The organism is Yersinia bercovieri ATCC 43970 (assembly GCF_013282745.1).
GTDB classification, from domain to species: Bacteria; Pseudomonadota; Gammaproteobacteria; order Enterobacterales; family Enterobacteriaceae; genus Yersinia; species Yersinia bercovieri.
The window spans coordinates 2,187,941-2,245,611 of sequence record NZ_CP054044.1 but is presented as its reverse complement, the minus strand read 5'-3'; the positions used below and the strand labels follow the sequence as shown (position 1 = coordinate 2,245,611).

Below are 57,671 nucleotides of genomic sequence, written 5' to 3'. Positions count from 1 at the left end.
CTTATTTAATCAAAATCAACGTACTCAGGGTTACTAATTAGTTCCGACAGTCGATGCGATTAAATATTACCGCCACTACCATTCCAACTTGGCCCCATGGGAATAACAGGCATTTTAACTTCAACAGGACAATGGTTTGTCATGTTATTTATTACGGGCTGAACGGTGTCAGTAAGCATCCCTAAATAACCAAAAAACAGATCAGAATTGAGTATGACCCCAAGACCGACGACCAGTAGACTATAGGCTAGCACAACTTTAGCTATTCCTTTGTTATCAACAGAGTATAGGGCTGACTTAGAGTATGGGAGTGACTTACTTTCCTCACAGTTTAGTTCAGTCATATTATTTCCCTCTAATATAATTGTTACTAACGGCTAAGATGACCAGATAAAAAAAGTATTTATATCAAATATAAATAGTCATAAAAGAGTAGTAATCAACCACAAAACAACAGGCTAATAGCTGATGAAAATTTATCTGGCGTTTGACATTACCATAGAATACTTGATGTACAATATATTTATTTCAGCATTCAAGCTAAACCGCATTAGAAAATAATTAGCACTCTTATTTTTAATATGTGATTTTTGTTTTTCTTTATTTCAAATATAACCATTAGCTATAGAGTGATATTACCTGCTCATTTACTATTTTATAGCGCATATTATTGGAATATGCCCATGGATGTCTCTGACATCAGCCTCAGTTATCCTTAACTGAAGCTGATGACGGTGCAAATAAGTCTTTACCGCCCCTGTTTGCGTAATAAGTAAACAAAATAGGGGGCGCCAATAAAGGTTGCCAGCAATCCGGCAGGGATCTGGTTCGGGAACAGCAGCATCCGCCCGCACCAATCGGCAAATACCATCAATAAGCCGCCCAAGATAGCGGCAATAAACAGCTGCGGGATAGCACGTCGGAAGCCCAACATGCGGGCCATATGAGGCGCCATCAGCCCGACAAAGCTCAATGGCCCTACTGTCAGCGTAGCCGCCGCCGTCATGGTCGCCGCCAAGAGCAAAATAGCTAACCGGCTAGGTGCCAGCGCGATACCTAAGGCTCTGGCCGTCACACTGCCCAAAGGCAGAATCATTAGCCAACGGCGGCACAGAGGTGCCAGTGCAATCAACAACAAGGCAATTAAGCCAGTACTCAATGCTTGCGAGCTATCAACAGCATAGGTGGAGCCGGAAATCCACGCCAGCAATCCGTGCATGCGCGGGTCACCACTGGCCAACAACATGGTGATTACCGTAGTAAAGGCGGTACTCAGCGCAATCCCCGCCAATAACATTCTGCTGGGGGAGAAGCCGCCCCGCCCGGCCACCACCAGTATCATCAATAAGGTTGTGGCCGCGCCCAAACTCCCCGCAGGTAGCAGCCATGCCAGCGCATTACCTGGCACGATAAACATCATAATCACGACACCGAAAGAGGCACCGGAGCTGATACCCAATACCTCTGGGCTAGCCATCGGGTTACCCGTCAGTTTTTGAATCAGTGTCCCTGCCACTGCCAGCATCATACCCGCCGCCAGCGCCGCTAACACCCGTGGCCAGCGCCAGTGCAGTAGAGCCTGAAGCTCATCACCACTAATCCAGTTCCAGCCTTGGCTATCGCGACCAAACATTAGCGCTACCGTCAATCCAGCCAGCAGCAGCAGTAAACCGGCGCTGATCCATAACCCCAAACGCTGTCGTTCGGCAGGAACATTGTCGCCAAAATCCATCGACGGCGCGGTGGCACTGTGCAAACGAGGTAGCAGCCATAATAGCAGTGGCGCACCAATCAGCGCCGTCGCCGCACCGGTTGGGATCTCCCGCCAAACTTGCGCCAACCAGACAATGCCTTGGTCAGTCACCCACAGCAGCAATGCACCCAATAGTGGTGCCAATATCAGGCGTTGTGATAATCGCCGCGCCCCCAGAATTTTTGCCAGCAGAGGAGCAAATAAACCGATAAATCCAATCACACCCACCGCATTAACCAACATTGCGCTGAATAGGATTGCCAGCCCCAGCGCACTCAGGCGCGCCAGAGATAGACCTAACCCCAAATTACGGGCGACGCCATCATCCAGCCCGAGCAGAGTTAATGGGCGGATCAGTAACGCCGCTAAGAGCGCGGTAATCAGCAAACGTGGCAGGAGAAACTGTACCGTGCTCCAGTCCTGCTGGTTCAAGGCCCCACTGCTCCACAAGAACAGCCCTTGCAGCTGGTCATAATTAAACAGCGCCAGTAAGTTACTGACTGCGCTACAGTAAAGGCCGAGAACCAGCCCTGCCAAAATCAGGGTGACAGGTGACATTCGTTTGCCCCATGCCACACCAAAGACCAGCAGACCAATAGTGATACCACCGGCCATTGCTGCCAGTTGGCGGGTCAATTCACCGCCGGGTAGCATCCACAATGTAGCAATAGTCAGGCCGAGCTGAGCACCTGCGGCCACCCCTAATGTCGCCGGTTCAGCCAGTGGATTGCGCAGAACTTGCTGGAACAACACCCCCACCAACCCTAACCCGGCCCCAGTCAATAGCGCCACGGCCAAACGAGGTAACTGGCTGTAATGGAATAACATTTGATGCACATCATCAGGGTCGGGCTGCCAGAGTGCTTCACCCCAAAGTGATGCCGGTAATAACTGGCTGAGGTTATGCAGTGTCAACGCAATGGCAATGAGCAGCAGCAAGCCCAGTAATCCCGCGGGCAGCAGCCAGCTTTTACGCAGTGTTTTTGCCATCATGAGGCTTTACCCCACACCGGCTCTAAAAGACGCACAAAACGCATGGCGGACAGCGTCGAGCCGTAGAACCACACCGGCGGCAATATACGTAATTGATTTTGGCGGACAAAGGAGAACGACCGCCACAATGGGGTGCGGGCAACCTGCTGTAAAATATCGCTATTTCCGTGACTAAAGCAGATGGCTTGCCCCGGTTTTATCGTCGCCAAACGCTCAATACCGACCACCGTGCTGCCCCAGAGATTAGTCTCTCCCTGCCAGGCATTTTTAATGTTCAATTCATTCAAAACATCCTGAAACAGGCTGCCTTGACCGACCACCAGTGCATGGCGGGTGTCCAATAGGGAAAACATCAATAGTGATGCCTTGCTGGTATCAGTAAAGCGCTGGCGGGCGGCCTGCATAAAGTGGGTAAAATCGGCGATATGTTGCTCCGCAGCGGCCTCTAGTCCCAAACGCTCGCCCAGGGCACGCAATGAGTTCTTACCCACCGCCAGCGGCGAGCTGCCCTCTTCATTGAAGGCGAAACTCATGGAAGGGGCGATAGGCGCGAGCATCTCCGGTGAGGGGCCAAAACCTTGCGACATCAGGATCAACGACGGTGCCATTTGTTGAAGTAACTCCAGATTAGGCTCAGTGCGCTGACCAATATCAATGACACTGGCGGGCAGTTCTGGCTCCTCAACCCATAGCCGGTAATTATGGGTGTCTGCTACGCCATAGGGCGTAACCCCTAATGCGAGCAGTAACTCGGTGGGCAGCCACTCCAGTGCAACGACACGCCGACTATCCGCTTTAGGCGGATTCACCGCCCATCCGGGTAATGAACACAGTAATGGCGATAGGGCCAATGCGGTGAGTAGCCTGCGCCGAGTGAGATCTGGGGCGGATAAATGGGGCTGTTCCATGGAGAGATATGTTTTCATTAATAGACGAAACTTACCGGCGCGCCACCGGCCGGATGCGGCAATATTCCCATTGGGATACCGTAAATTTGTTCCAGTACCGCGCCCTGCATCAGGCTGTTAGCCGGGCCTTGCGCGATCATCTCCCCACCACGCAATGCCACTAAATGGTCACAGTAACGGGCCGCCATATTAATATCGTGCAGTACCGCAATCACCGTCAGGCCACGTTCACGGCTGAGGCGCTGAATCAGCCCCAGCACTTCAACCTGATGCGCAATATCCAGTGCCGAGGTTGGTTCATCGAGCAGCAGGCAGCGGCTGTTTTGGGCCACCATCATCGCTAACCAGGCACGTTGGCGCTCACCACCGGATAAGCTATCGACTAACCGATTCGCCAGCGGTTTTAAGTCCACCAGCGCAATCGCCTCTTCCACTTGTTGGCGGTCTTCCTGACGAAAACGGCCTAATGCGCCGTGCCACGGATAGCGGCCAATAGCGACCAATTCGCGCACCGTCATCCCCTCTGCTGCGGGTAACTGTTGCGGCAAATACGCCACTTCACGGGCAAAGGCTTTGCTCTCCCACAGGGACAATGGCACATCATTAAGCAGCACTTCGCCACTCGATGGCGGTTGATGGCGACCCAGCATTTTTAATAGCGTTGATTTGCCGGAACCGTTATGACCAATAAGCCCGCAGACTCTCCCTTCGGGAAACGTCAGTGACAGTGGCTGCAATAAAGTCCGCCCTGGAACTGAAAAACTCAGTTCACGGAGTGTGAAAATGCTGGATTGGCTTGCCTGTTGGTCCAAGATAGTGCCCTGCTTTGCGCGATTAAGTATCAAGCGAGAAGATGAATCCAAACGATAATAATTATCAAAGTGAAATAATTATCAAAGCGAGTAGTTTATGCGTAACCCACAGCGGACTGCAAGCGCTAAGCCAGCCGATTGAGCCGGACGCAAGGCAAAAAAAAAGACCCTTCGAAACCGAAGGGTCTTGGTGAGCAGGGTTACAGCTTACTGACCGAACATATCTTTGATCCAACCGGCGACACCGTCACCATCGGCTTTCGGCTGTTCAGTCGGTGCGGCGGCCTGACACAGCCCTTGCGGGTTCTCGGTCCACACCGGAATCGAGCGCATACCGCCACCATCACCGCAGACAAAATTGCCTGCCGAATCAATGTTCATCTGGCTAATCCCTTCCGGTGGCTGCAATACCAGCGGCAGCGGTGTTTGGTTCTCCAGATAGCGGCGATACAAGGTCAATGCGCCGTTGGCACCGGTCAATTTAGCGGGGCCGTTATTGTCGCGACCGACCCAGGCAATCGCCACTTCCTTGCCATCAATACCGGCAAACCAGCTATCACGCAGGTCGTTGGTAGTACCGGTTTTAGCCGCCAGATTGTATTTAGAGAATTTCACTGACAGCGAACGGGATGTCCCACGGGCAACCCCTTGTTGCATGGCGTAAAGTGTCAGATAGGCGGCCTGTGCCGGCACCATGCGCTCCGCCTGCGGGAAGCTCTGATACAGCACGGTGCCATCTTCAGCAATCACCGAGCGCACCGCTGATAACGGCGCTCGATTCCCGCCACTGGCGATAGTCTGGTACTCCTGCGCCACCTCAACTGGCGTCAAATCGATAGCCCCCAGCAACATAGCCGGAACCGGGTTGATCACCGCTTTCGGGATACCCAGACGTTGCAACATGGCGGTAATTTGATCCAGCCCAACTGACATCCCCAGATTCACTGTGGGTACGTTTAGCGAGTTCGCCAGCCCATCAATCAACATCACCTGACCACGGAACTGGCGGTCATAGTTTTTCGGCTGCCACAATGAACCATTGGGTAGCTTGATCGACAGCGGTTGATCCGCAAGCCAGGTATTGAGGCGGTATTTATCCGGCTCACTCAGGGCGGTCAGATAGGTCGGCGGCTTGGCGAGTGACCCCACCAGACGGCGGGCCTGCATCGCGCGGTTAAAACCAGCAAATTGCGGCTGCGCGCCACCCACCATGGCGCGAACTTCACCACTGAAGCGATCTACAATCACCATCGCCGCTTCCAAATCATCCAAATGACGCGCGGCCCTCAGGGCCGGAATGCCGTCTTCAATGGCTTTCTCTGCCGCATCCTGTGAAACCGGGTCTAGCGTGGTGAAAATCTTCACGCCAGACAGATCATTAATCTTGTCACCCAGTTTTTGTTGCAGCTCCTGACGCACCATCTGCATAAAAGCAGGCTGAGGGGTGATAACCCCACCTTTCGGCTGGACCCCCAATGGGCGAGCGCTGAGCATGGTGTAAAGCTCGGCGTCGATCACCCCCTGATTCTGCAACAAGCGCAGCACCAGATTGCGGCGTTCAAGTGCCAGCGTCGGGTTGCGCCACGGGTTATATAGCGAGGCCCCTTTTACCATCCCCACCAGCATCGCTTGCTGATCGAGGCTCAGTTCATTCACCGGACGCCCGAAGTAATAGAGGCTCGCCAGCGGAAAGCCGCGGATCTGATCACTGCCACTCTGGCCGAGATAAACTTCATTCAGATAGAGTTCCAGAATCCGGTCTTTGCTATAGCGGTAGTCCACCAACAGCGCCATATAAGCTTCGTTGGCTTTACGCCACAATGAGCGCTCGTTGGTCAGAAACAGGTTTTTGACCAACTGCTGCGTCAGCGTGCTGCCGCCCTGCACTGCCTTTCCGGCGGTCAGGTTAGCCAACATGGCGCGGCCAATGGAGTAAGGGCTGATGCCGTCATGCTCATAGAAATGGCGATCTTCTGTTGCCAGTAAAGTATCCACCAGCAAATCAGGGAAACCGGCACGTGGCACAAACAGGCGCTGCTCACCATTCGGCGATTGCAGCATGGTGATCAACTTAGGATCGAGGCGCAAGAAGCCGAAATCGCGTTGACTATCCAGGTTTTGGATCTGCGCCAGACGATCGTCTTTAAACACTAAGCGCGCACGAATTTGGCCCTCTTTCGCATCGGGGAAATCAAACGGGCGGCGCAAGATATCAATGCTGTCGCCCTGCACGGTGAACTCGCCCGGTCGGGTCATGCGGGTGACTTGACGGTATTGCATCCCCTCGAGCAAATCGACCATCTCTTTTTTGCTGTAGGACATGCCCGGTTCGAGGTTAACCATGCGGCCATATACGGCAGCGGGCAGTTGCCACACTTTGCCATCAATACGGCTGCGGATTTGTGAATCAAGGTAGACCCCGTAAATGGCTAACACCACCGCGCCGACCAAGAACAGTTTGATAAATAGGCCAAGCCAGCGGCGTTTTTTGCGGGGCGGACGTGATGCTACCTTTCTTGGCATCGGTTCTTCCTCGTCGTCATAGTCATCATCATCGTGATCTTCATCATCTAAATAGTCATCTTCTTCGTATTCATCTTCATCACGCCGCCGGCGCAGTGGCCGTTTCGGTGCGGCTTTGGGTAGGGCTTTCTTGCCCTTGCGCCCGATTGGCTCGCGATCATCCCCAGACATGTCTTTCTCTCCACGCGCATTGGCGATTATTGCGGCTTAATGTGTTCCCCAATCCAGCGAATAGAAAGGGGAAACATCTGAAATTATTGGCTCTTAGCCATGGGATATTATCTATCCTGATACTTCTTGGTTCTGCGGGTCGGGCGGGTATTGGCGGGATCATCCGGCCAAACATGCTTGGGATAGCGCCCTTTCATCTCTTTTTGTACTTCACGATACGCGCCCTGCCAGAAAGCGGCCAAATCACCGGTAATCTGTAAAGGTCGATGGGCCGGAGAGAGCAGTTCAAGCACCACGGCCACCCGCCCACTGGCGAGCATTGGGCTGTGTTGCTCACCAAAAACCTCCTGCAAACGCACCGCCAGCACCGGAGGCCGGTCGACATAATAGCGGATTGGTAAACGGCTGCCAGTGGGCACAGTGTAATAAGTTGGTAGCTCAGTATCCAGCCGTTGACGTAGCTGCCAGTTCAACAGGCGAGTTAATGCCTCCACGATATTCACTTGCCGCAACCCACGGAGATCGCGCACGCCGGATAATGATGGCTGTAACCATAGCTCAAGCTTAGCCAATAGCTGGTCGTCATCGACAGCAGGCCACTGCTCTTGCGGTAACCAGCGGCTGGCACATTGCAATCGCGTGCGGAGCTGTTCAGCATTTTCATCCCAATTCAGCACCTGTAGCCCCTGTTCGCGCACCCAGTTCAGGAGTGCCGATTGCAGTGCCTCGTCACTCGGTTTCGCCAATGGCTGCGCTCGTAGGGTCAGTCGCCCGATTTGCCAGCGCCGCCAGGCCCGCAGCGTGCCTTTGCCCTCATCCCACTCCACAACCGTGCGCTCCTCCACCAGCCGTGGTAACTGCTTCGCCAATTTTTCGATATCAATGGGCAGTGCCAGTAAAATGCGCGCATCCGGCCCGCTGTTGCTTTGTAGCAAGCTGGCAGCCACCAGCCAGGGCGAACGTGACAGCGCTTCATCTTGCGCCATTGCCGCCCCCATACCATTCGCCAGCAGGTAGCGACCATCTTGTCCGCGCTGCTGCGCAATGCGATCGGGGTAAGCCAGCGCCAATAGTGAGTCGGCGATATCACTGTCAACAGCACCCACGCGCCCGTTGACTCGTTGTGTCAGTTGCCTTGCTCGCCGCTGCCAGTGGGGCTGCGGGCGACTAAGCCAGTGATGCAGATCAATCTGGCCGCTGCGGGGCGGCTCTTCCAAAATCGCCGCCAGCAGTGCGGCGGTTGCCAGCGCATCTGGGCTATGCTCGGCGGCAAAACAGAGCATTGCGGCCAGACGCGGCTCGCAGCCCAGGCTGGCCATGGCGCGCCCGGTGCTCGTCAGGTGGCCGGAGACATCGATAGCCCCTAGCCGCCGCAATAACTCGCGCGCGGCAGCCAATGCCGACGATGGCGGTTGATCAAGCCAAGTCAGCTGCGCCGCGTCCTGACATCCCCAGTTCAGTAGCTCCAGCCACAAGCTACATAAATCACTGTTCAGGATCTCCGGTTCGCTGTATTCCGCCGCCCTTTCGGCCTGCTCTTTGGCAAACAGATGCCAGCAGATCCCTGGTGCCAACCGCCCAGCGCGCCCCGCCCGCTGAACCATCGAAGCCTGACTGATGCGCTGAGTCACCAGTCGCGTCAGACCGTTTTTGACATCAAAGCGCGCTACCCGTTCCAATCCGCTATCGACCACCAGCCGAATGCCCTCAATCGTCAGGCTGGTTTCGGCAATATTGGTTGCCAACACCACTTTACGCCGCCCAGCAGGCGCGGGTTGAATCGCTCTTTGCTGCTCATTTAGCGGCAGCGCACCATACAGCGGGCAGAGATCCGTGTCGCTGGCGACCTCGCCATGCAAGCGCTCCAGCACCCGATGGATCTCGCCGACACCCGGTAAAAACAGCAGTAAAGAGCCAGATTGCTCATTCAGCAAGCGCTTCACCCGATTGGCGACGCCATCCTCCAGCCGCTCATGGCTCGATAACGGCTGGTAGCTGCGCTCGACAGGGAAGCTGCGCCCCGCGGAAACAATGGCGGGCGCGGCGGGCAGCAGCGCACAAAGGCGCTGATTATCCAGCGTCGCGGACATAATCAGCAGCTTCAAATCATCACGTAGCCCCTGCTGCACATCCAGCAACAGTGCCAGCGCCAAATCAGCCTGCAAGCTGCGCTCATGGAACTCATCAAGGATCACCAGGGAGACACCGGTTAGCTCGGCGTCTTGTTGCAACATGCGCGTCAGGATACCCTCGGTCACCACTTCCAGACGGGTATGCGGCCCGCTTTTACTTTCGGCCCGCATTCGATAACCCACAGTCTGCCCCGGCTGTTCGCCCAGCTGCTGCGCCAGACGGTAGGCCACATTTTTTGCCGCCAGCCGTCGGGGTTCTAGCATGATAATACGGCCCGATAACCCACCATACTTCAGGATTTGTAGCGGTAACCAGGTCGATTTCCCCGCGCCAGTGGGGGCATGGAGCAGGATTTGCGGTGAGCTTTGCAACGCGGACAATATCTCGCTGAGCACTTCACCTACCGGCAAAACGGCCCTCGCAGCATCACTTTCTCTCTGACTCACCACCACATTCTTCCCCATGCTCTCTACTTTCATCATCAGCCATTGTAACATCATGGTCGTATAGCGTATTTAGCCGAGTGATTATGCCAACCTGATGATTAATACCGTAGATAAAATGATTGTTAATAAAACGATTGTTGATAAAACACGCGAAAATAAGCGCCTGTTCTTTGCGCTGGCGCTGCCTAATGCCCTTCAGCAAAACATTGTGCAGTGGCGAGCGGATAACTTCTCACCAGAGGCCGGCCGCCCCATTGCCGCCGCTAACCTCCACCTGACACTGGCGTTCCTCGGTGAGGTCAGTGCCGCCAAAGCGCAAATATTACAGCAACAAGCGGGTCGCATCAGTCAGTTGGGCTTTAACGTGGCATTGGATGATATCGGCCACTGGCCGGGTTCCGGTGTGATATGGCTCGGCTGCAAGAATCCGCCCCGTGGCCTATTGCAGTTGGCGCAATTGCTGCGTTCACAGGCCGCACGCAGCGGATGCTACCAAACGCCGCTCCCCTTTCATCCCCATGTCACCTTGCTGCGTGGCGCGGTACGTCCGGTCGCCCTGCCGGCTAAAACCCATAATGAAAGCTTCCGAGTGAACCATTTTTCATTGTACGAATCCGTTTTCGCGCGCGGACGTACCCGTTATAACATGGTACAAAGCTGGCCGTTGGTGGGCAGTGAACGGAGATCTGATGCCGATTAATCCCCTGCTGTTATTCACCCCACGGTTACAACCAGCCACACTTATCCAGCGGTATAAGCGCTTTTTAGCTGATATTGTGACGCCCGCCGGAGAATCATTAACCATTCATTGCGCTAATACCGGAGCGATGACCGGTTGTGCCACGCCAGGGGATACGGTTTGGTATTCAACCTCGGATAATCCGAAACGTAAGTATCCCCACAGCTGGGAGCTGACTCATACCCAAAGTGGTGATTGGATCTGCGTAAATACGATGCGTGCCAATGAGTTAGCTAGTATCGCGATAGATAATAATCAGATTATTGAATTATCTGGTTACACTTCTGTCAAACGAGAGGTTAAGTATGGGGATGAGAACAGCCGTATAGACTTGTTATTGCAGGCAGAAAATAGGTCTAACTGCTATATTGAAGTCAAGTCGGTCACCTTATTACAGCAACAGTGTGGGTATTTCCCGGATGCTGTTACCCTGCGGGGTCAAAAGCATCTCAGGGAGCTACAAAGCATGGTTGCCGAGGGTCATCGGGCGGTACTTTTTTTTGCCGTATTGCATACGGGTATCAGACAAGTCGCTGCAGCCCGACACATTGACAGTCGCTATGCAGAATTGCTGGCCCAGGCTCAGCAAGCAGGAGTGGAAGTTATTTGCTACGGTTTTCAACTATCGCCTGACGGTATCGTGCTGGATGTGCGTTTACCGTTATTACTGGACGAAACGCGGTAACCAAAAACGCTGAATAAAGAAGCAATTATTGGATATTGTGGTGCGCCAAATACGCCTTCCTTCACACCATTGTCAAGCAGGCGACAGGAATAATTGCCAACCTACCTCCCTTCTGTTATTTATAGCGGCCTGATTTTTCCCCGTCTTGGGGATTTCGATAGTGCGTATGAATGTAGGAGAAGCATCATGCAAGAAGGGCAAAAACGTAAAACCTCGTCCTTGAGCATTCTCGCCATCGCTGGGGTAGAGCCGTACCAAGAGAAGCCCGGCGAAGAGTATATGAATGCCGCCCAGTTGTTGCACTTCAAGCTGATCCTTGAAGCATGGCGCAACCAACTCAGGGATGAAGTAGACCGTACTGTATCGCACATGCAAGACGAAGCTGCTAACTTCCCAGATCCGGTGGATCGTGCCGCGCAGGAAGAGGAGTTTAGTCTTGAACTTCGTAACCGCGACCGCGAGCGTAAATTGATTAAAAAGATCGAGAAAACGCTGAAGAAAGTCGAGGATGACGATTTCGGTTTCTGCGAGTCTTGTGGCGTAGAGATCGGCATTCGCCGTCTGGAAGCACGGCCAACTGCAGATTTGTGCATTGACTGTAAAACCCTGGCCGAAATCCGCGAAAAGCAGATGGCAGGCTAACACAGCAATAACCTGTAACACGGTGCCAGAGTCACCTCCGGCACCGTATTTATCAGGCTGGACTCCCTTTCCCTTTTTATGCCCGAAGATACCCATATTCAGCCGTCTGATTCTCAGCAATCCGATCATAAGCAGAATCAGTATGTTGGCCGTTTTGCGCCCTCTCCATCCGGCGATTTACATTTCGGTTCACTCATTGCCGCACTCGGCAGTTACCTGCAAGCTCGCGCTCAAGGTGGGAATTGGCTGGTTCGCATTGAAGATATTGATCCCCCCGTGAAATCCCTGGTGCTGCCGCGCGTATTTTGGCCACATTGGACCACTATGGCCTCCATTGGGATGGCTCCGTCATCTACCAATCACAGCGCCATGAAGCCTACCGCGCCACCTTAGCGTGGTTAGAGCAACAAGGGCTGAGCTACTACTGCACCTGCACTCGCAGCAGAATTCAACAAATCGGCGGCTTCTATGACGGCTATTGCCGTGAACGTCATTTGCCAGCCAAAGGCGCGGCCATCCGTTTGCGACAGACTCAGCCGGTTTATGCCTTTTATGATAAATTACTCGGTGAGTTGCATGCTGAGCCAGCGCTGGCGAAAGAAGATTTTATTATTCGCCGCCGAGATGGCCTGTTCGCCTATAATCTGGCAGTGGTGGTTGATGATGCATTTCAGGGGGTAACTGAAGTGGTGCGCGGGGCAGATTTGATTGAACCAACCGTGCGCCAGATAGCTCTCTACCAGCAGTTACAGCAACCGGTTCCCGGCTATTTGCACCTGCCACTGGCGCTGAATCATGAGGGTAATAAGTTATCCAAACAAAACCATGCACCACCACTGCCGGACGGTGATCCGCGCCCAGTTTTGGTCGATGCACTGAAGTTTTTGCGTCAGCCACTGCCCGAATGCTGGCAAGATCTTGATTTACCGTTATTATTACGTTTTGCAGTCGAAAACTGGACGTTGGCAGCCATTCCTGCTTCAGGGGCCAACAACGCCGCTTCAGGAGGCGATAACTGCCACTGAAAACACAACGGCATTCTCAAAGGAAGCACGGTGAGCTATGATTAGCCGCTGTTTTTCTGTAGTTCTGTTATTTATTAGCCACTATCGAGGTGTACCATTTTTACCCGAGTAGCCAATTTCTGCCGTAAGGTACTGATTCGCGATGATAAATCAGCTCGCGATAGCAAAGCTGTCCGTGACGATACGGCCCGTGATAGCAGTACCCGTAAAGATAAAGTGCCCGGTGAAGATAACGTGGCCCGCAAAGAGAAAAGGCCTGCCAGAACAAATACTGGCCGCAAGAATCATGCGGTGCCTGCTTCGGAACAGAGTCCGATGACGATTATTCCGCGAGATCAGCACAATATTTCCCGTAGGGAGATCAGCGATAATGCGCTGAAGGTGCTCTATCGCCTGAATAAATCAGGCTATGAAGCCTATTTGGTCGGCGGCGGTGTTCGCGACTTACTGCTGGGCAAAAAACCAAAAGATTTTGATATCACCACTAGCGCAACCCCTGAGCAAGTGCGGAAATTATTCCGTAACTGCCGTCTGGTGGGTCGCCGCTTCCGTCTGGCCCACGTGATGTTTGGCCCGGAAATCATTGAAGTCGCCACGTTCCGTGGTCACCACGAACAACAGCAAGCGGAAGATAGTGACAAAAACTCTTCCCAGCAGGCGCTAAATGGCATGCTGCTGCGTGACAACATTTTCGGCACCATCGAAGATGATGCCCAACGCCGCGACTTCACCATTAACAGCCTTTACTACGGCATTTCAGATTTTGCGCTACGTGATTACACCGGCGGCTTACGTGATCTGAAAGAGGGCATTATCCGTCTGATTGGTGATCCTGAAACCCGCTACCGTGAAGACCCGGTGCGGATGCTACGCGCGGTACGTTTTGCCGCGAAACTGGATATGACGATTAGCCCGGAAACCGCAGAGCCGATCCCGCGTCTGGCGTCATTGCTGCGCGAGATCCCCCCTGCCCGTCTGTTTGAAGAGTCACTCAAACTGCTGCAATCGGGTTATGGCTATAAAACCTACTTAAAACTGTGTGAATACCAGCTGTTCCAGCCACTATTCCCGCTGATTGCCCGTAACTTTACTGAACAGCATGACTCGCCGATGGAGCGCATTCTGGTTCAGGTGCTGAAAAATACTGATCATCGTCTACATAATGACCAACGGGTCAACCCCGCGTTCTTATTTGCAGCTATGCTTTGGTATCCGCTGATCGAACATGCGCAAAAACTGACGCAAGAGAGCGGGCTGGCCTATTACGACGCTTTCGCGCTAGCAATGAACGACGTGTTGGATGAAGAGTGCCGTTCGCTGGCAATTCCAAAGCGCATTACCTCGTTGGTGCGGGATATCTGGTTGCTACAATTGCGTCTGTCGCGCCGTCAGGGTAAACGTGCGCACAAGTTGATGGAGCATCCGAAATTCCGCGCCGCTTACGATCTACTGGCGCTACGTGCGGAAGTGGAAAACAACCATGAGTTACAGCGTTTGACCCAGTGGTGGAGTGAATTCCAGGAGGCGACGCCGCTACAGCAGAAAAATATGCTGAATACGCTAGGGGCTGATCCGGCACCGCGTCGCTCTCGTCCTCGCCGCCCACGGAAACCTTTACCACGCAAAGAAGGGGCATAATTCGCACCATGATCCGGGTCTATATCGCGCTGGGAAGTAATCAGGCCATGCCACTACAGCAGGTTAAAACCGCACTGGAAGCGCTAGAGCATCTGCCGCGCACCCGGTTAGTGGCCTGTTCACCTTTTTATCGTACCAAGCCCTTAGGCCCACAGGATCAACCGGATTTCCTCAATGCCGTGGTGGCACTGGATACCTCGCTACCACCGGAGCAACTGCTGGATCACACCCAAGCCATTGAGCGCAATCAGGGGCGGGTGAGGAAAGAGCAGCGCTGGGGGCCACGAACTCTGGATCTGGATATTATGCTGTATGGCGATCAAGTGATAAAAACTGATCGCCTGACGGTGCCGCACTATGGGCTGAAAGAGCGTGAATTTATGCTCTACCCGCTGGCCGATATCGCGCCTGAGCTGATTTTCCCCGATGGCGAAGCCTTATCAGCGCGCCTGACATTGGTGGATAAAAATGGTCTGGTCCCTTGGTGACCTGCGCTAAACCGTGATAATCGGCCACAAGTCATATTCCTATCTGATATCTCCTTTCCATTTTAACCCCCTATTTCAGGAGAAAGCGCGATGAAAGCCACCACCATAAGCCAGTTACGCCAATGGAAACAAGATAAGCGTAAGTTCGCCACACTGACTGCCTATGATGCCAGTTTTGCCCAGTTATTCGCCGAGCAAGGTATTGAGGTGCTGCTGGTGGGTGATTCGCTCGGTATGACGTTACAAGGGTTCGATTCAACTCTGCCCGTTACCGTCGCGGATGTGGCCTACCATACCCGTGCCGTGCGCCGTGGTGCGCCTCATTGCCTGTTATTGGCTGATATGCCGTTTATGAGTTATGCCACACCGGAGCAAACGTTCACTAACGCCGCAGAGCTGATGCGCGCTGGGGCCAATATGGTCAAACTGGAGGGCGGTAGCTGGTTATGCGATACCGTTCGCATGTTGGCAGAGCGCGCAGTTCCGGTTTGTGGGCACTTGGGGCTAACGCCGCAATCAGTCAATATTTTTGGTGGTTACAAAGTGCAAGGGCGAGAAGAGGTCGCGGCAAATCAGCTAATTAAAGATGCATTGGCCCTTGAAGATGCCGGTGCGCAATTATTGGTATTGGAGTGTGTACCAGTAGAGTTGGCGCAGCGGGTGACCGAGGGGCTAACTATTCCGGTGATTGGTATTGGTGCGGGGAATGTCACCGACGGTCAGATTCTGGTTATGCATGATGCACTGGGCATTACTGGCGGCCATACCCCAAAATTCAGCAAAAACTTCTTAGCACAAAGCGCAGGTGACATTCGCGCCGCCATTAAGCTGTATATTCAAGAAGTTGAAAGTGCTCTCTACCCTGCGGAAGAGCACACATTCCAATAAACTTTTACTGCTTAAATATTGCTATTACACCCTATTTATACCCGAATAGATTTCGAGATGCAGGAAGGCGGCAAGCAAGAGAATCCCGATGAGCTTACATTAGTAATGTGATTCGGGTGAACGAGTGCAGACAACACACCTGCAACTTGAAAGATGACGGGTATACCGGAGGAAATAATGCTGATAATCGAAACCCTACCACTGCTGCGCCAGCAGATCCGCCGCTGGCGTCAAGAGGGCAAGCGCGTGGCACTGGTGCCCACCATGGGCAACCTGCACCAAGGGCATATGACCTTGGTGGAAGATGCCAAAACCCGCGCTGATGTGGTGGTAGTGACTATTTTTGTCAATCCGCTGCAATTTGAGCGCCCCGATGATTTGGCCCACTACCCGCGCACCTTGCAGGAAGATTGCGAGAAGTTGACCCGCCACGGCGTTGATTTGGTATTCGCCCCCGCAGCCGATGATATTTATCCCGCAGGGCTGGAAAGCCAGACCTATGTTGAGGTTCCGGCGCTGTCGACTATTTTGGAAGGGGCCAGCCGCCCCGGTCATTTCCGTGGTGTATCAACCATCGTGAGCAAATTGTTCAATTTGGTGCAGCCAGATGTGGCCTGTTTTGGCGAAAAAGATTATCAGCAGTTAGCGCTGATCCGCAAAATGGTGGCGGATATGGGCTATGACATCAATATTGTTGGCGTCCCGATTGTTCGCGCTAAAGATGGCCTGGCACTAAGCTCCCGCAATGGATATTTGACGGCTGAAGAGCGCAAAATTGCGCCGCAGCTCAATAAGATAATGCAGGCGCTGGCCAAGAAGCTGAGCGCAGGTGAACGGCAGATTGATGATTTGCTGTTTGACGCCGCGGAGCAGTTACGCAGCGCCGGTTTTACGCCGGATGAGCTATTTATCCGCGATGCCAACACCTTACAACCACTGACCGTAGAGAGCAAACACGCGGTGATTCTGATGGCAGCCTGGCTAGGCAAAGCACGGCTGATCGATAATCAGCAGGTTGATTTACGCGATTAACTATATGTGGTGAATATTTGTTAGTGCGGTGAGGATTGGTTAGCGCGGTAAATATTGGTAGAGCGCTGATTTCACCGCATCGTCATAGACAAGTGATATAAAATCAGCAAAACTGAGCGCTTCTCTCGGGATCAGTTGATGATGGAATCTGGTACCAGGCTTAATCGGGATCAAAGGTAAGAGTTATGATACGTACTATGTTGCAAGGCAAACTGCATCGGGTCAAAGTCACTCAAGCTGATTTGCACTATGAAGGTTCCTGCGCTATTGATCAGGATTTTCTGGAAGCCGCAGGTATTCTGGAATATGAAGCCATTGATATTTATAACGTTGATAATGGTCAGCGTTTCTCTACTTATGCGATCGCCGCCGAGCGCGGTTCACGGATTATCTCCGTGAATGGTGCTGCTGCGCGCTGCGCCTGTGTCGGTGATAAACTGATTATCTGCTCTTATGTGCAGATGTCTGATGCTGATGCCCGCCTGCACCACCCGAAAGTGGCCTATTTTGAAGGTGAGAATCAGTTGCAGCGCAAAGCTAAGGCCGTGCCGGTTCAGGTCGCCTAAACCCCCTTCGCTCACCAGCCGAATGACTGACTTTATAAGATAAAAAATGGCGCCTCGTTAGAGCGCCATTTTTCATATCACCATCATACTAACAAGCCGCTAATCAGACTCCATCACCGCAGGGGCAGGGGCAACCTGACCGGGTTCATTGGCAATGCGCTCTGCCATGGTCGGGATTGAATCAGTGCGCAAAATATAGAGCCGCTTTAGGGTAAATGGATTATCGCCCGGTTTTACCTTGCCCTGCATGGTGGTGACCGCTAAATGGAAACCTGCATTTTTTGCCGCATCAATGGCGGTTTGGTTAAACCCGCCAAAGGGGTATGACAGAAAAATCACATGGGGATTAAACTGAGATAGCGCCCGGCGTGAGTGTTCAAAATCAAAAACAATATTGTGATAAGAACGACTCAATAAAATGGGGTTACGCTTATTATCAGTTCGATGTAAAAAATGCGTATGAGACTGAATATCAAATACATCCTGAATCTCTTTTAGTTCAGCAATACTCATAAACTGTAATGAGTCAGGATTCCATTTCTGCGGGTGGCGTTTAATGCGCGATGAAATAATAAACGCCGTGGCACGGAAACCATTCTCTTTCAAAATCGGATAAGCATAGCGATGAACTGATTTAAGACCATCGTCAAATGTCAGCACCACGACTTTTGCCGGTAGGTTAATCTTGTTATTAATATAACCTTCAAGCTGATAGAGCGAAATGGTGTCGTAACCAGTCTGCTTGAGATAGGTCATCTGGTTGCTGAAAGCCGCATCAGAGGTGGTGGTTGAGGTATTCAGAAAACGTTTATTTTCTTCATTTTTCAACATGTGGTGATAGGTCAGAATCGGAATGCCGTTATCTATTTCAGCATCGACACTGCTGACATATCCCAAGCGATCGCCAATATTGACCTGATACCAGGTATTACCTAAACGATCTTTCAGCTTACCCACAATCGGGTAGCGCAGGTTATCTACCAGGGTCGCAAATTGCTCACTGTCGACATTTGCCGCGAGATAAACCGCCGTTTCCCGCTTGATCAGAATATTTTGATTCGGCAGCGGTTTATTCAAATCACCCAGAATATCGTTGGTTTTTCGTGCCTTATTGATATCGCGTAAATCGCCTTTATCAATAAAGCCAATGCCGTTACCAAATTTAAATTCGTAGTACTCTGCCGCCGCAGGCGAAACCTGAATAAGTTGGTCTTCTTTTATCTCACCGACGGGAATGACGCGCTCGCCGACCAGCGAATATATTTCGCTATCACGCTGCGCAACCATATATTTAGGTACAAGTACCGATTCATCAGGCAAGAGATCTGCATGGGTCGCCGGTATCATTACCGACATGACAACACCGAGTAGCATCCCAATAGCTATTCTGTTTTTATACCACATTATCGTTCTACTTATGCGCATTCGGCGCTGAATTGAAAAGGGGAAAATCTGGTGCGCCAGCATAGCACGAGACACTTAGAGTTGAGAAAGGCGATATTAGACGGGGACATTATTTATTACGATTAAATTCCAGCATTAACAACAATTAACTCACTATTTATTTACGAGCCACACCAAAACTATATTGGCGTTACAGCAAGTGAAGGTAGCCAACACTGCTGCAACGCCAAGGCCAAGGCCGAAGGTGATTAGGTGCGCAGGCCGCGACCACGCTCAATCAGATACCAAGCCCAAGCATAAAATATCGCAATAAACACCACCAGCACACCAATGGTAAACACCAGCGGCACATCGGTAATGCCGAGGAATCCATAACGAAAACCACTGATCATATATACGATAGGGTTAAGCTTCGATACCGCTAGCCAGAAAGGCGGCAAGAGGGATAGCGAGTAAAATACCCCCCCTAGGTAGGTCAATGGCGTCAACACAAAAGTGGGCACCAAACTGATATCGTCAAATGTTTTGGCAAATACCGCATTCAACAATCCACCGAGAGAAAAGACTATCGCCGTCAGCATTAATGTCAGCGCAATCATTGACCAGGAGTGGACATGCAGTGGCACAAAGAACAGTGAGATTATCGTGACCAGAATACCGACACAGATCCCACGTGCCACCCCGCCACCGACATAACCGATAATCACGATATGGGTTGGCACTGGCGCCACCAGCAGCTCTTCAATGCTACGCTGAAATTTTGCGCCAAAAAAGGAGGCCGCCACGTTGGCATAGGAGTTCGTGATCACCGCCATCATGATCAAGCCGGGCACGATAAACTGCATATAATCAAAACCGCCCATATCACCAATTCGGGAACCAATCAGATTGCCGAAAATAACGAAATAGAGCGACATGGTAATCACCGGTGGCACCAATGTTTGGATCCAGATACGGGCAAAACGCGTGATCTCTTTGATCCAAATACTCTGTAATGCTACCCAATACAGGCGGGTCATGCTTTCTCTCCCCCGTTGCCATTAACCAAGGTGACAAATAGCTCTTCCAGACGGTTAGCCTTGTTGCGCATACTTTGTACCTGAATTCCCTGTGCGTTTAGTTGGCTGAATAGACCATTCAGCCCCTGCTCACGTTTAACATCGACTTCCAGCGTTGAGGTATCCGTCAGACGATAGCTATAGCCTTCCAGCTTAGGAAGTGGGCTCTTAATCGCCAGATCAAAAATAAAGGTTTCGGATTCAAGTTTACCAAGCAACTGTTTCATCGTGGTATTTTCCACCAGCTCACCATTCTGGATAATGCCGATATTGCGGCATAGCATCTCAGCTTCTTCCAGATAGTGGGTGGTCAGAATGATGGTTGTCCCCTGTGCATTCAGCTCTTTCAGGAAGCCCCACATAGAGCGGCGTAGCTCAATATCCACCCCTGCGGTAGGTTCATCAAGGATCAGCAATTTAGGTTCGTGCATCAAGGCGCGAGCAATCATCAAACGGCGCTTCATCCCGCCCGACAGACGAATAGCACGCTCATTACGTTTGCCCCAAAGATCCAACTGGCTAAGATATTTTTCAGCACGTTGCAGGGCTTCGCGCCGTGTCACACCGTAATATCCCGCTTGGGTTACCACAATCTGCAATACCGTTTCAAAGGGATTGAAGTTAAATTCCTGCGGCACTAACCCGAGCTGACGTTTGGCATTCACGATATCTTGATCGATGTCGTAGCCAAAGACCGTCACCTTGCCCGATGTTTTGTTCACCAATGAACTGATAATGCCGATGGTGGTGGATTTACCTGCACCATTAGGCCCAAGAAGAGCATAAAAATCGCCTGCCTCTACGCGCAGATCAATGCCACGCAGTGCCTGAACGCCACCTGCATAGGTTTTGGTCAGTTGCGTTATTTCCAGTGCATATGTCATAAGTAAAAAAGAACCTTATTCAATGGGTATCTCGGCGTCGCAGCACATAATGGCTTGCTTAACCCACCTTCGTCGAGGCGGATCACAGCTGGCAGAGGGGAACCAAACAGACACCGAGAAGATGTTACGCAGACAAAATTGCGCAATCACAGGAACCACAGTTCCGATTTCAAAATCCTAATCCTTGCCGTATATTATCCTATCGCAATCCGTTCATTACAGGCTATTTACATTCATGAAAGAAATAGAAAAGCTCATCGCGAATAATCGGACATGGTCAAACACCATCAGTAAAGACAATCCTGATTTTTTTGAGCACCTGGCGCAAGCCCAGAAACCCCGTTTCCTGTGGATTGGCTGTTCCGATAGTCGCGTCCCAGCCGAGCAGCTTACCGGCTTGAAATCCGGCGAATTATTTGTTCACCGTAACGTTGCCAATCTGGTTATCCATACCGATTTGAACTGTCTGTCCGTGGTTCAATACGCCATCGATGTTCTGCAAGTAGAACATATCATTATTTGTGGTCACCTTGGCTGTGGTGGTGTTGAAGCCGCCATCAAAGGCGAGGAGATGGGGCTGATTGACAACTGGTTACTGCACATCCGCGACCTTTGGTATAAGCACAGCTCGCTGCTAGGTGAACTGCCGCAAGAGGAGCGCAGCAATGTGTTGTGCCAAATCAATGTGGTAGAGCAGGTGTACAACCTGGGTCATTCTACCATTGTTCGCTCGGCGTGGAAGCGCGGGCAGAAAGCCATGATCCACGGCTGGGTATATGGTATTGAAGATGGCTTGCTACGTGATTTAGAAGTGTCCGCCACCAGTCTGGGCAGCCTTGAAATGGTGTACCGTAAAGCCATGGCCGAGTTGTTACAGCAAAATAACAAAGAAGACTAATTAGTCTATGGGAGGGTACGTTCATACGCGCCCTCTCCCATCAATAAATTCCGCTAGATTTGTTGCCTAAATTCGCAGTAGCCGATTACTCGTCCAACATCACCACTTTACCCACATACGGCAAATGTCGGTATCTTTGCGCATAATCGATACCATAACCCACCACAAACTCATCGGGGATGGCAAAACCAACCCACTCAACCGGAACTTGTACTTCGCGGCGCTGTGGTTTGTCCAACAAGGTGCAGATAGCCAATGATTTCGGGCCGCGCAGTTGCAGAATCTCACGGACTTTACTCAACGTGTTACCGGAGTCGATGATATCTTCAACAATCAGCACATCTTTGCCACGGATATCTTCATCCAGATCTTTCAGGATTTTCACATCGCGGGTGGTGCTCATGCCGTTGCCATAGCTCGAGGCCGTCATAAAATCGACTTCATGAGAAACATCTATGGCACGACATAAATCAGCCATAAACATAAATGAACCACGGAGTAACCCAACCAACACCATTTCACTGCCGCTATCGCGATAGTGTTCAGAGATTTGGCGGCCTAACTCGGCAATTCGGGTTTTTACTTCCTGTTCGGAAATCATGACTTCTACGGTGTGTTTCATAGGTATTAACGTCGCTTTTTTACGTTGGATGCCGGAAGAAAGCCGCTGAGTTTACCATAGCCCGTGTCAGGTTGCGACGGGCTGACCCACCGACAAACGGAGCATCCCCGGCAACCTTACCGGGGATTAACTCAAGCACTGACAGTAAAGCCCATCATCATGCCGGTGTCCTCATGTTCCAGCAGGTGGCAATGCGCCATATAAGGCATACTGGCTGGTGCCAGATGATTAAAGCGCACTAAAATTTCACTGCGCGCCCCTTCCACCCTCACAGTATCTTTCCAGCCACGGCGATGTTCTGCTGGCGGCTTACCATTTTCTGTCAAAATACGGAACTGCGTGCCATGGACATGGAATGGATGCAGCATCATGTCGCCTTCACCGGAAATCGTCCACTTCTCGTATTTGCCCTGTTTGGCATCAAACGCCGCTTCACTCATTGAGAATGTTTTGCCGTTAATCATATTGGCATGACTGAAATCAAAGGCGGGGGCGGCTTTCATCGCGCCATGATCCATGCCTTTCATATTCCCGTGATCCATACCCGCCATGTTGCCATTATCCATCATAGTGCCGTGATCCATGCTCATACCAGCCATCGCCTGCATACCATAGCGGCTCATCAGCGCCTGCATACCCAGCATATCCAGTTTAGGGTCCATCATCAGTTGGAACCAACGCTCCTGCAAACCGCTAACATCGGCGAGCGCAGGCACCACCACCAGCGAATCCGGCAACACCTTGCTCCCTGTCGTCAGTGAAGGCTGAATACGTAATACCGGCAGCGGCTTATCAAAGGGCGCTAACGTCATGCCCATCTGTTTCACCGATAGGGTGACGAGATCAAAGGCCTTGCCATCCGAGGTATCCACCAACACTTCGAAACGCTCCCCCATAAGAATTGGCAACTCTTTTACCGCCACCGGCTCCGCCAGTAGCCCGCCATCACTGCCAATGACATACATGGGGCGGCCATCACTCAGTGCCAGATTTAGTGAGCGGGCGTTGCAACCATTGAGTAGCCTTAATCGCACCCAACCGCGCGGCGTAATTTGTTGCGGATAATGTGCGCCATTGGTGAACATGCGGTCACCAAACCAGCCAACAGCGGCGGTCATGACATCCAGCTGATAGTCAATCTGGCCATCTTTGCCCAGTAATTTATCCTGCAAAATCACCGGAATATCATCAACACCCCACTGTTTCGGCAGTGGCAGTTTCTCACTATCACTATCATCAATCAGTACCAAACCGCCTAACCCCATCGCCACCTGACGGCCGGTTTTACCATGGGTATGAGGGTGGAACCAGCAGGTAGCCGCCGGTTGTTCGACGGTAAATGTGATCTGACGTTTTGCACCGGGCTGAATCAGCGCCTGCGGGCCACCATCCATTTCGCCGGGGATCTCCAGACCGTGCCAATGCACCGTCGTCGCCTCCGGTAGGGAGTTGGTGACATTGATGTTGACCGGCTTGCCCCGTGATAAACGAATGGCTGGCCCCAGTAAATTGCCATTGTAGCCCCAAGTTTGGGTAGCAGCAGATGGCAACCAAGCCATAGTGCCGGTCTGAATATTCAGATTAATGTTGCCAGTGGCGTCCGGCTGGAGCAGTGGCGGGATAGGCAGTGGTGAAAAATCTGCGGCCCAGGCCGCGCGGCTCCATAAAGGCAGTGAAGTGGCGGCTCCAAGAGCTGCCGTTAATTTGATAAAATCACGGCGATGCATGGTCGTCTCCATTCGTGATAGCCGATAAATACTGATGAAAAGTCAGCAGTTATCGCGGGTGAGTGCCTAAGTGGCAAAAAAACAGCATTATGCGCGAGCATAAACCCTCCCCTAACAGGAAGGTCAAGGTGCAATCAATCACTCTGTGAATCATCCCCAATGTAATATTGTTTACATTGGGGCATCACAGTGTGATAACGTCTGTTAACAATGAACAAGCCTATTTCCGCTATGAAAAGAACAACGTTAGTTATGCTGCTGCTTACTCTGTGCGGATTCTCATCTGCCAGCTCTGCATTAAGTGAATCTGAAGCAGAAGATCTCGCGGATCTGACTGCGGTATTCGTCTATCTAAAAAATGATTGTGGGTACAACGAGTTACCCAATAATGAAATCAAGCGGGCAATCGTCTATTTTGCCCAACAAAATCGCTGGGACCTGCGTAACTACAATAGTTTTAATATGAAAGCGTTAGGTGAAGATAGCTATCGAGACCTACGTGGTATTGCCATCCCCGTTCCAACCAAATGTAAGTCTCTGGCCCGTGACTCTTTAAGTTTATTGGCCTACGCTAACTAGCGATCCCACCTTTATCCTTTCAGTCTGGAATTCCGCCGTGCAACCTCAGGCAGAGTTGGCTATGATGTTGCCCCCCATTTTTCATGGCTGTTACTGCGAAGGAGAAGCCCCGAACATGTCACAGAAAGAACTATGGTATGAAACATTACATGCCAACTTCGGCCAGTACTTTTCAGTAGAGAATGTCCTGTACCGCGAAAAAACCGAGCATCAGGATCTGGTGATTTTTGAGAACCCCGTGCTGGGTCGGGTCATGGCCTTAGATGGCGTGGTGCAAACCACCGAGCGTGATGAATTTATCTATCACGAAATGATGACTCACGTCCCTATACTGGCCCACGGTCAGGCGAAGAGCGTGCTGATCATCGGTGGTGGTGACGGTGCAATGCTGCGTGAAGTCAGCCGCCATAAAAATATCGACCAAATTACCATGGTCGAAATTGACGCGGGTGTGGTGGCGTTCTGCCGCCAATATCTACCGAATCACAGTGCTGGTGCCTATGATGATCCCCGCTTCACATTGGTGATTGATGATGGTGTTAACTTCGTCAATCAAACCACGGAAAAATTTGATGTCATCATCTCTGACTGCACCGACCCCATCGGCCCAGGAGAAAGCCTGTTCACCTCTGCTTTCTACCAAGGGTGCGCCCGTAGCCTGAACGACGGTGGTATTTTTGTCGCGCAAAACGGCGTTTGCTTCCTGCAACAAGATGAAGCGGTCGACAGCCACAATAAGCTTAGCCACTATTTTAGCGATGTCAGTTTTTATCAGGCCGCCATTCCAACCTATTACGGTGGCATTATGACGTTCGCTTGGGCAACTCAAAATCCCTCGCTGCGTCAGTTAGATCAGGCCACACTGCAACAACGTTTTGCCGATGCGGGCCTAACTTGCCGTTACTATAACCCAGCCATTCATGTCGGCAGCTTCGCACTGCCACAATATCTGTTGAATGCCTTAACGGCCCGTGTTGATAATCCATAAGGAGCGGAACCAAATTGTCCAAGCTTAAACTACATGGCTTCAACAACCTGACGAAAAGCCTGAGTTTTTGTATTTACGATATTTGTTATGCCAAAACCGCAGACGACCGCGACGGCTATATCGCCTACATTGACGAACAGTACAACGCCAACCGCCTGACCGAGATCTTGAGTGAAACCTGCTCAATCATTGGTGCCAATATATTGAATATTGCGCGTCAGGATTACGATCCGCAGGGTGCCAGTGTCACCATTTTAGTCAGCGAAGAGCCGGTCGATCCTCGTGATGTCGATACCTCAGAGCACCCCGGCCCGCTGCCAAATGCGGTGGTTGCGCATTTGGACAAGAGCCATATCTGCGTCCATACCTACCCAGAAAGTCACCCTGAAGCGGGGCTATGCACTTTCCGTGCCGATATCGAAGTCTCGACCTGCGGGGTAATTTCACCGCTAAAAGCCCTGAATTACCTGATCCATCAGTTGGAGTCCGACATCGTCACCATGGATTATCGGGTGCGCGGATTTACCCGTGATATCAACGGGGTTAAACACTTTATTGATCATAAAATTAACTCGATTCAGAACTTTATGTCAGATGATATGAAGTCGCTTTATCACATGATGGATGTGAATGTTTATCAGGAAAATATCTTCCATACCAAGATGATGCTGAAAGATTTCGATTTGAAGCATTACCTGTTTAATGCCAAGCCAGAAGAGCTGAGTGCGGAAGAACGAGAACGTATTACCCGCCTGTTATACAAAGAAATGCAGGAAATCTACTATGGCCGCAACATGCCAGAAGTGTAATAAGTTGCGGGTAATATCAGACTTTAAAATCCGGTTTTTAGCCGCATTGCCGATCAGTTAACTGATCGGCAAGATTACGTGATCGTTAGTTGGCCTGATGCTCGGATTTAACCTGCCACTGCTGCGGGCCGATGATATTTTCACCAGTTTTAAGATTTAGTCGCGAGTCACCGCCACCACGAAATGGTGACGGCAAGTGATTGAAATGAAACAGCTCTAATTATCAACCCGTGCAGCGGCTAATGGCTAATCGCAGCGCGGCACCTATCTCTTCTGGCTCACTATCCACAGAGATAAGCACATCATCCGCTCCCTTTATTCCTTTACCACTCCATGCTTCTAGTTTCTCATGATGAGTAGGCGAAATCCTGATCCAATCATTAATACAATGGATATGACAACTCTTCATATCCTTGAATAATGCCCTTTTGGTTTTATAACCAAATCTTCCCATTAACATGGCTACCCAGGCTGCATATTGCTCTTTGCCTTTTTCAAGATCAAAAAAAGCCACACGCTCCTCAAGAGAGGTTAATGTTCGGCTATTTGACAATGCAAACAGAACAGCGTCACCAATGCTTTTATCACCTGCATCAGCGGGTAATAGGCAGGAGGGAAAAAGTGGATCTCTACGCACCCTGCCAAGTCCAGAATATGTATCTATACACAAAAATTCTTTAGTAGAAAAAACTGAGATCCAGTAATCCTGATCTTTATTGAACATAACTATTTCACCTGTGTCACTGTGATATTTACACCCTGATTTTTCCCGTACTCAATTGCCCGATTGATTTCCATCCACTGGGTTTTATTCGTCCGTGCTGGGATAGCCAGTTGTATTTCTCGATTCGTGATCATTGACGATTTTAATATTTCATCAGAAAGCCCATGTGTTTCAAACTTCGCGACCTTATCAATATTTCCTTTCAACGAACTGTAGATTTGCCCTGGATTCGCCACTCTGGCCGCAGTGGTGGTATCTAGGGTTTTTACACTGATGGCAGTTCGGGAAATGGGGTTATAGTAATCAAACGTCTTAAAGTTTGGTGGCAACCGTGCATCTGCTGGAAGTTGTGTTCCCACATAATCTTCCCACGGCATACCTTGTTGCTTGATACCTTGCCCCCATTGGATACCAATTTTTGACCGGCTTACCGTCGCAATCCTTGGCCCCGCAAACTTCTCTATCTGCCTGCTGGCAACGCGTACACCGCTTTTCGCTAACCCGCCAATACCCACCGCGTAGCCGCCAAACTCAAACAGCAGTTTACCCGCTTCAACACCCGAGGCATAGGCGCCACGGGTTCCGGCTCGCTGATAATTCGCCTCCATGCTATTAATCCGCGCCAGCCAGCCTTGCTTGACACTCTGCGCCACCGTGCCAATAACATCATCGCTGTTAATCAGCGCTCTCAATGCGCTGATCGCTTGCTGAGGCTCTTTTAGCATCCCCAACAATTCAACGGCACTGTCATAAAGCCCCTCTGGCACACTGGCGACAATCCCGGCGGCAAAAGCGCCATCCTGGGTCGCGCTGGTCAGCCCCCAGTCAATAAAGACTCTCCCCTTATCTGCCAGCGTTTTGGCAGCCGCCATTTCAGCTTCCATCAGTTTTTGTTGATGGTGGCTAAGGTAATTATAACGAAATGCCGTTTCGGCAGCGCTGGCTCCGCTGTACGCGCCTTCTGCTTTGCCGGTAAAGACCGCCCCCACCACGCCACCGAAGAAGCGGGTTAACTGGGCCTGACGCTCGGATTTAGCCTGCCACTCCTGTAGGCCGATGATATTCTCGCCCATCACCACTCCGGCCAGCTCGGCGGCCAGCTCGGCGGCCAGTGCGCCGGCGGCGGCACCTTTCGCATTACCACCACCGATTTCAGCCGCAACGCCAGCAACCAGCGCATGGCTCAAGGCTTTGCCCGACACGCCTAATACTTCGCCATTATTGCCGATTAAATTAGCGCCCTCAGCATGCAACTGAGACCCCACACTGGTTAGTAATGCCGTGGCCAGATTATCTTTAAAGCTGCCACCATTAATGGCGGTGTTCAGGCTGGCGCTAATGATGGATTGACCCGCTAGAGTATGATGATACTTTCACGAGTTTTAAGATTTGGTCATGAGCAGCCGCCACCATGAAATGGTGACGTCTGCTGGGTTAGGAAAGACCTTGATTATATAAGTTTTAATATTCTCATATCGAGCTTCAGTTCTTCAGCCTCATCATCTGGAACTGTAGATAACAAATTATCAAAGCTATTTTCTGTTAATAACTTAGCGATCTTATTTTGATGGAATTCAACCTGAGATGGATACCAGCCACCAACTAGTACTAGTGCTACCACCTCAAGCATCAGATATTCAATAGGATAATCAAAGCTTGAGGTATACCCATCATAAATATCAGCAACTATTGATTCATGTGTCCAGCCATCTTTATTGCCTCTGCGGTCCCTACAACTGTTAAAAAAGGATTCTAACAACCATGTTTTTATTTCCGAGTATACAACTCTATTTTCCATCAGTTTTTCCTCAGAGGTCTTAATACAACCCCATTGTTATCTAAGACGTTCACCTGAATATTTGGATATTTAGCTTTGAATTGCTCGACAACACCAAGACAACTTACACATGCAGGACGTTCAGTGAAGATATTTACAGTCCCAGTGGTAGTCGTTTTGTTTCCAAGTTGTTTAGCGATACTGTCTAAAATTTTTGCTTCTGAGTCTGTAGCTCTGGGAATCATTGCCCCTGTTTTACTTGGCAAGGTTTGAGTAGAAAATATCCCACTGCTTTTACCCACAATGCCTTGAGCTACCTGTGAAAGAGTTGGCGTATCAATTCGGCTGTGGGCTGATACTCGGAGAGGTAAGCCATCAATATTAACGTGAGCAACGGCAACATTACCTTCTCGCTTTAAGCCAGAAGGTAAACTGGCTCTGATGTCAATAATTTGCTGTTTCATTACTGCTGACTGCTGAATTACCTTCTCAGTGCGAAGAAAATCCCCCCAATTACTAGTAGGGGTCATAGCTTTAGCTGCTCCGCCTTTCCCCTGCACTACCCCCGCCAAAGATATCGACAACCCAAGGGCTTCTATTGTCCCTTTAGACCAGCCCGTGATATTACTGGCATTTTCAACCCACTGATTTTTGGCGAAAAGCTGACTATCAGAAAGCTTATCTGTCTCAGTGTAGGTAAATAATTGTATCTGTTCAACACCAGTAAAAGCAGGGTAATGGCCAAAACGTTGTTTTTCTTTTTGTATCCAATAGCGGGTTAAAATACCATCTTCTTCTGCCGTATCAGGATACCTCGCCATTAACGTCTCAGCCCGTGCTCGCTCAGCAGAATTTAATGACTCTTGTGCAGTACAATTGACTTGTCTACAGGATGCAGCCAGAAAGCGCTCTTGTTTAACGTGGTTACCTTGCGCCAGCTCGTTAACAGCCTTGACTTCCGCCAGATGTAATTGGCGGTTAAACCGCTCGACCAATTCGGCAGCATTCGCACCACTGTAGGCTCCCTCTGCTCTTCCGGTGACTAACGCCCCGGCAACAGCGCCCGCGATACGGCTGAGTTGCGCTTGCCGCTCCTGCCACTCCTGTGGGCCGATGATATTATCACCCATCACCACTCCGGCCAGCTCAGCTGCCAGTGCGCCTGCCGCGGCACCTTTGGCACTGCCGCCGCCGATTTCAGCGGCGATCCCGGCCATAATGGCATGGCTGATCGCTTTGCCGGGTGCGCCCAAAACTGCGCCGTTATTACCAATCAAATTGGCCCCTTCGGCATGTAACTGCCCGCCGAGATTGGCGAGGAGCGCGAGGGTCAGATTATCTTTAAAACTACCCCCGTTGATGCCGGTATTGAGGCTGGAACTGAGCAGAGATTGACCTGCGACTCGCTGGGCAACTTTGCTCCAGTCGCCGTCACTCAAGCGCGGTAATTTGGCAGCACTCGCCCCCTCGGCGGCAGCCTCCCAGCCCATCAGCACATCAAATCCACTCAATGCGCCCCCAATTGCCATTGAGGTGACCAATGATTTTACTGAGGATTTGCTGCCCAGATCTTTGAAGGTTTTGGAGATATCCCCTTGATTATCCACCAGAGAGACCGCCGCCTGCGATGCCAGTGCGGAGATCCCCCCAGTCACTGCGCCGCCCGCGACACCGCCGCCCACCGCACTATTGGCGGTGGCGACCAGCCCCGACCCAGCAGTGGCGACAGCCACGCCAATGCCTATTACTGCAGCCACCACCGGGTTCAGGCGCTCGCTTTGGTGATCCCAACTGTGATAGGCATCCATCACTTTTTGCCACTGCACATCATCCCGCAGATGCAGGTCTTTTAACCATTCATTACCGGGGATCACTGCCAGTGCGTTAATCGCCGCCTGAATAGATTGGCTATTTTTTGCCTTCACATCGGCACTGATACCCTGCGCGGCATTGACCGTTAATTCACCGCCGGTATGAATCGTCGGCAACACCCACTTGCCCTGCTGATAGCCGCTATCGGTCTGCTTGATGTAAAAACCCTTTGCCAGCGTGGTTTTTTGTTCAAACGCGCTATCTTTAACCGCCTCGAAAATCACTTTGCCGTGGGTGCTGGTGAGTTTGGCATTCTGCCCCGCCGCGATTTTACTGGCCTGATAGGTGCTGTCATCGCGGCTTAACAGACTGATATCACCGCCAGCAGTGAATTCTGTGACTTTATTGATGCTGGAGTGGCTGACATTATGGTGCGACTTTTTCCGCCCATACCATCTGCGGGTGGTCCAGCGCTCTTCGGCATGGCTGGTCTCTTCCATTGCCTGAGCAAATAAGTAGCCCCCTTCAGCGGCGATATCCATCAGGCTTTTAGCGGCCAGTTGGGTGGCCTGAAACAGAATACTGCCGTTTGAAATCAGTGTCAGCACACCGCCGCTGTTCAGTTGCGTCGGTTGCTGGAGCTTTCGATAGCTGAAATTATCGCCGCCGCCATGATGCTCTTCGTTGAGCAGTGACTCAAAGCGCATATTGCCGCCCGACGTGAGGGTCATGTCACCGCCAGAAAAGAGTTCTGCGCCGTAGCCAAGGAGCTGGCTATTGGCTGCTGCGCTAAGGTTTTCCCCCGCCTGTACGCGGGTGACCATCTGGCGATCCTGACGTGGCGTCACCGCCGGATAAGGTAAGGCGGGCAGTTGGATATTCTGACCTGCCAGCAAGGTGATATTCTTATCCGCCGTGATAGTGCTGGCTTGAGCCAAAATATCGCGGCCAGCATTGATTAAGATATTGCCGTTGGCATTAATCTGAGCATTCAGTTCAGGTATATGTGAAACGGAGAAAGCCAAGGAAATATCATCATGTGGGTAGAATATACTATCTATTGTCTTGTGTTTCTCTGATAGTAATGTAGCCATCCACGGGATATTGCGTGGTGACAGATTAATGTCGCGGGCAGCATGAAGATTAACATCTTGCCCCGCATCCAGAGTGACGCCTCGCAGCGACAGGTTATTGCCGGCATTAAAAGTCATATTTCCGTGACTTTTTAACTGGCCGGGCAAAGAGAATAATTTATTAAACAGCTCTATATTTTCTGCTCGGGTAAAAATCTTACTTAAAAGAGCTAATGTTATCAGGCTATCAGTGTGAACTATATTGACATCCTGATTGGCCAACAGGCTAATATTACGGGCGGGATGCAGTAAGGTATCCGTTAGATTAATATTTTTACCGGCAATCGCGGTAAAATCACCGCGGGCATTAATCTGGCTAATGACCCGCTGGTAATCAGGTTGAAAATAGTGCGGGATATCATCTATCGGCTTGAACTCAATATGACCTTGTCGACTAGATACCAAAATATCTCGCCCGGCAACCTCACTGTTTATCACATTAATATCATTAAGTGCGGTAAGAGAGATATCTCTACCTCGCAGCGTGCTGCTATTTAAATCAATCGTATCCTCAGCAATAAAGGTGAGATCACCCCGTGCATGTATCAGGTCATTACTGATGATGCGATTACCATGTAGCAGGATATTATTACCGTGCAAGATAGGTTGTGTCTGTTGTTTTAACCAAAAGCTGATATCAGAGTCTTCTTCGTTTTTCGGCCAACCCGCATCTAAATGGATCTGGTTATTAAAATCCAGCACGACATTCCCCTGAGCAGTGATAGCTGCAGGATATTTCTCAGCTTCAGTCCATACGGTATACCATTCATGCTCCATGGCCCTATCTCGATTATGCATGCCTCCTTGCACCTCATAATCAATAAACTCATCCTTTATCCAACTGCTGTGGCTGCTATTTAAGAAGTTATCTCCAGTAAGGAAGATATCTTTGTCTGCACCGATATTGCTTACTTTATTGGCTAACTGGCTGGCATTAATATACAGGTTCCCTCCTGAATAGAGGGTGGCAGCGGGTGCCTCGGCAGTGACTTGATACAGGCTTTTCTCGGTATTAACTTTATATAAGCTCCATTGTGCTAATTTATGAATAACTCTAAAGTCTGTCGTGCCAAACCATTTTCTCGGGAAGTCATAGGGGAGTTGATCTTCAGACAAGTTGACTGTTTTTATGACTGGGTGATAACGATAATCCTCATTGTCATAAACGTTAGCACTGGTCGAATCGGGCGTTAATCCCTCCCAATCTGCATTAAAGATCTGGCGAGTATTCTCCAGTTTATCCGTGCGAATAATTAAATCACCAGTACCGGTTTTGATGCTGCCGGACTTATTTTCAACTAGTGCATTTTTATTCCCTTCAGCATCTTTTTGTATCCACATCTGGTTATTAGCATACAGTTTCGCCGATGATCCGGTATTACGCACCTGATCACTGAACAACCGCATATCACGATCGGCTTTCACCTGACCAAAATTATTAAGTTCAGCATTCGCTAAGGTAATATCGCGCCCACTGTGTAATGTACTGCCCACTGTGACAGTGGTATTTTGGCCGATAACATTGAGATCTTTTTTGGCCGTGACATTGCCGAAAGTAATATTACCGGCTGCATCAAGTGAAATATTCCCCTGATGGCTGGTGATATTTTTAGCATTGAGATCAGCCCCTTTTTCCGTCGCAACCAACCGGATACGGTTGGCGTACATGCCGCCAAGCTCTTTGGTATCCAGCGCCAGTACCGGTGCCGCTTCGCCTGGTTGCGCGGACTGAATATGACCATTTTGGTAGTCAACCTGATTAACACCCAAAATTATATCAAGGTGACTGGCGTGGGCTTCACCTTCAAGGGTTAGGGTACGGCTAATAAATTGGGTATAATCATAGGATTGACCATTGAATCCTTTCTCACCCACGGTAATAGCGCCGCCCGCAACATTCAGCCGTTCCAGTTCACCCTGCGAGTTAAAAATAGGAGTCCCGGTGGTTAAAGTAACGCCGCTGGCATTAATAAAACTGCAGCCATCACAGGTCAAACCATTGGGATTGGCAATGAGCAGATCAGCTTTCTGACCAAAGATCTCCAGCTTGCCGGCCAGAGTTGATGGATCGTTGCTGACGACCTCATTGATAATTAATTTCGCACTGTTGCCATTAAATTTGTGATTGGCCGCCAACTTACCTGCCAACACTGATTGACCTGCCTCGGTGGCGTTATTCAATACCCCACCATAGGCGTTAATACTGAAGTCGCGATAGCGGTTATGGGAGATCCCATTTGCATTAGGCGCATTAATATTAACTATCTGTGCCCTGTTGTAAACATCAGCCAATAGCTTATCCAGTGAGGTGCTACCACCGCTTAATATAATGTGGCGGGCATTAATAAAACTGCAGCCATCACAGGTCAAACCATTAGGATTGGCAATGAGCAGATCAGCTTTTTGACCAAAGATCTCCAGCTTGCCGGCCAGATTTGAGGGCTTGCTGCTGACGACCTCATTGATAATTAATTTCGCACTGTTGCCATTAAATTTGGGATTAGCGGCTAACTCCCCGGCTAGCACTGATTGCCCCGCCTCGGTGGCGTTATTCAATACCCCACCAGAGGCGTTAATACTAAAGTCGTCATAGAGGTTATGGGAGATCCCATTCGCATTGGGCGCATGGATATTCACCACTGGTGGGATCTCTTGTTGCTGAGCAGCAATGGCCGGGTGAAGCGGCTCTAGTGCGGTAAGATAAATCAGTAGCCAGCTGGCTATACGTCTAGATCGACAAGCAAATTCTTCCATAAAATTACCTTCCTGGTGTGGTACAGGGTTAGCAGCAAACTTGCTATCTGACAGTTAAACGACAAGTTAGCCAGAGAACATCTCACTTATTAACCTACGCAATTTAGGGGGAAAATCTTATGGTGGTTTGGCTGATTTGCTGTTTCAACTGCTTATTATTTCGACTAATTATCATTAGCATCCCACCAAAAAATATTGCTCACTCGCTAGAGTGAGCAGAGCAAAAGGGATAACTTGCTAATAATTGATCTCTGGCTATTCCCATCATCCTGATTGACGATGTATAAGAAGATCCTATTTTTCGTCTGACGTTGCACAAGGAAGCTGCCCCGCCCATGAACCGCCTCCCTACCCTGTATGGCATTATTGCGATTTTACTTTGGAGCATGAGTGTCGCTTTGACGCGCGGGCTAGCTGAAACTCTGGGGCCATTTGGCGCCGGTGCCGCCATTTACACTGTCAGTGGGGTTTTGGTGTGGTTGGTGGCGGGTAAACCGACTTTGCGCGGGCAACATCCCGCGTATCTGTATGGCTGTGGTGCGCTGTTTGTGATCTATATGGTGGCGTTCGCGCTGGCGATTGGCATGGCCAATGATCGTCAGCAGACACTGGAGATTGGCCTGATCAACTATTTGTGGCCCAGTTTGACGCTACTGTTAGCGGTGCCGCTACTCAAACTTCGCGCGCGTTGGTGGCTCTGGCTGGGGGCCGCCCTGGCGCTATTCGGCGTTATCTGGGTGGTCAGTGGTGGAGATGGGCTGGATATTAAAACCGTTAGCGCCAATGTCAGTAGTAACCCACTGGCCTATAGTCTGGCGCTGATCGCCGCATTTACCTGGGCGGCTTACTCCAATTTGGTGCGGCTGTATAGCCGAGGGCCGGGGGCGCTGCCGCTGTTTTTACTCGCCTGCGCGCTCTGTTTGTGGTTGATGTTCTTTATGCTGACACCCGGCAAGTTGCATTTTACTCAGCGTGCCACTTTTGAGCTGCTGCTGATGGGGGCAAACACTGCGCTGGCCTATGTGTGCTGGGATATCGCCATGAAGAGAGGCAACGCCACACTGGTCGCTGCCCTCTCTTACTTCACACCGCTATTATCGATACTGATTGCCAGCTTGTGGCTCAATACCCTGCCGTCGGCCGCATTCTGGCCGGGGGTTGCCATGGTGGTAGTCGGTTCGCTGCTATGCTGGTCTGCCAGCCGCACGGCTATTTCGACATGATGAAATCGCGATAACCCTTCAAGACCAGGAGAAAATCCTCTAAGCCACACAGGCAAAGACTCTCCTCATCGTAGTAATTCATCCCCTCCTCCATCTCATCGCCGTCGAGATCCAGCTGATTGGCCCGCACCATCACCTCTTCGCCATCCAGCCACAAGGTGTATTCATGACCAGTCAGTTGCCACTGGCGCTCACTGCCTTTCACTTCAATGGCAGCAGCTTCGATTTGATCCAGTTTTGCTAAATCGCCTTTGATCTCTTCATTGAGCCAGTGGCCAATCACTTCATGCCCCATGGAGAATCTAACCAGCACTTGCCCGGTTAAATCACGCAAGAATTCATAGTCCATAGCACGCCCTCCTGATGTTAATACCCCCAAAATCATTGAGACGCCAGCACCGCCATGGCCTCAAGTAAGAAGGGCATATTATTAGTTTAAACCTTATTAGCAGCCTCACTTGGCGCAAGTTCGCAAAGCCGGTAAATAGCGGCAGAATTTCAATCGAACGTGGTTTTTAAAATAGAAACGGGAGGCCAATGGCCCCCCGTTTGTTTAGCTGGTGCGAAATATAGCGGCTTACACCGCGGTTTGGAAGATCACGCCGTCAGCTTTTTCCGTGTATTGGCTCAACTGATCAAAGTTCAGATAGCGATAGGTATCCTCAGCGGTCTTATCAACCTGAGCCATATACGTTTGATATTCATCCGGTGTCGGCAGACGCCCAAGCAGCGAGGCTATCGCGGCCAGTTCAGCCGAGGCCAGATAAACATTCGCCCCGGTTCCCAAGCGGTTCGGGAAGTTACGAGTTGAGGTAGAAACCACAGTCGCGCCGTCAGCTACCCGCGCCTGGTTGCCCATGCACAGTGAACAGCCGGGGATCTCAATGCGCGCCCCACTGTTACCAAAGATGCTGTAGTAGCCCTCTTCCGTCAGTTGCGCGGCATCCATTTTAGTTGGCGGTGCAACCCATAAGCGGGTTGGCAGTTGACCTTTATGTTGCCCCAGCAACTTGCCCGCAGCACGGAAGTGACCAATGTTGGTCATGCAAGAGCCGATAAAGACTTCATCGATTTTGCTGTTGGCCACATCAGATAACAGGCGGGCATCATCGGGATCGTTTGGCGCACACAGAATCGGTTGGGTGATACCAGCCAGATCGATCTCGATCACTGCGGCGTACTCTGCATCGGCATCACCTTCCAGCAGATTCGGGTTCGCCAACCAACTCTCCATGCCATTGATGCGGCGCTCCAGCGTGCGGCGGTCGCCGTAGCCTTCAGCAATCATCCACTTCAGCAGCACCACGTTGGATTGCAGATATTCTGTAATCGGCGCTTTATCCAGCTTGATAGTACAACCCGCCGCAGAGCGTTCCGCAGAGGCGTCAGCCAGTTCGAATGCTTGCTCTACTTTCAGCTCTGGCAGACCTTCGATCTCCAGAATTCGGCCAGAGAAGATATTCTTCTTGCCCTGCTTCTCAACCGTCAGCAGCCCTTCCTGAATGGCGTAGTAAGGGATAGCATGGACCAGATCACGCAGAGTGATACCCGGTTGCATTTGGCCTTTAAAGCGCACCAGCACCGACTCAGGCATGTCTAGAGGCATCACGCCTGTTGCGGCTGCAAAAGCCACCAGACCAGAACCCGCAGGGAAGGAGATACCAATCGGGAAACGAGTATGGGAGTCACCACCAGTACCAACAGTATCCGGCAACAGCATACGGTTCAGCCATGAGTGGATAATGCCATCACCCGGGCGCAGCGAGACACCGCCACGGTTCATAATGAAGTCAGGCAGTGTGTGGTGGGTGGTCACGTCAACCGGCTTAGGATAAGCCGCCGTATGACAGAATGACTGCATCACCAAATCAGCCGAGAAGCCCAGACACGCCAAGTCTTTCAGCTCGTCACGGGTCATCGGGCCGGTGGTATCTTGTGAACCGACCGAGGTCATTTTAGGTTCGCAGTATTCACCCGGGCGCACGCCAGTCACGCCGCAAGCGCGACCGACCATTTTCTGCGCCAATGAGAAGCCTTTGTTGCTTTTGGCAACCGGCTTCGCCACACGGAACACTTCGCTCACGGGCAGACCCAGTGATTCGCGGGCTTTGGTGGTCAAGCCACGACCAACGATCAGCGGAATACGCCCACCGGCACGGACTTCATCCAGCAGCACATCAGTTTTCAGCTCAAAAGTGGCTAAGATCTCACCGGTATCATGGCGACGAACTTCGCCCAGATATGGGAAGATATCAATCACGTCTCCCATGTTCAGATTGGCAACATCCACTTCGATTGGCAGTGCGCCGGCATCTTCCATGGTATTAAAGAAGATAGGGGCAATTTTGCTGCCCAGTACCACACCACCGCCGCGCTTATTCGGCACGTAAGGGATGTCGTCACCCATAAACCACAGCACGGAGTTAGTGGCGGATTTACGGGAAGAACCAGTACCGACCACATCACCGACGTAAGCCAGTGGGAAGCCTATTTTGTTCAGCTCTTCGATCTGCTTGATCGGGCCAACGCTACCCGGTTTATCTGGATGAATGCCTTCGCGGGCATTTTTCAGCATCGCCAGCGCATGTAGCGGAATATCCGGGCGTGACCAGGCATCAGGGGCCGGAGATAAGTCATCAGTGTTGGTCTCACCGGTCACTTTAAACACGGTAACAGTGATTTTCTCTGCCAGTGCAGGGCGAGAGAGATACCATTCGGCATCAGCCCAGGATTGCATCACTTTCTTGGCGTGCGGGTTGCCAGCTTTGGCTTTCTCTTCCACGTCGTAGAAGTTATCAAACATCAGCAAGGTGTGAGATAGCGCTTTACCGGCAATGGGAGCCAGCTTTTCATTATCTAACGCATCAATCAGTGGGTGAATATTATAACCGCCTTGCATGGTGCCAAGCAGTTCAATCGCTTTTTCAGCATTAATCAGGGGGGAGTGGGCATCGCCTTTGGCGATGGCAGCCAGAAAGCCCGCTTTAACGTAGGCTGCTTCATCAACACCGGGCGGTACGCGGTTAATCAGCAGGTCTAGCAGGAACTCTTCTTCGCCCGCAGGCGGATTTTTTAATGATTCAACCAGCGCGGCCATTTGTGATGCATCTAATGGCTTGGGGACGATACCCTCAGCAGCACGCTCGGCTACGTGCTTACGGTATTCTTCTAGCACGACTCTCTCCTCGCTCTTATTGTCATTTATTTTGCCAGGCTATCTGTTGCCACCAGCCATCATCACTGAGGCAGTAGGTATAAGGTAAGACGCCTAGTTTCGCTCAGCCAGCATATCAGTATTTGAACTCAGTGTTAATTCGTTCACATAAAAGCAACATTAAATTTTTGCTGAATCGTTGTGCGCAGAGCATTCACCTGAGCTATTGATAACCGCTCTCAGTTAGCCCCTTGCGGTAGAGCAATATCCGCAAAAACCGCCCTCGCATTTATCCCACAATCAATGAATGGATACCATCTCTCTCTGAGCATCTCGTGCTTTTGGTATGACTTTTAGGGCGAGGAGTGACGAATGGAAAATATTGTGGTGCAAAATGAGGCAGAAACAGCCGATAACGACTGTTTCTCAGACTGCTGACAAACCCCGATGACGCGATCTGGAACGGAGAGGACGGGTAGAAGAGTAAAGCGTCCGCGCCAGGGATGGCGCGGATCAAGCCTCCAGGGACGGATTGACGGCGTCTTTACGATCTAGCTGTTCTCTCCGCAACCGGCACTTTGTCAATAACCTCTGTTTCTGTTATTGAAGCGGTATGGGTATTAGAACTGGGTATTCAAGCTAACAAAGAATGTCCGCCCCGGTTCATTGTAGGTTGCGGCCCCTGCCCCGGCGATACCCGCGACACTCTGGGCATTACCCGCACGGAACTGGCGTTTATCGAACAGGTTTTCAATACCGGTGGTCACGCTGACATTTTTGGTCACAGTGTAGCTACCACTCAAACCAAAGATGGCGTATGGGCTGACTTCATTAAGTGCTGTTCCGGTGACGGGCAGCCCCTGATAATCATATTTCTTCGGTTTTTGGCGGCCATACCAGGTCACGGTTGAGAGCAGCGATAGATCCTCTGTTGCCTGCCAGCTCAGTGAGCTATTCAGGGTAAACTCCGGGGTGATCGATAAGTAATCGCCAGTGGTTTTGTTCTTCGATTCGAGCATATAGGTCAGATTGCTGCTCCATTGCACCGTTTCGCTCACTGGCACGGTCAGGTTACCTTCCAACCCTTCAACCAACGCCTTAGGCACATTTTCCCACTGGAAAATATCGGAGTTAGCATAAGTACCTGTCCCGCCACTGGCGGTGCCCAAAGAGACCAGACCCGGTTCAATTTTATTGCGATAGTCATTACGGAAGTAAGTGACACCGGCAATAATGCCGTCATTGTTATGGAACTCAAATCCAATCTCTTTGTTGACGCTGGTTTCCGCTGAGAGTGAATCATTCCCCATCAGATAGCAGCTACCGCCACCACCATAGCAGCCCTGACCACGGCTATATAACAAGTAGTTAGGGTTAGTTTGGTACAGGTTTGGTGCTTTATAGGAGCGGGCAATCCCCATTTTCATGGTGAAGTAATCACCCAGTTCCTGGGACAGGTTCAGCCCTGGGCTCCAGTTACTACCTGCGGTGCTGTGATGATCAAAACGCAGCGCTGGGGTGAGCATCGTGGTATCAGTCAACTCGATATTATCTTCCACAAACAGCGAGGCTATCTGCGCAGAACTGCGGGTATTGCGCCCGGTTCCGGTCAGGCCGCTGACACTGCCGCCCTCAGTGGTGGTTTGGGTATTGGAGCTAGGATCATTCATTTTCTGATCATTCCACTCCGCCCCCACCGTCAACACCTGATTGACACCCAATTCGAATGGCAGGTTAACTTCAGAGTGAGCAAGATAGTTCTCAAGTTTAATGGTTTTGAAATTATTATTGGAGAATATACCTTCCGTACCGCCAGCCAGCCCCTCATTAATTCGTGAGTTACGTGTCTCCTCATACTGAACATAAGAGGTTGAGCTAACGCCATTATCCCAAAAACCACGATGGGTTACCGCGAAATTCTCGCGGTACATGCGGTTAGTTTCAGCGCCGTATAAACTGCGAACAATGGCATTACTGTTGGTATTTTGGGTATCACCGGCGTAGATGTTCCCCTGGCGGCTATAACCCGCCTCGAACTCCAGTGATTGGCCTTTGGCGAAGTCCCAGCGCAATAATCCATTGATATCTTTATTGCGCACCCCTTCACGGCCCGCCGGTAAGGTGCCAACTTGATTGCCTGTTCGCGCCGATTCATGGCCCTGGTTGATATTCCAGTCATCCGCATCAGTCTTATTGTAGCCGCCGTATAAACGGAAGCTGAGGGTGTCACTTAATGGCCCCATCAGGCTGAAGTCGGTACGACGAGTCGCTCCCTCTTCACTGTGCTGCGGCACATTCATGTAGGCGTTCCAGCTACCATGTAGCTCTTTATCTGGCTGTTTAGTGATGATATTCACCACGCCACCGGCAGCACCGTTGCCGTAACGTGCTGCTGACGGCCCACGTAACACTTCGATTTTCTCGACCATATTTGCAGGAACCCAGTTGGTATCACCACGGGTATCACGTTCGCCACGCCAGCCATAACGTACCGCGTTTCGGCTTGAAACCGGCCGACCATCAACCATAATCAGGGTGTTTTCCGGCCCCATGCCACGAATATCGATCTGACGGTTGTTCCCGCGTTGACCGCTGGCAGAGTTACCGGAGAGATTTACACCGGGCATGGTACGGATAATTTCGGACAGATCATTCGCCGGAGGGCGCTTGCGGATATCTTCTGCGGTGATAGTTGAGGCACCCAGTGCCTGGCGAACTTGCTGCTGCGCGGTAACCACCAGTGTATCGCCAGTGGTAGCCCTATTTTCAGCGGCAGTGGTTTCCTGTGGTTGGGTCGTCGTGGTGTCAGAAGCGGCTTGACTGGCCGCCCAGAGCGGTGTTGAGAGACAGATGCTGATCAGACTCGCTAAGGTCGTCAGAGAGCGCCGTTGCCATTTTACGTTCATTAAACTTTCCCCGATGCAAAAGCCCACAGCAAATGTCAGCAGAGGAAAATCTCTACCAATCTATTCACAGGGCAACAAAAACGAACAAGATTGATAATTATTTTCATTATCAATTCATACTGCTAATTGTTACATTTGCCACCAAAGAAAAGGTTTGCTTAAACGGCAAAGCTGTTTGTTGTAGAGTCAATGTTGCCATCAGGTCAATTGAGTCATAACGTCAATGTCAGTGGAGAGCCATCATGTCGGCGGTGAAGAAAAACAAGTTACGCAATGTCTCTCCCTCATCTAAACCAATTTATCGTGACCAAATTGTGCAGCAATCCAATTTGGTCGCCAGCGACTACCAGTTGAGCGGTACGAAGTCACTGCCCACTGACCCGGTGCTATTTGGTGATTTTCAGGTATTGCGCCTCAATCCACATCTGATTTTACATACCGCGAACGTCACCAATCTCTACGATATCAAGACACAAAACCAGCTCAATCCGGCACTAAAATTGGCGATTGTGGTCAATGGCAGCGCACATATCTCTTTTGGTGGTAAGCAACTGCATTTGCAGGAAAAAGGCGATGCATCACTGGTTTCACTCACCGAAAGCACCCTCTTTACCCGCCACGGCAAAAATAATAGCCATGAGCGCACGCTAACACTGACCTTTGACCGCGAGTGGCTGTATGGCGATTTACTGCCGCAAGATGGCGCATGGGATACGCTGTACAACTTTACGCAGCAGCATCTGGCGATTCATTTATGGCAGCCATCAGTGCAGGCTCGAGCCATCGCCCAGCAAATTGCCAGTACTCCCCCTTACACCACACCGCTGGCGCGTATGCGCTGTGAAACCCAATGCATCGGGTTGATTATTGAAGCTTTTAGCTCACTGGAGCAACAAGCCCAGCAACAGAATAAAGTGGTGTTACGCGGGTTAAATCGGATTCAGCAAGTCCGCGACTGGCTGGAGAGTGGTGAGGCTGATCATCTATCAATGAGCCAGTTAGCTCAATCGATTAATATGAGCCCCAGCACCTTGCAGCGGCGCTTTCGTGAGAGTTATCAGGTCACGGTGTTTGAGTATCTACGCCATTGCCGCTTGAAACGCGCCATGCTGGCATTGAAAAAAGAGGGGGTCAGTATTGACCAGGCGGCGACTATTGCGGGATACACCAGCCCGGCCAATTTTGCCACGGCGCTGCGTCGCACATTTAATATCTCCCCCAGTCAGTTACGGGCGGGACACTATCTTGACCTATAAAAGCGCCTAACTGATAACTTTTAAGCAAAAAAACGGCCCCTACCAAGGAGCCGCTTCAACTTTTTACCGCAACAAATTTTCACATCGGCAAACTTCTACAGTGGAAAATTCTGCTTTTGCAAAAAGAACTTATCTCTTTTTCGCTTTCGGGTTAGGCAGGTCGGTAATGCTACCTTCGTAGATTTCCGCCGCCAGACCAACAGACTCATGCAGTGTTGGGTGAGCATGGATGGTCAGCGCGATATCTTCCGCATCACAACCCATCTCAATTGCCAGACCAATTTCACCTAACAGCTCGCCGCCGTTAGTCCCGACAATGGCACCACCAATGATACGGTGAGTCTCTTTGTCGAAGATCAGTTTGGTCATGCCGTCGGCACAATCAGAAGCGATAGCACGGCCCGATGCCGCCCACGGGAAGGTGGAGGTTTCGTAGCTGATGCCTTTCTCTTTTGCTTCTTTCTCAGTCAAACCAACCCATGCGACTTCTGGTTCAGTGTAGGCAATAGATGGGATCACTTTCGGGTCGAAGTAATGTTTCATGCCAGCGATAACTTCCGCGGCAACATGGCCCTCGTGAACACCTTTATGTGCCAGCATTGGCTGACCCACGATGTCACCGATAGCAAAGATGTGTGGCACGTTACTACGCAGTTGCTTATCCACGTGGATAAAGCCACGTTCATCAACTTCAACGCCAGCTTGACCGGCATCCAGCAACTTACCATTAGGTACACGGCCAATAGCCACCAGCACCGCATCATAACGTTGTGGTTCTGCCGGCGCTTTTTTACCTTCCATCGTGACGTAGATACCATCTTCTTTGGCTTCTACCGCCGTCACTTTGGTTTCCAACATCAGGTTGAACTGCTTGCTGATACGTTTGGTGAAGACTTTCACCACGTCTTTATCAGCCGCTGGGATAACCTGGTCGGCCATTTCGACGACGTCAATTTTAGAGCCGAGCGCGTGGTAAACGGTGCCCATTTCCAGACCGATGATACCGCCGCCCATCACCAACAGACGTTCAGGAACTGTTTTCAGTGCCAGTGCGTCGGTTGAGTCCCAAACACGTGGGTCTTCATGAGGAATGAATGGCAGTTGGATTGGACGAGAACCCGCAGCGATAATGGCGTTATCGAAGGTGATAGTCGTTGGGCCATTTTCGCCTTCAACCACTAAGGTGTTTGCACCCGTAAATTTACCAAAACCGTTTACCACTTTGACTTTACGGCCTTTAGCCATACCTGCCAAACCACCGGTTAACTGATTGATAACTTTCTCTTTCCAAACACGTACTTTATCAATGTCAGTTTTAGGCTCGCCAAAAACGATACCGTGCTCAGCCAGTGCTTTGGCCTCTTCGATCACTTTAGCGACGTGCAACAACGCCTTGGAAGGGATACAACCCACATTCAGGCAAACACCACCGAGCGTGGAGTAGCGCTCAACCAGAATGGTTTCTAAACCTAAATCCGCGCAACGAAAAGCAGCAGAGTACCCTGCTGGACCTGCCCCAAGTACCACGACCTGAGTTTTAATTTCAGTACTCATCATGACCTCTTAATTGTTTGTCCGGCGGGTCTGACGCCGTTCATCCACCGGGATACTGACACGCGGCAGTTTACAGAATTGTTAATAATCTGAAAAGCTGCATCACGTGACGAGTGTCTCAACAACCTTATCGACTTATGTAAAAACAAGGCCGGCGCAAAGCCGGCCTTACCGATTACATCACCAGACGGCGAATATCGGCCATAATGGTCGCGATATAGGCTGCGAAGCGAGCACCTGCTGCGCCATCGATCACACGGTGGTCGAAGGAGAGAGACAGAGGCAACATCAGACGCGGAGCAAACTCTTTACCATTCCAAACCGGTTTCATGGATGATTTTGACACACCCAAGATAGCCACTTCTGGCGCATTAACGATTGGCGTAAACGCCGTACCGCCGATACCGCCCAGGCTGGAGATAGTGAAACAGCCGCCTTGCATATCAGATGCTGTCAGTTTGCCATCACGCGCTTTCTTCGAAATAACAGTTAGCTCGCGAGACAACTCGACAATACCTTTTTTGTTCACGTCACGGAATACCGGAACAACCAAGCCGTTAGGGGTATCAACCGCCACGCCAATATTGATGTATTTCTTCAGGGTCAGCTTTTGACCATCTTCGGAAATGGAGCTGTTAAAGCGCGGGAACTCTTCCAATGCCTTAGCAGCCGCCTTCATCAGGAACACCAGCGGGGTGATTTTCAGATCTTGTCTTTTCTTCTCAGCTTCGATGTTCTGTTGCTTACGGAAGGCTTCAACTTCAGTGATATCCGCTTCATCGAACTGTGTCACATGTGGGATCATGACCCAGTTACGGCTCAGGTTCGCACCAGAGATTTTCTGGATACGGCCCAATTCGACCTCTTCGATTTCACCAAACTTGCTGAAATCGACTTTCGGCCAAGGCAGCATGCCTGGTAAGCCGCCGCCGGAGACTGCCGGAGCAGATTCAGCGCGTTTCACCGCATCTTTCACGTAAGCCTGAACGTCTTCGCGCAGGATACGGCCTTTACGACCACTGCCTTTGACTTTCGCCAGGTTGACGCCGAACTCACGGGCCAGGCGACGGATAACCGGAGTGGCATGCACGTAAGCATCATTCTCGGTAAATTCGCCTTTGCTCGCGGCGGGAGCAGTTGGAGCTGCTGCTGGAGCCGCCGCTGGTGCTGCAACCGGTGCCGCTGCTTGCGGTGCTGGAGCCGCAGTTGCCGCAGGTGCTGCGCCTTCCACTTCGAATACCATGATAGGAGAGCCGGTTTTCACTTTGTCGCCGGTGCTGATTTTGATCTCTTTCACGATACCGGCGAAAGGTGCAGGCACTTCCATCGAAGCTTTATCGCCTTCAACGGTGATCAGGGATTGTTCAGCTTCAACTTTATCGCCGACTTTCACCATCACTTCGGTCACTTCAACTTCGTCGTCACCGATATCGGGCACTTCAACGTTCTTAGCCGCTGATGCCGCAGGCGCTGCTGCCGGAGCAGGTGCCGCCGCAGGTTCTTCTGCTTTAGCAGGAGCCGCAGCGGCCCCTGTTGCTTCGAAGATCATCATCAGTTTGCCGGTAGCAACAGTGTCGCCAACCGCAATTTTGATCTCTTTAACCACACCTGCCTGCGGTGATGGGACTTCCATAGAAGCTTTGTCACCTTCAACAGTGATCAGCGATTGTTCCGCTTCAACGGTATCGCCAACTTTCACCATGATTTCGGTGACTTCAACTTCATCCGCACCGATGTCCGGTACATTGATTTCGATAGACATTATTCTTTACCTCTTATGCCAGACGCGGGTTAACTTTATCGGCGTCGATACCAAACTTAGTAATTGCTTGTGCAACTACGCTGGTGTCGATGTCACCACGTTTAGCCAATTCACCCAGCGCGGCAACCACAACGTAAGAAGCATCAACTTCAAAGTGGTGACGCAGATTCTCACGGCTGTCAGAGCGGCCGAAACCATCGGTACCCAGAACACGGAACTCGCTGGCAGGAATAAAGTTACGAATTTGTTCAGCGAACAGCTTCATGTAATCGGTAGAAGCAACGGCTGGAGCATCGTTCATCACCTGAGCCACGTAAGGAACACGTGGAGTTTCTGATGGGTGCAGCATGTTCCAACGCTCACAATCCTGACCGTCACGGGCCAGTTCAGTGAATGAAGTTACGCTGTAAACGTCAGAACCTACGCCGTAGTCGTTAGCCAGAATCTGCGCGGCTTCACGAACGTGGCGCAAAATGGCACCAGAACTCATCAGCTGCACTTTGCCTTTGCTACCTGCAACAGTTTCCAGTTTGTAGATACCTTTACGGATACCCTCTTCTGCGCCCTGCGGCATGGCTGGCATGTGGTAGTTTTCGTTCAGCGTGGTCAGGTAGTAATAAACGTTTTCCTGCGCTTCACCGTACATACGCTCCAGACCGTCATGCATGATGACTGCCACTTCGTAAGCATAAGCGGGATCGTAAGAGATGCAGTTCGGGATAGTCAGCGACTGAATATGGCTGTGACCATCTTCGTGTTGCAGACCTTCGCCGTTCAGGGTGGTACGACCTGAAGTGCCGCCGACCAGGAAGCCACGCGCCTGTTGGTCACCTGCCGCCCAGCACAGATCGCCAATACGTTGGAAACCGAACATGGAGTAGTAGATGTAGAACGGGATCATTGGCAGATCGTTGGTGCTGTATGAAGTCGCAGCCGCCAGCCATGAAGAGGCCGCACCCAGTTCGTTGATCCCCTCTTGCAGGATCTGGCCTTTTTCGTCCTCTTTGTAGTAAGCAACCTGTTCACGGTCTTGCGGGGTGTACTGCTGACCATTCGGGCTGTAAATACCAATCTGACGGAACAGACCTTCCATACCGAAGGTACGGGCTTCATCGGCGATGATTGGAACGATGCGATCTTTGATCGACTTGTTCTTCAGCATCACGTTCAGCACGCGCACGAAGGCGATAGTGGTAGAGATCTCTTTATTCTGCTCTTCCAGCAAGGAGCTGAAATCTGACAATGCAGGGATTTCCAGCTTCTCGGTGAACTTAGGCATACGGGTTGGCACATAGCCTTCCAGCGCCTGACGACGTTCGTGCAGATATTTGTACTCTTCTGACTCTTTATCGAAAGTGATGTAGGGCAGTTTTTCGATATCAGCATCAGCCACTGGCACATTGAAACGATCGCGGAAGTGGTGAACCCCTTCCATGTTCATTTTCTTCACCTGATGGGCAATATTTTTGCCTTCAGCGGTTTCGCCCATGCCGTAACCTTTAATGGTGTGGGCCAGGATAACCGTTGGTTTGCCAGTGGTATCTTGTGCTTTTTTCAGTGCCGCAAAGACTTTCTTAGGATCATGACCGCCACGGTTCAGAGACCAGATCTCGTCGTCGCTCATGTCTTTCACTAATGCAGCAGTTTCTGGGAAACGGCCAAAGAAGTGTTCGCGCACATAAGCGCCGTCTTTGGATTTGAAGGTCTGGTAGTCACCATCCAGGGTTTCGTTCATCAGTTGGATCAGTTTACCGCTGGTATCTTTACGCAGCAGCTCATCCCAACGACCACCCCAAATCACTTTCAGAACTTGCCAGCCAGCACCGCTGAAGATGCCTTCCAGCTCATTAATGATTTTGCCGTTACCGGTAACTGGGCCATCAAGGCGCTGCAAGTTACAGTTGATAACGAAGACCAGGTTATCCAGTTTTTCACGGGTGGCGATGGTGATCGCACCTTTGGATTCTGGCTCATCCATCTCGCCGTCGCCCAAGAAGGCGTACACGGTCTGTGCTGAAGTGTCTTTCAGACCACGGTGAGAGAGATATTTCAGGAACTTAGCTTGATAGATGGCACTGATCGGGCCAAGACCCATTGATACTGTCGGGAACTGCCAGAATTCAGGCATCAGTTTCGGGTGCGGGTAAGAAGAGAGACCTTTACCGTGAACTTCCTGACGGAAGTTGTTCATCTGATCTTCAGTCAAGCGGCCTTCAAGGAAAGCACGAGCATAGACGCCCGGAGAGATGTGACCTTGGAAGTAAACCAGATCGCCGCCATCTTTTTGGGTACGAGCGCGGAAGAAGTGGTTGAAGCAAACCTCGTAGAAGGTCGCGGAAGATTGGAAGGATGCCATGTGGCCGCCCAAATCCAGATCTTTCTTCGACGCGCGCAACACCGTCATCACGGCATTCCAACGGATAGCAGAGCGAATACTACGCTCCAACTCCAGGTTGCCAGGGTAAGCCGGTTCGTCTTCTACTGGGATCGTGTTGATGTAATCACGGCTGGCTGAACCTGCTGCAACACTCACACCACCTTTACGGGCTTCGCCCAAAACCTGATCAATCAGATACTGAGCACGCTCAACACCCTCTTCACGGATAACCGATTCAATCGCCTGTAGCCAGTCGCGAGTTTCGATCGGATCCACGTCATTATTTAAACGTTCTGACATGGTGGTATTCCTTATCTGTTTCTAATGGTTTATTTGGAGCCTATCTTCCTGTGCTTTAACCCCAGGCTAAAGCACGTGCCCTGGTGAAAACACCGGAAGATAGGCCCATCAGTTTAGTTGCCGCTAATGATTCTCAAATGAGAATCCAAAACGAATTATTGAGGTTTTGCAGAGGCGCAACCTAAATGAATCGTTTCTAGTCCTTGCGCTGTTGGAGCCGACGCAAAGATCGCTCACGGCGACTGTGCTCCCGACTAAGATCCAACAGAATTTCCTCAATAAACGCCAAGTGACGGTGTGAAGCTTCGCGGGCTTTCTCTGGCTCGCGTGCCACAATCGCCTCAAAAATCCCGGCGCGGTGACTGCTCACCGTTGCCAGCATTTCGCGGCGCGAGTAAAGCAATTCGAAGTTTTGTTTAACATTTTGTTCGAGCATCGGCCCCATGCAGCGCAACAAATGCAGTAAAACCACATTATGTGCCGCCTCTGTGACAGCCACTTGATACTGCATAACAGCATCGGCCTCAGCATCTAAATCACCGCTGTCTTGGGCTTGCTGAATAACAGTATGGCACTCACGGATACGTTGCAGGTCTTCATCAGTACCGCGCAGGGCTGCGTAATAGGCAGCAACACCTTCGAGGGCATGACGGGTTTCTAATAGATCGAATTGTGATTCGGGATGGTCGGCCAGCAGTTCAGCCAACGGATCGCTAAAGCTTTGCCACAGATTGGTTTGCACGAAAGTACCACCACCCTGACGGCGCAGCAGCAGACCTTTAGCTTCCAGACGCTGGATTGCTTCTCGCAACGAAGGTCGGGAAACATCAAATTGCTTCGCCAACTCACGCTCTGGCGGTAATTTCTCACCCGGGCGTAGCGTCCCTTCCAAAATCAGGTACTCAAGCTGTTGCTCAATGACATCTGATAATTTGGGCTGACGGATTTTGTTGTAGGCCATATTTTATGAGTCGCGCTGTAAGCCGTATTGAGTGAATCGTCTCTGCAAATAGCGCGGAGTCAATTGGTAATACCAATTCAAAAAACGTGACGATAAAGTAACAAAGTATTCACCACCTGTCCATACGGACCTTGACCAAAATCATGAAACCCAGCACATTTTAACAACTCCACTAATAAAGTGACGCAAAGTGATAACGCACCGTTGGTAATACCATTACCTGACATCAATGAGTTTTAACTTTTATGAAACGGGTATTTAGGCAAGCTGAAGCGTTATAGTTATTTTATTTATGAGTTTATATTCTTAAGTTATGAATAAGCATTCAATCAATACACAGGAAAATGTGTCCTTCTCTTTTCTCTGACCTGGACACAGGTTTGACCATGGTAGAAATGGCCAACTGATGAGTTTTCGTACTAAAACTACCCATTACTGCTTTTTCGCCAAACAACAGCTTGATCAGGCATCACAATTTTATTTGCATTTTTGACCAAATATTCACCGGTTAAAATAAAAAGCAGGTGCAATAATTCCCGCCTACCACTATTCTCTGTTAAACGGTAGCCAAACAAGAAAACTCCATGCAAAGCCACCGTAAACAAAACAATACAGATAATGTAATCAAAATATTACGCATAGCATAAGGCTCGGGTTTGCCGGCTAAAAGTGACAACGACAGAGGATGCAATAATGAGTGTTCAGCAGGAAGGTGCGGAGCTAAAGCGGGGGCTTAAAAACCGCCACATTCAGCTAATTGCCTTAGGTGGCGCAATTGGTACTGGACTATTTCTGGGTATCGCGCAAACCATAAAAATGGCGGGGCCTTCAGTTTTACTGGGGTATGCAATCGGCGGTTTTATCGCGTTTCTGATTATGCGCCAGTTAGGTGAAATGGTGGTTGAGGAGCCGGTCGCCGGTTCGTTCAGCCACTTTGCGTATAAATATTGGGGTAATTTCGCCGGTTTTGCTTCCGGTTGGAACTACTGGGTGCTGTACGTGTTAGTGGCAATGGCCGAACTGACTGCGGTCGGTATCTACGTGCAATACTGGTGGCCGGAGATCCCAACCTGGGTCTCTGCCGCGGTCTTCTTTCTTGCCATCAATGCCATCAATCTGGCAAACGTCAAAGTCTATGGTGAGATGGAGTTCTGGTTCGCCATTATTAAAGTGGTCGCCATCATCGCCATGATTCTGTTCGGTGGATGGCTATTACTGAGCGGGCAAGGCGGCCCGGAAGCCACAGTGACCAACTTGTGGGCGCAAGGGGGATTCTTCCCCAATGGCATCATGGGCTTGGTGATGGCCATGGCGGTTATTATGTTCTCCTTCGGTGGCCTTGAATTAGTGGGCATTACCGCCGCAGAAGCTGAAAACCCAGCTAAAAGCATCCCGAAAGCCACCAATCAGGTTATCTACCGTATCCTATTGTTCTATATCGGTTCTTTGGCTATTTTGCTCTCTCTCTACCCGTGGGGCAAAGTGGTCGAAGGCGGCAGCCCGTTTGTGCTGATCTTCCATGCATTGAACAGTAATGTGGTCGCCACGGTATTGAATATTGTGGTACTGACGGCGGCACTGTCGGTCTACAACAGTTGTGTTTACTGCAACAGCCGCATGTTGTTCGGCCTGGCAAAACAGGGCAATGGCCCGAAAATACTGTTGAAAGTCGATGGTCGCGGTGTACCGGTAATTGCCATCGCCGTCTCAGCATTTGCCACCGCCTTCTGTGTGCTGATTAACTACTTAATACCGGGCCGTGCTTTTGAATTATTGATGGCACTGGTGGTCTCCGCACTGGTCATCAACTGGGCGATGATTAGCCTCGCACATCTTAAATTCCGTGCGGCTAAAAACCGTCAGGGCGTCATTCCGCAGTTCAAAGCATTCTGGTATCCGTTCAGCAACTACCTGTGCTTACTCTTCCTGAGTGGCATTCTGGTCATCATGTATTTGACACCAGGCATTCAGATTTCCGTGCTATTGATTCCAGCGTGGTTACTGCTACTGGCGGTCAGTTACGTCCTGAAAAATCGGGGTCAGCGGGTAACAGCTTAGTAGCAGAAAGTCACTGATTATCCTCAGAATCTGACGATAACACCTCTAACGGGCCAGCCTCCAGTGCTGGCCCGTTCATTCATTTTTAATCGGATTGCCGTAAGCATCAGCAATTATGGTATTGAGAGTAATGCTATCTATGTCTTGCCGCCGACTCTCGCTATCACTTTAGCCACTTCTGTTTTGGTACTCGCCGACTCAATACAGGTTTCTCCATTAGCATCAGTCGTGGTGCTACCTTGAACAGAAGCTACACTAAGCAATGTATTTTCTTTATTAGTAAGAAAAATAAGAATAATTCACAACAGAAAACCATATCAAAAGGGCTGATCACTCATGACCAGCCCTGCTCGCTAAACCAAGGCTCCATATATCGTCAGCAAAGCCACTACTACAATCATCGCCAGCGTCACTTTTCGTGCCAATGAGACAGCCGCTCTTGGCGTCTGCACGGGATCTAAGTGGGGCTCCCGAGCCAGAGAATACTGCGCAAGCCTAGTCAGCACTTGGTATTGCTGAGAGTGGAAATCACCCAGCGAAGCAAACCAGGCAGGTAATGCTCTTTCGCCATGGCCCAACAATGCATAGGCAGCACCCACTAATCGCACGGGTATCCAATCCAGCCAATGTAGAATGCGATCAATCCCCGATTGAGAGCGCTGTAAAGGGGTATGATGCCGCGCCAGCCAAGTTTGGTAGCCACGTAACATCGCGTAACCCGCTAACGCCACAGGACCATAGTTAACACAGGCTACAAACCAGAAAATCGGGGCCAAATAATAGCGGAAATTTATCCACAAAAGTGCATTTTGCAAGGATTGCAATCTGGCTTTCTCACCACTCTCCACGGGTAAACCATGGATTAGCGCTAACTCCTCGGCCATTTTATCTGTGGCATGTACATCACCTTGCCGCGCAGCTTTTAAGTACGCACGATAATGTTTACGAATGCCACCTGCACCAATACATAGCAGGCAAATCAATATCCAGATAAGTAACGCAGGGAAACCGAACAACATATTTTGCACTAACTGTAAAATCAGCCATACCAGCACCATCCACACTGCGGCCAGCAAAATAGTTTGTACTAACGAAAAGTGGCGTAAACGGGCAAATACAACTTCAAGACGGTGATCTAACTGCCAATGTTCGCCCAGTTTAAATAAGCGCTCCCACGCCAGCACCAGCAACAACGTAAACAGTGTCATTAGCTCTTACTCTCCCTTTACATTTAACCACCCTAAGCAGGGCATATGCCTCCCGGCATTCATAAACAACAATATCAGTTGAGGCAGTAAAACAATGCCCCCTTGACACTCAACCCTTGGCTAATATTCAGTTACCAACATCACTATTATGGTGATAACTTTGCTAAACCCTGCTGGTACATGGCCCAATCAAACGCAGGGCCTGGGTCTGTTTTACGTTCTGGCGCAATATCACTGTGGCCAGTCACCCGATCAGCAGTGATCGGATAATGAGCAAATAGCAGCGCACTTATCTTATGTAGGCTGTGATATTGTGCGGGCGTAAACGGTAGCACATCCGTCCCTTCCAGCTCGATTCCAATAGAAAAATCGTTACACCGCTCACGCCCGGCAAAAGTTGATACTCCGGCGTGCCACGCACGTTTATCAAACGGAACATATTGGATAACTTCACCATCACGGCGAATCAGGCAATGGGCCGAAACTCGCAGGTGAACAATATCAACAAAATAGGGATGTTCATCGGCATTAAGTGTGCCAGTAAATAGTTGATCGATATACGGGCCACCAAATTCACCGGGAGGCAAACTGATATTGTGAATCACCAGCAGCGAAGGCGCTTCACCTTCTGGGCGCTGATCAAAGTGGGGAGAGACAACCCGTTTAACCCCTGAAATCCAGCCATTTTCTAACTGCCAGTCACTTTCTAACTGCATAGCTTACCTAAGCCCCCGAATAGTACACTTCTGCCAGCTCTTTTATGGCACTTCGACCAGCAACAGAGTAGCATGTTTGGACCACTATCCATCCGCCATTTCGGAGTTTTCTATGCCGACCCGCAGCTATAACGCTGACAGCCGCCGTGCCGAGCTATTGGAACGAATTCAACGTGATATCCCTTCAACTGTCGCTCAAGCTTTGAGTGAAGATCTCGGTGGTGAGGTCAATGCAGACCGCGATCTCACTGCACAATTACTCCCAGCAGATAGACAGGCTAGCGCCACAGTCATTACTCGCGAGCCGGGTATTTTTTGTGGCCAGCGCTGGTTGAATGAAGTGTTCATTCAACTTGGTGCTCAAGTATCAGTTGAGTGGCTCGTTAATGATGGCGACAAGCTAACGGCGAATCAGACGCTTTGTCATCTGGCAGGCCCTGCCCGTATCTTGCTCACTGGTGAACGCACCGCACTCAACTTCCTGCAAACGTTATCGGGTGTCGCGACTGAAGTAAGCCGCTATGTGGCGGTACTCTCAGGATTGCATACACAGCTACTTGATACCCGAAAAACATTGCCGGGCCTACGTACTGCTTTGAAGTATGCCGTTCTCTGTGGCGGCGGCAATAACCACCGACTCGGTTTGTCTGATGCTTTTCTTATTAAAGAAAACCACATTATTGCCGCTGGTTCGATCAAAGAAGCAGTGGCGAAGGCGTTTTGGATACATTCCGATGTCCCTGTCGAGGTTGAAGTTGAATCCCTTGATGAGCTGCAACAAGCACTGGAAGCCGGTGCAGATATCATTATGTTAGATAATTTTACCATTCCAATGATGCGTGATGCCGTTCAGATACGTGATGAGCTCGCCAAAACTCAGGAAAGCGCGCAACTGGAAGTTTCCGGCAACGTGACGCTGGAAACACTACGGAGCTATGCCGAAACAGGCATTGACTTCATTTCAGTCGGCGCCTTAACCAAACACATTACGGCCCTAGACCTTTCTATGCGTTTCCAGTAAATCCTACCCCCGTAGAGGCGAGGCCCAAGGATGGGCCGAATAACGAATACGCCAGCACACCTACAAAGTGGAACAACAAAGGTATATCAAATTATTTTCGCAGGTTCACCGCTATTAACAGACGCTAATTCTGTTTTGCGAACGCCGCCGAAGTTATCTGTGAATCCATTGCAACAACCTAAATATCCGACAGTAAGCTTCGCAAATCGATGTAATGCCCCTTTTCTCCTGAATTGAAAATCTGCACTCTTGCCTCGTTTTCTCAAACACATGGAGAGTGGTAAATGGCTAATCAACATCAACATCAACATCAACATCAACATCAACATCAACATCAACATCAACATCAACAAGGTTTTACATTAATTGAATTGATGGTAGTGATCGCGATAATCGCAGTTCTCAGCGGTATTGGTATCCCTTCCTATCAACGTTACCTCCAAAAAGCAGCGCTCACCGATATGTTACAGAGTATCGTCCCCTACAAGATGGCAGTAGAACTTTGCGCACTAGAACATACCAAGCTTGATGGCTGCAATGCGGGTAATAACGGAATACCCACAGGGCAGTCCTCGCGTTATGTCAATGCAACAGCCATTGATAAAGGTGTGATTACACTTACAGGTCAACAGACACTCGCCGATCTGACTCTAGTCATGTCACCAACAATAAGTAGCAGTGGAAATATAGTCTGGTCGAGAACCTGTACCACAACAAATGTCAGCCTTGCTGATAGTTGTAAAAACACATTCCAGTTCAAGGATGGGGCTAAAATCAAATGACTAAATATATGACATCCTCACGAGAGGTAATCAGTGACGAATTGCACGCACTCTGTCGCCGTCATAGAGCAATCGCTCTAAGACTCGATGGAAAGAACCTCTTCATCGCTTCATCTGGCCCAGTAAATGATGAGTTATTAACTGCACTGCGTTTTACTTGTGGCCGAAAAATCAGAGTGGAGTATTGGCCGGAAGCTAAGATTGAGCAATCGTTGAATCTGGCTCCATCCAGCAAAGAACAACGAAGCAAGGGAATCGACTCCACGACTCACAATCAAAGTACATCCCAACAAATAGGCGAGCGGCAGGGAGCCAGCTCATCAAACCTGTCATTACAGGACCAGAATGAAACCTTGCTTGATAAAGAAAGTGATATACCCGTGACCCAATTTATCACGCAAACACTCAGGCTAGCGATTCAAAAACGCGCATCAGACATCCATTTTGAACCTTATCAACATCGCTATCGTATCCGTTTAAGAATTGACGGTGTATTACATGAATCCCCACCACCCACACCTGAGTTAGCCAGTCGAATCAGCAGCTATCTGAAGGTGATGGCGAAATTGAATATCGCAGAAAAACGGCTGCCGCAAGATGGTCAGTTAAGTCTGCAACTAAATGGCACTCGCTACTCAATGAGGATAGCGACCCTTCCTGTACAGTATGGTGAAAAAGTGGTGCTGCGTATCCTTAATATGCAGCAGCAGTCGACATTGGAAAATCTCGGGTTACCAAAAGTCGGCGTCCAACAATTAACGCGAGCTTTATCAGCTCCACAAGGTCTGATACTGGTAACCGGACCTACTGGCAGTGGCAAGACCGTGACACTGTATTGCAGCCTAGGGCACCTTAATCAGCCGCAAAGAAACATCTGTAGCGTTGAAGATCCCACCGAGATCCAGCTTGATGGTATAAATCAAACCCAGACCAATAGTAAGATTGGGCTGGATTTCTCTCAGGTATTACGTGCGATGCTACGTCAGGATCCGGATGTGGTTATGCTCGGTGAGATTCGTGACAATGAAACCGCAGAAATAGCCGTTAAAGCAGCGCTGACAGGGCATCTGGTGCTCTCAACACTGCATACCAATTCAACGGCGGAGACACTGATACGCCTGACTCAAATGGGAATAGAGCGTCACCTCATTGCCTCGAGCCTGAGCTTAGTCATCGCCCAGCGCCTCGTCCGTAAGCTCTGCATACACTGCCGACAAGTATCTCCTCACCTTTTTCAGCCCCCAGCAGAGACACATACCGCCCCATTACAACACTATCAAGCTCGGGGCTGCGAGCACTGCTGTGCGGGCTATTATGGCCGAACCGGAGTTTACGAGATGTTAAATATCACTCCGCAAATACAACAAGCCTTACTCAATAATGTCAGCCCTCGTGAACTTACACAAATTGCGCGGGAGCAGGGCCAAAAAACATTACTCTCCGCAGGTCTGGTGTTGGTCGAACGTGGAGTCACGACTCTCGAGGAAATTAACCGTGTTGTGGGGCTCTTAGTTGAAGTTGATGCTGAGGTAACATCGTGAACCAGCAGCGCTTATTTTATTGGAGAGCAATTGGAACTTCTGGCCAATTACAAACAGGCGCGCTACTGGCGACAGAGAGAAACATTGTCTACGAATATATGTTTCGTCATGGATTGCAACCTCTGGGGATTAAAAGCGGTAAGCGGCTATCTGTAAGCTATTGGCGAGGAGAGCGTTTAGTTACTGTTACTCGCCAGTTAGCTACGCTACTACAAGCGGGTTTGCCTCTAGTCCATAGCTT

General features: G+C 50.4%; 43 protein-coding genes and 1 pseudogene (1 of these 44 cut by a window edge). 20 read left to right on the top strand and 24 right to left on the bottom strand.

Features of this window, described 5'->3' with window-relative positions; genetic code table 11:
• Positions 1-59: 59 nt before the first annotated feature.
• The 6 genes from HRK25_RS10025 to hrpB form a co-directional block, all read right to left on the bottom strand.
• Complete coding sequence (locus tag HRK25_RS10025) at positions 60-344, bottom strand: E492 group microcin (protein ID WP_049599710.1); 285 nt, start codon at positions 342-344, stop codon at positions 60-62.
• 404 nt (positions 345-748) lie between these two features.
• Positions 749-2,746: a Fe(3+)-hydroxamate ABC transporter permease FhuB gene (gene fhuB, locus HRK25_RS10020; RefSeq protein WP_072083713.1), complete on the bottom strand. Its 1,998-nt coding sequence runs from the start codon at positions 2,744-2,746 to the stop codon at positions 749-751.
• Entirely contained in the window at positions 2,743-3,654 is a 912-nt protein-coding gene (gene fhuD, locus HRK25_RS10015) for a Fe(3+)-hydroxamate ABC transporter substrate-binding protein FhuD (protein WP_411913841.1), read from the bottom strand. The genes fhuB and fhuD overlap by 4 nt, the downstream gene beginning before the upstream one ends.
• 17 nt (positions 3,655-3,671) lie before the next feature.
• Positions 3,672-4,466 carry a Fe3+-hydroxamate ABC transporter ATP-binding protein FhuC gene (gene fhuC, locus HRK25_RS10010; protein WP_005276514.1) on the bottom strand — a complete coding sequence of 265 codons (795 nt, stop codon included), beginning with the start codon at positions 4,464-4,466 and terminating at the stop codon, positions 3,672-3,674.
• 207 nt (positions 4,467-4,673) lie between these two features.
• Complete coding sequence (mrcB, locus tag HRK25_RS10005; protein WP_005276516.1) at positions 4,674-7,160, bottom strand: bifunctional glycosyl transferase/transpeptidase; 2,487 nt, start codon at positions 7,158-7,160, stop codon at positions 4,674-4,676.
• A gap of 107 nt (positions 7,161-7,267) precedes the next feature.
• Positions 7,268-9,790, bottom strand: coding sequence for an ATP-dependent helicase HrpB (gene hrpB / locus HRK25_RS10000; protein WP_005276518.1), 2,523 nt, complete (start codon positions 9,788-9,790; stop codon positions 7,268-7,270).
• 64 nt (positions 9,791-9,854) lie between these two features.
• Between hrpB and thpR the strand changes: the two genes are divergently transcribed.
• The 9 genes and pseudogenes from thpR (at position 9,855) to panD (ending at position 17,442) form a co-directional block, all read left to right on the top strand.
• Positions 9,855-10,439 carry an RNA 2',3'-cyclic phosphodiesterase gene (thpR, locus tag HRK25_RS09995; RefSeq protein ID WP_086018786.1) on the top strand — a complete coding sequence of 195 codons (585 nt, stop codon included), beginning with the start codon at positions 9,855-9,857 and terminating at the stop codon, positions 10,437-10,439.
• Complete coding sequence (gene sfsA / locus HRK25_RS09990; protein ID WP_032898322.1) at positions 10,429-11,163, top strand: DNA/RNA nuclease SfsA; 735 nt, start codon at positions 10,429-10,431, stop codon at positions 11,161-11,163. The genes thpR and sfsA overlap by 11 nt, the downstream gene beginning before the upstream one ends.
• 186 nt (positions 11,164-11,349) lie before the next feature.
• On the top strand, positions 11,350-11,805 hold the full coding sequence (dksA, locus tag HRK25_RS09985; RefSeq protein ID WP_004875059.1) for an RNA polymerase-binding protein DksA: 456 nt from the start codon (positions 11,350-11,352) through the stop codon (positions 11,803-11,805).
• Positions 11,806-11,883: 78 nt separating this feature from the next.
• Positions 11,884-12,864: pseudogene (gene gluQRS / locus HRK25_RS09980) on the top strand (tRNA glutamyl-Q(34) synthetase GluQRS).
• Between the two features lie 62 nt (positions 12,865-12,926).
• Positions 12,927-14,468 (top strand): polynucleotide adenylyltransferase PcnB, encoded by a 1,542-nt coding sequence (pcnB, locus tag HRK25_RS09975; protein ID WP_071984923.1) that lies wholly within the window; start codon positions 12,927-12,929, stop codon positions 14,466-14,468.
• Positions 14,469-14,476: 8 nt separating this feature from the next.
• Complete coding sequence (folK, locus tag HRK25_RS09970) at positions 14,477-14,956, top strand: 2-amino-4-hydroxy-6-hydroxymethyldihydropteridine diphosphokinase (RefSeq protein WP_005276529.1); 480 nt, start codon at positions 14,477-14,479, stop codon at positions 14,954-14,956.
• Between the two features lie 90 nt (positions 14,957-15,046).
• Positions 15,047-15,844, top strand: a complete 798-nt coding sequence (gene panB / locus HRK25_RS09965) for a 3-methyl-2-oxobutanoate hydroxymethyltransferase (protein WP_005276531.1) — start codon at positions 15,047-15,049, stop codon at positions 15,842-15,844.
• A 177-nt stretch (positions 15,845-16,021) separates the two neighbouring features.
• Positions 16,022-16,876 (top strand): pantoate--beta-alanine ligase, encoded by an 855-nt coding sequence (panC, locus tag HRK25_RS09960; protein ID WP_005276533.1) that lies wholly within the window; start codon positions 16,022-16,024, stop codon positions 16,874-16,876.
• Between the two features lie 185 nt (positions 16,877-17,061).
• The gene (panD, locus tag HRK25_RS09955) at positions 17,062-17,442 is read left to right on the top strand and encodes an aspartate 1-decarboxylase (RefSeq protein WP_005156780.1); all 381 of its coding nucleotides are present in this window, start codon (positions 17,062-17,064) and stop codon (positions 17,440-17,442) included.
• Between the two features lie 99 nt (positions 17,443-17,541).
• Here panD and HRK25_RS09950 read toward each other — a convergent pair whose 3' ends face one another.
• From HRK25_RS09950 to HRK25_RS09940, 3 genes are all read right to left on the bottom strand, one after another.
• Entirely contained in the window at positions 17,542-18,846 is a 1,305-nt protein-coding gene (locus HRK25_RS09950) for a polysaccharide deacetylase family protein (RefSeq protein ID WP_005276539.1), read from the bottom strand.
• Between the two features lie 248 nt (positions 18,847-19,094).
• Positions 19,095-19,865, bottom strand: a complete 771-nt coding sequence (locus tag HRK25_RS09945) for an ABC transporter permease (RefSeq protein ID WP_032898323.1) — start codon at positions 19,863-19,865, stop codon at positions 19,095-19,097.
• On the bottom strand, positions 19,862-20,788 hold the full coding sequence (locus tag HRK25_RS09940; RefSeq protein WP_005276542.1) for an ABC transporter ATP-binding protein: 927 nt from the start codon (positions 20,786-20,788) through the stop codon (positions 19,862-19,864). The genes HRK25_RS09945 and HRK25_RS09940 overlap by 4 nt, the downstream gene beginning before the upstream one ends.
• A gap of 235 nt (positions 20,789-21,023) precedes the next feature.
• Between HRK25_RS09940 and can the strand changes: the two genes are divergently transcribed.
• A complete protein-coding gene (can, locus tag HRK25_RS09935) occupies positions 21,024-21,686 on the top strand; it encodes a carbonate dehydratase (RefSeq protein WP_004875073.1) in 663 nt (220 codons plus the stop codon).
• Positions 21,687-21,771: 85 nt separating this feature from the next.
• On the opposite strand, the gene hpt is transcribed toward can, so the two are convergent.
• A complete protein-coding gene (gene hpt / locus HRK25_RS09930) occupies positions 21,772-22,308 on the bottom strand; it encodes a hypoxanthine phosphoribosyltransferase (protein ID WP_032898325.1) in 537 nt (178 codons plus the stop codon).
• 131 nt (positions 22,309-22,439) lie between these two features.
• Positions 22,440-24,035, bottom strand: a complete 1,596-nt coding sequence (gene cueO, locus HRK25_RS09925; RefSeq protein ID WP_032898326.1) for a multicopper oxidase CueO — start codon at positions 24,033-24,035, stop codon at positions 22,440-22,442.
• Positions 24,036-24,266: 231 nt separating this feature from the next.
• On the opposite strand from cueO, the gene HRK25_RS09920 reads away from it, so the two are divergent.
• The 3 genes from HRK25_RS09920 to speD all read left to right on the top strand — a co-directional run bounded on the left by HRK25_RS09920 (position 24,267) and on the right by speD (position 26,411).
• Complete coding sequence (locus HRK25_RS09920; protein WP_032898327.1) at positions 24,267-24,614, top strand: YacC family pilotin-like protein; 348 nt, start codon at positions 24,267-24,269, stop codon at positions 24,612-24,614.
• 115 nt (positions 24,615-24,729) lie between these two features.
• Positions 24,730-25,602, top strand: a complete 873-nt coding sequence (speE, locus tag HRK25_RS09915; protein ID WP_032898328.1) for a polyamine aminopropyltransferase — start codon at positions 24,730-24,732, stop codon at positions 25,600-25,602.
• A gap of 14 nt (positions 25,603-25,616) precedes the next feature.
• Positions 25,617-26,411, top strand: a complete 795-nt coding sequence (gene speD / locus HRK25_RS09910) for an adenosylmethionine decarboxylase (RefSeq protein WP_005276549.1) — start codon at positions 25,617-25,619, stop codon at positions 26,409-26,411.
• A 223-nt stretch (positions 26,412-26,634) separates the two neighbouring features.
• On the opposite strand, the gene HRK25_RS09905 is transcribed toward speD, so the two are convergent.
• From HRK25_RS09905 to HRK25_RS09890, 4 genes are all read right to left on the bottom strand, one after another.
• Positions 26,635-27,135, bottom strand: coding sequence for a contact-dependent growth inhibition system immunity protein (locus HRK25_RS09905; protein WP_032898330.1), 501 nt, complete (start codon positions 27,133-27,135; stop codon positions 26,635-26,637).
• Positions 27,136-27,137: 2 nt separating this feature from the next.
• Positions 27,138-28,451, bottom strand: a complete 1,314-nt coding sequence (locus tag HRK25_RS20300; protein WP_276529702.1) for an endonuclease toxin domain-containing protein — start codon at positions 28,449-28,451, stop codon at positions 27,138-27,140.
• 134 nt (positions 28,452-28,585) lie between these two features.
• On the bottom strand, positions 28,586-28,933 hold the full coding sequence (locus HRK25_RS09895; protein ID WP_032898331.1) for a hypothetical protein: 348 nt from the start codon (positions 28,931-28,933) through the stop codon (positions 28,586-28,588).
• On the bottom strand, positions 28,933-34,611 hold the full coding sequence (locus HRK25_RS09890) for a two-partner secretion domain-containing protein (protein WP_005276555.1): 5,679 nt from the start codon (positions 34,609-34,611) through the stop codon (positions 28,933-28,935). The genes HRK25_RS09895 and HRK25_RS09890 overlap by 1 nt, the downstream gene beginning before the upstream one ends.
• A 335-nt stretch (positions 34,612-34,946) precedes the next feature.
• Here HRK25_RS09890 and yddG point away from each other — a divergent pair, with 335 nt between their 5' ends.
• Positions 34,947-35,834: an aromatic amino acid DMT transporter YddG gene (yddG, locus tag HRK25_RS09885; protein WP_005276557.1), complete on the top strand. Its 888-nt coding sequence runs from the start codon at positions 34,947-34,949 to the stop codon at positions 35,832-35,834.
• Here yddG and yacL read toward each other — a convergent pair.
• The 3 genes from yacL to HRK25_RS09870 form a co-directional block, all read right to left on the bottom strand.
• Positions 35,821-36,183 (bottom strand): protein YacL, encoded by a 363-nt coding sequence (gene yacL, locus HRK25_RS09880; protein WP_032898332.1) that lies wholly within the window; start codon positions 36,181-36,183, stop codon positions 35,821-35,823. The genes yddG and yacL overlap by 14 nt on opposite strands.
• Positions 36,184-36,411: 228 nt before the next feature.
• Positions 36,412-39,009 carry a bifunctional aconitate hydratase 2/2-methylisocitrate dehydratase gene (acnB, locus tag HRK25_RS09875; protein ID WP_005276559.1) on the bottom strand — a complete coding sequence of 866 codons (2,598 nt, stop codon included), beginning with the start codon at positions 39,007-39,009 and terminating at the stop codon, positions 36,412-36,414.
• A 599-nt stretch (positions 39,010-39,608) separates the two neighbouring features.
• Entirely contained in the window at positions 39,609-41,894 is a 2,286-nt protein-coding gene (locus HRK25_RS09870) for a TonB-dependent siderophore receptor (RefSeq protein WP_005275155.1), read from the bottom strand.
• Positions 41,895-42,136: 242 nt separating this feature from the next.
• On the opposite strand from HRK25_RS09870, the gene HRK25_RS09865 reads away from it, so the two are divergent.
• Complete coding sequence (locus HRK25_RS09865; protein WP_005275161.1) at positions 42,137-43,150, top strand: helix-turn-helix domain-containing protein; 1,014 nt, start codon at positions 42,137-42,139, stop codon at positions 43,148-43,150.
• Positions 43,151-43,279: 129 nt separating this feature from the next.
• On the opposite strand, the gene lpdA is transcribed toward HRK25_RS09865, so the two are convergent.
• The 4 genes from lpdA to pdhR form a co-directional block, all read right to left on the bottom strand.
• Positions 43,280-44,704 (bottom strand): dihydrolipoyl dehydrogenase, encoded by a 1,425-nt coding sequence (lpdA, locus tag HRK25_RS09860; protein ID WP_161598531.1) that lies wholly within the window; start codon positions 44,702-44,704, stop codon positions 43,280-43,282.
• A 175-nt stretch (positions 44,705-44,879) separates the two neighbouring features.
• Complete coding sequence (aceF, locus tag HRK25_RS09855; RefSeq protein ID WP_005275177.1) at positions 44,880-46,466, bottom strand: pyruvate dehydrogenase complex dihydrolipoyllysine-residue acetyltransferase; 1,587 nt, start codon at positions 46,464-46,466, stop codon at positions 44,880-44,882.
• Positions 46,467-46,479: 13 nt separating this feature from the next.
• Positions 46,480-49,143: a pyruvate dehydrogenase (acetyl-transferring), homodimeric type gene (gene aceE, locus HRK25_RS09850; protein ID WP_032898073.1), complete on the bottom strand. Its 2,664-nt coding sequence runs from the start codon at positions 49,141-49,143 to the stop codon at positions 46,480-46,482.
• 196 nt (positions 49,144-49,339) lie between these two features.
• The gene (gene pdhR, locus HRK25_RS09845) at positions 49,340-50,104 is read right to left on the bottom strand and encodes a pyruvate dehydrogenase complex transcriptional repressor PdhR (RefSeq protein ID WP_005275180.1); all 765 of its coding nucleotides are present in this window, start codon (positions 50,102-50,104) and stop codon (positions 49,340-49,342) included.
• Positions 50,105-50,797: 693 nt separating this feature from the next.
• Here pdhR and HRK25_RS09840 point away from each other — a divergent pair.
• Positions 50,798-52,162: an amino acid permease gene (locus tag HRK25_RS09840; RefSeq protein ID WP_005275187.1), complete on the top strand. Its 1,365-nt coding sequence runs from the start codon at positions 50,798-50,800 to the stop codon at positions 52,160-52,162.
• Between the two features lie 353 nt (positions 52,163-52,515).
• On the opposite strand, the gene ampE is transcribed toward HRK25_RS09840, so the two are convergent.
• Positions 52,516-53,370 carry a beta-lactamase regulator AmpE gene (ampE, locus tag HRK25_RS09835; protein ID WP_005275193.1) on the bottom strand — a complete coding sequence of 285 codons (855 nt, stop codon included), beginning with the start codon at positions 53,368-53,370 and terminating at the stop codon, positions 52,516-52,518.
• A gap of 146 nt (positions 53,371-53,516) precedes the next feature.
• Positions 53,517-54,086, bottom strand: coding sequence for a 1,6-anhydro-N-acetylmuramyl-L-alanine amidase AmpD (ampD, locus tag HRK25_RS09830; protein WP_005275199.1), 570 nt, complete (start codon positions 54,084-54,086; stop codon positions 53,517-53,519).
• Positions 54,087-54,198: 112 nt separating this feature from the next.
• On the opposite strand from ampD, the gene nadC reads away from it, so the two are divergent.
• The 4 genes from nadC to hofC form a co-directional block, all read left to right on the top strand.
• On the top strand, positions 54,199-55,107 hold the full coding sequence (nadC, locus tag HRK25_RS09825) for a carboxylating nicotinate-nucleotide diphosphorylase (protein WP_005275201.1): 909 nt from the start codon (positions 54,199-54,201) through the stop codon (positions 55,105-55,107).
• Between the two features lie 374 nt (positions 55,108-55,481).
• Entirely contained in the window at positions 55,482-55,889 is a 408-nt protein-coding gene (gene ppdD / locus HRK25_RS09820; protein ID WP_244262463.1) for a prepilin peptidase-dependent pilin, read from the top strand.
• The gene (gspE, locus tag HRK25_RS09815) at positions 55,886-57,430 is read left to right on the top strand and encodes a type II secretion system protein GspE (RefSeq protein ID WP_032898074.1); all 1,545 of its coding nucleotides are present in this window, start codon (positions 55,886-55,888) and stop codon (positions 57,428-57,430) included. Before ppdD ends, gspE begins: the two co-directional genes overlap by 4 nt.
• Positions 57,427-57,671, top strand: the start of a protein-coding gene (gene hofC, locus HRK25_RS09810) for a protein transport protein HofC (protein WP_032898075.1). Its footprint extends 955 nt past the window's final position; 245 of the gene's 1,200 nt are visible here — the first part of the coding sequence; the start codon lies at positions 57,427-57,429; its stop codon lies beyond the right edge, outside the window. The genes gspE and hofC overlap by 4 nt, the downstream gene beginning before the upstream one ends.

Bases quoted from the DNA above. Each gene is read 5' to 3' on its own strand.
- HRK25_RS10025 (WP_049599710.1), bottom strand. From the start codon at position 344: ATGACTGAACTAAACTGTGAGGAAAGTAAGTCACTCCCATACTCTAAG.
- yacL (WP_032898332.1), bottom strand. From the start codon at position 36,183: ATGGACTATGAATTCTTGCGTGATTTAACCGGGCAAGTGCTGGTTAGA.
- folK (WP_005276529.1), top strand. From the start codon at position 14,477: ATGATCCGGGTCTATATCGCGCTGGGAAGTAATCAGGCCATGCCACTA.
- ampE (WP_005275193.1), bottom strand. From the start codon at position 53,370: ATGACACTGTTTACGTTGTTGCTGGTGCTGGCGTGGGAGCGCTTATTT.
- HRK25_RS09940 (WP_005276542.1), bottom strand. From the start codon at position 20,788: ATGACATATGCACTGGAAATAACGCAACTGACCAAAACCTATGCAGGT.
- HRK25_RS09920 (WP_032898327.1), top strand. From the start codon at position 24,267: ATGAAAAGAACAACGTTAGTTATGCTGCTGCTTACTCTGTGCGGATTC.
- can (WP_004875073.1), top strand. From the start codon at position 21,024: ATGAAAGAAATAGAAAAGCTCATCGCGAATAATCGGACATGGTCAAAC.
- mrcB (WP_005276516.1), bottom strand. From the start codon at position 7,160: ATGTCTGGGGATGATCGCGAGCCAATCGGGCGCAAGGGCAAGAAAGCC.
- aceF (WP_005275177.1), bottom strand. From the start codon at position 46,466: ATGTCTATCGAAATCAATGTACCGGACATCGGTGCGGATGAAGTTGAA.
- panC (WP_005276533.1), top strand. From the start codon at position 16,022: ATGCTGATAATCGAAACCCTACCACTGCTGCGCCAGCAGATCCGCCGC.
- panD (WP_005156780.1), top strand. From the start codon at position 17,062: ATGATACGTACTATGTTGCAAGGCAAACTGCATCGGGTCAAAGTCACT.
- cueO (WP_032898326.1), bottom strand. From the start codon at position 24,035: ATGCATCGCCGTGATTTTATCAAATTAACGGCAGCTCTTGGAGCCGCC.
- speE (WP_032898328.1), top strand. From the start codon at position 24,730: ATGTCACAGAAAGAACTATGGTATGAAACATTACATGCCAACTTCGGC.
- HRK25_RS09950 (WP_005276539.1), bottom strand. From the start codon at position 18,846: ATGTGGTATAAAAACAGAATAGCTATTGGGATGCTACTCGGTGTTGTC.
- thpR (WP_086018786.1), top strand. From the start codon at position 9,855: ATGATTGTTAATAAAACGATTGTTGATAAAACACGCGAAAATAAGCGC.
- ppdD (WP_244262463.1), top strand. From the start codon at position 55,482: ATGGTAGTGATCGCGATAATCGCAGTTCTCAGCGGTATTGGTATCCCT.
- ampD (WP_005275199.1), bottom strand. From the start codon at position 54,086: ATGCAGTTAGAAAGTGACTGGCAGTTAGAAAATGGCTGGATTTCAGGG.
- HRK25_RS09905 (WP_032898330.1), bottom strand. From the start codon at position 27,135: ATGTTCAATAAAGATCAGGATTACTGGATCTCAGTTTTTTCTACTAAA.
- HRK25_RS09840 (WP_005275187.1), top strand. From the start codon at position 50,798: ATGAGTGTTCAGCAGGAAGGTGCGGAGCTAAAGCGGGGGCTTAAAAAC.
- lpdA (WP_161598531.1), bottom strand. From the start codon at position 44,704: ATGAGTACTGAAATTAAAACTCAGGTCGTGGTACTTGGGGCAGGTCCA.
- fhuD (WP_411913841.1), bottom strand. From the start codon at position 3,654: ATGGAACAGCCCCATTTATCCGCCCCAGATCTCACTCGGCGCAGGCTA.
- hpt (WP_032898325.1), bottom strand. From the start codon at position 22,308: ATGAAACACACCGTAGAAGTCATGATTTCCGAACAGGAAGTAAAAACC.
- sfsA (WP_032898322.1), top strand. From the start codon at position 10,429: ATGCCGATTAATCCCCTGCTGTTATTCACCCCACGGTTACAACCAGCC.
- HRK25_RS09945 (WP_032898323.1), bottom strand. From the start codon at position 19,865: ATGACCCGCCTGTATTGGGTAGCATTACAGAGTATTTGGATCAAAGAG.
- HRK25_RS09895 (WP_032898331.1), bottom strand. From the start codon at position 28,933: ATGGAAAATAGAGTTGTATACTCGGAAATAAAAACATGGTTGTTAGAA.
- aceE (WP_032898073.1), bottom strand. From the start codon at position 49,143: ATGTCAGAACGTTTAAATAATGACGTGGATCCGATCGAAACTCGCGAC.
- pdhR (WP_005275180.1), bottom strand. From the start codon at position 50,104: ATGGCCTACAACAAAATCCGTCAGCCCAAATTATCAGATGTCATTGAG.
- HRK25_RS09890 (WP_005276555.1), bottom strand. From the start codon at position 34,611: ATGGAAGAATTTGCTTGTCGATCTAGACGTATAGCCAGCTGGCTACTG.
- HRK25_RS09865 (WP_005275161.1), top strand. From the start codon at position 42,137: ATGTCGGCGGTGAAGAAAAACAAGTTACGCAATGTCTCTCCCTCATCT.
- HRK25_RS09870 (WP_005275155.1), bottom strand. From the start codon at position 41,894: ATGAACGTAAAATGGCAACGGCGCTCTCTGACGACCTTAGCGAGTCTG.
- dksA (WP_004875059.1), top strand. From the start codon at position 11,350: ATGCAAGAAGGGCAAAAACGTAAAACCTCGTCCTTGAGCATTCTCGCC.
- nadC (WP_005275201.1), top strand. From the start codon at position 54,199: ATGCCGACCCGCAGCTATAACGCTGACAGCCGCCGTGCCGAGCTATTG.
- gspE (WP_032898074.1), top strand. From the start codon at position 55,886: ATGACTAAATATATGACATCCTCACGAGAGGTAATCAGTGACGAATTG.
- yddG (WP_005276557.1), top strand. From the start codon at position 34,947: ATGAACCGCCTCCCTACCCTGTATGGCATTATTGCGATTTTACTTTGG.
- fhuB (WP_072083713.1), bottom strand. From the start codon at position 2,746: ATGATGGCAAAAACACTGCGTAAAAGCTGGCTGCTGCCCGCGGGATTA.
- hrpB (WP_005276518.1), bottom strand. From the start codon at position 9,790: ATGTTACAATGGCTGATGATGAAAGTAGAGAGCATGGGGAAGAATGTG.
- panB (WP_005276531.1), top strand. From the start codon at position 15,047: ATGAAAGCCACCACCATAAGCCAGTTACGCCAATGGAAACAAGATAAG.